This is a genomic window from Lysinibacillus sp. FJAT-14745, assembly GCF_001275675.1.
Classification (GTDB): domain Bacteria; phylum Bacillota; class Bacilli; order Bacillales_A; family Planococcaceae; genus Lysinibacillus.
In genome coordinates this window covers 75,721-121,752 of the sequence record NZ_LITM01000015.1, presented here as the reverse complement: position 1 = coordinate 121,752, position 46,032 = coordinate 75,721, and the positions used below count along the sequence as shown (strand labels likewise).

Genomic DNA, 46,032 nt, shown 5'->3' with positions numbered 1-46,032 from the left:
GATTTTAAAGAACTACATGCCTTGGTCGAAAAAAATCCAAGCCACATGTGCAAAATAGCCATCTATCCGAAAAAAAATTAGGATAGATGGCTATTCGTCGTGCGACTAAGAAAGTGCGCTTATTTTTTATATTTCGGGCTTACGAAGTTCTTATCCCAAAAGACCTGAAGTTCTTGTAAATGTACAGTACAGATATTATGGGTAGATGACGTATCCAAGCCCTCCTCCACGCCAAATAATTTTAGTTTACATAATATAAATTATAGGAAGTTACGTATCAATGAAAAGTATACTAATAACATTGAGACGAAACAGCTGTAAAAAGACAACAAAATCTAAACTTTGCTTCGATGTCTTCTTTTATTACTTAAATAAAATTGTTAATCATGTCACCCTTATAATTAAATAAAAAAGAATCCATTTTTACATGCTTGATTAAAATGGATTCTTCTCAAGTAAATTTACATTTAAATTGTTAAACAACAAAATACTTCATATTCAACTTTATTAGAAAAATCGTCGTTTTTACGATATTTTTAATTGAAAAAGCTGCAAGGTTTCTTAAATAGCCGTTGTTCTTCATAACTGGATTAGTTTGCACAATGTCAATCTTAACGACTTCATTGATCACGGATCAAAAGGAATTTGACCAGATAAAATAATAAATCTCCTACCTAAAATCTTTAAGAACATGGTCCAATTGCCGTTGGCGCTTTTTGTATAATAAAAATTTTCAGAAAATATAAACGATACTATGAAATGTTTTCTACTGTTTTCTCATTTGTAATTCCATCATTTTCAACATTTACTTTCCTTGTAAATGCACTAACTATCAAACTTACTAAAATATTTACAGTCAATGCAAGGAAACCAATGTTGATATCTTGTATATAGGATGGCCAGCTTGGGAACAGTTTACTTAAATGAGCTCCTGTTGCTGCTTGCCAACCTACAATCGAAACTCCCACAATAATCCCAACAGACACACCTTGTACAGTTAATGGATTTTTCTTCATAAAGTTACTTACAACTGCTGGTACAAATTGAGTAACTAGACCATATCCCATTAGAAATAATAATGTAATTGCTCCACCACCGCTAAAAGTAAAGTAAAGTGCTACAAGTGCAATCACTGGAACTGAATAGCGAGCAATGATAGCAATTTGTTGCTCGGTAGTTTGAGGACGAATAGGTTTTACAACATTTTTCGCAAGTAATGTAGCTGCAGACATCAAAATCAATGAACCAGGAACAATTGCAGTTAATAACCCTGCTGCTCCAATAAAGCCAACGATAACTGGATTAAATGTTTGCGTGGAGATTTTAAATAAAGCTAAATCCACAGCGCCTGCTTCTAACTCTGGAACTTGTAAAATTGCTGCTGCTCCAACAAATAAGATAAATAATAAAAATAACGCATAGATAGGAAGCATAATCGCATTTTTTCTTAGGGCATTTCCACTTTTCGCTGAAAAAGTAGCAACAAATGTATGTGGCCACATATAAAACCCTAATGATGTTAACATGATCGTTGAAATATACCATGAGGCACTAAAACCTGAGTCTGGAAGCCTTAAAAACCCTGGTTTAACAGCTTCAATTGCTTCCCACATTGGTTGAATACCGCCATAATAATGAAAAGGTAAATAAATACCAAGGAATAACACAACACCAAGAATAAGAAAATCTTTAATAACAGCTGTCCAAGCCGAGCCATGAATTCCTGAAACCATAACATACGCAATCATTGCAATTGTGCCAATCCAAATTGTTATTTTCGGATCAATCGCTCCATAGGAAGCTTCAGAAACAATAATGCCAAGACCTTTTAATTGAATGACTAAATAAGGAATTAAAGCTGCTAACCCTACAATGGCTACAAGTGTGCCGAGAATTTTACTATTATATGCCTTTTCAAAAAAATCAGATTGTGATAATAGACTATGTTTCTTTCCATAAGCCCATATTTTAGGTGTCAACCAGTAAGCAATGACATAGTTTAGCATCGCGATATTGAAAAATGCTGCTCCACCCTTTCCGTACATCCAACCACTTACCCCTAAAAATGCATTCGTTGTATAAATTTCCCCAGCCATTAATAAGAAGATGAAGATAGATCCAAATCCACGGCCTCCAACACTCCATTGTTCTAGGCTCATATCTTTACCTCTACTTGCCATGATGCCTAAAAGTAAAGCAATACCTAAGAAAATTGCAATGATTCCAACTGAAATGATCATATTATTCTGTCTCCTCTTTTGCACTAGGATTTATACGATGAACGATAATCATTAAACCTGTCCCTAAAAAGATCCATAAAACCATCCAAAATAATAAAAATGGAAGACCTAAGACATATGGTTCGGCACTTTTAATAAAAGGAATTCCTAAAGGCATTCCAAAATAGGCAATGAACGTGAGTAAATAGCAGAGCCTTTTCTTTGTCATTTTTCTATCTCCTTTTTCTGTGTAAATAATTTATTTTCATGCCGTGGTTGGGAGCGAAAAGCTCATGGATGTTTTATTTATTAATTAAATGCTGAAACCCGTTATCAATAAATAGACTATTTATATCTCTTTTATCAGGAGTAAAATTAATCTGGTTTTCATAATCTAGAAAATCAATTGTGTATTGTACAGTAGCCGCCACTCCTAGTTTTAAAGCATCTTCATCTAAGTCAAAGTACACATTATGGTGTTCGGCCCCAATCCCTTCTTCGAGGTTTTGGATCCCAACGAATGCAAACACACCTGGGAAGTATTTTTCATAAAACGCAAATGATTCTGATGCCATCCAAGCAGGAATTGAATATAATGCATCTGTACCAATTGCATATTTCACTGCATCGATCGCAATTTGTGCACACTCTTTTTGATTGTAGACAATTAAGTTCGATTCTTTAGGCTCTGTCATAAATTCATAGGTGCAATTATGCAGGTCACAGATTTTTTCTAGGATTCTCTTAAATTCTTTTGCAGCATGGGCACCTTGGTTAGAATCTAAATATCTGGCTGTTCCTGAGAACTGTAAAATTTCAGGAATTATGTTTGCTGCGGAACCTGAATTAATCGTTCCAATTGAATAGGTAATTGTTTTAAAAGGATCTAGAGTATTTAACCTCATCGCTCTTAAATTGTTATAAAAATCGGTAAAACAATCTAATGGAGCAACTGACAAATCTGGCCTTGAACCATGTCCACTTTTTCCTTTTATTAAGACATCAAAAACAAAAGAAGCTGCCATTCTTGGGCCTGGATCAACAGATATTTTCCCAGTCGGAAGATCAGATTTTAAATGGATACCCCAAATTCCGTCTCCTCCGATTTCGTGTAATCGTTTACAGAGATTATAAATGCCTCCGCCCATTTCTTCGCCTTGTTCAAAAGCAAGAAGCACTCTTCCTTTCATTTTATCTTTGTGTTGAGTCAAAATTTTCGCTGCACCTAAAAGCATCGCTGTATGTCCATCATGTCCACAAGTATGAGCAGCTTGGTCAGTCTCAGAACATACTACTTTTTTCTTTTTTAAATTATTTTCCTCTTCCTTCATCGGCAGTGCATCTAAATCTGCTCTAAGAATTAAAGTTTTTCCCGGTTGTTTCCCTTGAATATAACCAATAATTCCGCCATTAGGGACAATTTCGTAATGAATGCCCAATTTAGTTAACTCGTCTGTAACCACTTTCATTGTCCGTACTTCTTGTAATCCGATTTCAGGATGTCTATGAAGATCTCTTCTTATATCAATTACATAATCTTCTATTTCTTTTGCAGCTTTTAATGCATCCAACTCAAATTCGATTGTTTTCATTTTCTATACACCTCTTCTAATTGGTTTTTAGATTCGATATCTTGAAATTCTAAAGCGATTCTTTTAAGTGCTTCTTTTATAAGTGATCTTGGTGAAGGGATACAGATTCTTTGGAAGTCTTCACCTTCAATTCCAAACAAGTGACCATCTTCTAGTAAGACATTAGCTTTGTTATAGATACGATCATGAACCTCTTGAGCTGAAAGACCATATCCACTAAAGTCCATCCACATCACGTATGTTCCTTCAGGGATTCTAACTTTGACTGTTGGCATTTTTTTAGCTAAGAAATTTTTCACATACTCTATTGTGTCGTCCATATATTCTGTTATTTGCTCTAACCATTCTTCTCCTTCGTTATAGACAGCTATAAGAGCTGCAATTGTAAACGGTGATGGTAACTGCATCCCCATTGTGTCGCTAAAGATTTTTCTCATTTCAGGGTTTGAAATAATAATATTCGAACAGTGTAGACCTGCAACATTAAATGTTTTGTTGATGGCTGTGCACGTGATAATATGATCCGAGCTGTTTGCAACTTTTGCGATTGGTATAAATTTTTGGTTTTTTCTAATGAGATCCGCATGAATTTCATCAGCTATAATAATTACATTATTTTTCTCACATATATCCGAAAGCGTTTTCAATTCTTCGTATGTAAAGACTCTTCCGGTCGGATTGTGTGGATTGCAGAGAATGAACATTGTTGTATTTTCTTCTTTTGCTTTGGCTTCAAAATCCTCAAAATCAATTGTGTAATACCCACCAATGTCACATTTCAACGCATTATTTCGAACCACTCTTCCATTTGCTTCTATCGCGGCTGTGAACGGCGGATAAACAGGACGTTGAATAATGATACCTTCACCAGGATTAGTTAAAGCTTTTACAGCTAAATTCAAGGCATGTACTGTTCCAGGGCTATATACAATATCTTCTCTTTTGATTGTCCAATCATGTCTCTTTTTAAACCAATGCTGAATTGATTCAAAGTACTCATCAGGAAAAATAGAATATCCAAAAATACGATGATCAACTGTTTTATGAAATGCATCTATTAATGGTTGCGGTACAGGTAAATCCATATCTGCTGTAAATAGTGGAATGGTCTCATCGTCATACCTTTCTGTATAACCCATTGTTTTAATTAAATCTTCGCCATCCCACTTTAAGGAATACGTATTTCTGCGATTAACCACTTCATCAAAATTATATTTCAATGCTTCTCCCCCTCTCTTTTTGTTCAAGCTTCTACTTAATCGCAATTTTCGACGCGTTTAGCCTAAATTTTTTCTCAGTTTAACACCTTAACTGTAAAATCGTCAATTATAATTCAGAATTTTTAAAAAATTAAATCGATTCAAAACGCAAGTTAAATATAGATTTCCTATATGTTAAAATAATATCAGGCGTGTTGATTAGGAAAAAATAAGTTTATTATTGAGCGATAAAAGGATTTTCTGTTGCCGATTTGCCAATATATTTCCATTTTAACTGATTGTAGCGTAGGGCTACTCGACTCCCGCAGGAAAGCGAGTAGCCCGTAGCGGAAATCAGCCTCTTTGGATGTATAAAAATGGTTAATCAACACATCTGAAATAATATATAAGTAAATTTGCTACCAATTATGGAGGGGGATGTATTGTGGATAAAGAGAAGATATTTTATGAACTAATGGAAACGATTTACGAAACATCTAGACTAATTAGTTCATACGAAAATATTCCAAGAAAATATGGCACAGAAGATGAATTGTATATGATAGAAGTTCATACACTCAACATAATTGGCGATCAAGTAAAAACGACTACTTCTGAAATTGCAGAAATTAAAAATTGCACAAAAAGTGCTGTTTCTCAAATGATTGATAAACTAATTAAAAAGGGTTTAGTCATTAAATATAGAAATGTAGACAATTATCGAGAATTGAATATTGAATTAACATCAAAAGGCAAAATAGTTTATGAATATCATAAAAATCTAGATCAGGAGGAATATCGGAGTCATTTGAAGAACCTCGAGCAATTTACAGCTGAAGATTTTCAAAAGTATATTACAGTCTTAAATTTAATCAATCAAAGGACACAAAGCGTGCTTAATGACAAAAAATCAAAGGCGAATTGATTTTCATTCCTACTCTATACTATAGGATAATATGGCAAAAAAGGAGTGTCTCAAAGTCTAAATTTGAACTTTGAAACACTCCTTTTTACTTTATAAATTGCTGTCATTTTTTTAGAATCTCTGCCTCTTGCTTCCCTCCTGGTGGCCGCTTCATGTACAGTTAAATCTCCATTTCCTTCAACGAACTAATTATTTGAATAATTTTCTGTTGAGCATCTTGAGCTTCAGGAATTGGCATAACAACAAACACATGATTCATTTTAGGATAAACAAAGGTATTAATTTCAATTTCTTGTTCTGTTAGTTTTTCATCCAGTTTTATTGCATCTGGATATAAACATTCGTGCGTTCCAATAAAATGAGTAATCTTCCCAAGTCCTTTGAAGTCACCATATATTGGACTAATCAACGAGTCTTTCAAATCTTTATCATCTGCCCAAATCTTTGTAATGACTTCCATTCCTTCACTAGCTAACATCGATCTTTTTCTTCATATTCAGCTATAAGAGGATTTTCAAAACTCATATCTACACATGCTGATAATAAAATAATATCTTTCGGTTGAGCCAAATTGTTCATTTTTAAAAAATGAGCCAGGCCAAGTGCTATATTGCCGCCTGCCGAATCTCCCATAATCGTTAATTGATTCGAATTTTCAACAGTTGCCAGCATTTCTTTTTAGAGGTTTAGAATTTTTGGATACGTATCTTTATAGTTAAAATGAGGTACTTTAGGATAAATAGGAGCAATGATTTTCGCGTTCAAAGATTGCGCCATTTTATCCAAAAACCACCAGTGGAAATTTAAAGGTTGATTCGTCCAAGCACCACCATGTATATAAAGAATAACTTTTTGATTCAGGGCCTCTTGGTCATTTAATGTGAAAACTTGTATGCCTTCGAATGCCTCCTCCTTAACATCACTTAAAAATTGAACATCATCCCCAATAACATAAGGTTTTCTATTTTCAGTTCCCATTAGCTCTACAAACTGTTTAGTGTTTTCAATACTAGAAAAACTCTTTTTATTACTTTCGGAAGTAAGCCATTTTTCAAATTGAACACTTTCTTCAGAACGTTTTCCGTTATAAATTTCTACACTCATTTTTTATTTTCTCTCCTTTAAACATTTTTAGTGTTCATCTTGTTGTTTCATAACATGTTATGATTTGAAATAGCCATGTATCGCTTTATCAATAGTTTTTAACAAGTTGGATAGAATGTCTTCATTGAACGGAGGCGTTTAATATCTATACTGCATCGGTTACAGTAAAACGGTTGAACTATGCTTCGAGGTCAAAATAAAATATTTTTAATCCCCTTTTCCATCTCATAAAAAAGTGAGCATGGGCCTCCATTTCAATAATTATAACAAATATACTCCCTGAATTTTTCCATTCAACACCTGATAGCCATGTTTCTTTTAGGCTGTTTTCTATAAAAATATTGATGATATAACATAAAAACAGAGTTAATCTACAATATGTGTAGATTCAACTCTGTTTTTATGTTTGATAGATCCTCATTCTAAATTGGTTTTTAATATGCTTAGTCGTTTAAATTTTCTATCATAACTTTGTCGATGAAGTTGAATAAGTATTTATGAATAACACTTAATTTTCCAAAACACATTCAAAATATAATAGCTCCTTATCGATAAATATACTTGTTTGGTGAGGTCTCCCAGTACTTGCAGAAAATAAATCAGCATCAACTAGGTCAAAACCTACATTATATGCCTCTCCAATTTCTAATTCACCAGTAAGGAAGTGTTCCCCAACCCCGAATGATTTGAAAACAACAACCTTGTCAACCAAGGTACATTTGTTAATAACGATTCACTCACCATCTACTAGAGCATCAATGGATATGGCTGTTTCAGAAAAAAATAATATGTAATATTAATCTTTTTCATTCTCATTGCCTAATTTCCCAACATAATCAATTAAAACATGAAGAAGTATTAGAGGTATAATGGAGTTCAATGCGACTGCAAGCATCCCGAACACAAAGCCAAAAATGGTTGTCCGAATGACACCAGATAAACACTGATATGTATGCGCAAGACCAAAAATTATTGAAGTACACAATAGAACGAACCAAATTGACCATTCTGGAAATAGTGTGTTAAATGCAAATATAAGGAATCCACGATAAATAATTTCTTCTGTGACTCCCGCTGTCCATGCCACTTGATTCCAAATGACTTTGTCTTTCTTTGTAACAGGTAGTAATTCAATAAACGCTATTTGCTTCATTTGTTTTTGCTTCATTACTATCATCTTATTTTTAACATTATCACTTATAAAATATCCAATCGCGTAATATAAAAGCAATATACTATATAGTAGAGCTACCCCTATGAAAATATATGTAACAATTGGTCCTAATGCTTTTGTGTTAATACTCGGCATTATTACACGTAGTTCTTCTAATGTAAGTTCAGAATTTGCCACTACTATTAAAATAATTAGTGTTGGTAACCACAAACCTAGCATAACAATCTTATAATAGTGTATCCTGCTTGCTGGATTAGTCATAACACGTATTTTAAATCTTTGATATAACCAATAACCTATAATTGGTTCATATAAAAGAGTAAACCCAATTAATCCCCATAATATTATGTTCATATTGTTTTATAATCCTTTAGCATATTCTCTATTTTTTCAATTAACCATTTTTCTTCTTGTTTACTAAATGGTGACATAAATAACATGCTATCCAACTGTATATCCAATAGTTTTGTTTCTGTTAGTAACCGATTAAATAGTTCATGTGGTACTTGAGAAAAAAGCTCTTTGAGAATAGTATGTACTTCGGTATCCTTAAATTGGTTCTTATAAGCTATTTTTAGTTGATTAATAATGTTTATTAAGTGTGCATCATAACGGACGTTGTGGTCATTTGATACAGCATAAATCTCATCTACAATTTCATTTGGTAAATAACCCTTTAACCATCTCTGCTGCGATTCCATATGTAAATTATTTTGAATTAATGCAATAAATATCTCTGGTTCGATAACTTGATTTGATTGGGCTAATGAAATTGTGTATTCAAGTAGTTCAATATTCTTTTCAATATCAACCAATTTATTAATCATTTTTCTCTTTTGATACTCTAGCGACCCTGTTATGTCCCATTGTGATTGCCCCATTAGCTGTTGAATATCTTTTAACGGAAATCCTAACGTTTTTAATCCTGTAATTTTTTGCAGTGTAATTATATCTTCATTTTCATAAAATCTACGTCCCGTTTCCGAAATGTAAGATGGCTTTAACAAATTCATTTCATCATAATAGCGAAGAGTACGGATCGATACACCTGTTTTTCTTGAAAATTGACCAATCGGATACATTTATAATCCTCCTTTTCTTTTAATACATTCATTATAGTTTCTAACGTAACGGTAGAATCAATAGTGATTTTTGCTTTTACTTATTATAAAGAACTCAGGAACAGAAGATTCTTCTTCAACAAACCTGCACTTAGTTGAATAGCAACAATCCTTTAGAAAACTGCCTTTTTTTATTTGTAATTGCTCTATCTCTTTATGTTCATGTATAAAACTTACTGACTGACTTCCCACTTTAGCTCGAATTTACCTAAGATAGAACATGTGTTCTCCACTCGTGAAATTAGCATTTTTCTTGAAAAATTAAAAAAAGTACAGTGGATATTCACCCAATCATCCTTAGCCTTCTATGAGATTTGTGTTCCTCAGGCCTGTGCTTTGTCTTCAGCTTCCTTCTGATTCCGCTCACCACCGACCCATTGCTATAGGCTAAACATTACTTCTATCTTCTCGCTTCTGAACCTTCCACCCTATAGTTCCTACGTATGCCGAGTGTACAATGAAAAAAGGGCTGGGACACAACTGGTTAAAACCTTAAAAAGCGCGAGAAATCAATGTTAGAATCGTTGTTGAAACCGTTTTTAATTATAGCATCTCTAGTATTAACCTACTTTACAGCACTTGGAATGAGTGAATTTTTAAGTACTAAACAATTGCATGTAAGTGAGCTTGGATGGAATGTACCGTTCTTTAGTTTCATTATGATTGTAGCGCTAGATGTAGACTATAGTATCTTCTTAATGATGCGTTATAGGGAGTTGGATAGTAATTCTACGCAAGCGTTTGTGGATGCTGCACGTCATATCGGTGGCGTTATTATATCTGCAGCTATCATTCTTGGCGGTACATTTGCGGCATTGATTCCTTCAGGGATCATTACACTTATTGAAGTAGCAATGACTGTTATTCTCGGTCTTTTCTTACTTAGCTTTGTTATGTTACCTATTTTCATACTAGCATTGTTAAGCGCTGTAAATCGTATTCGCCGAATTGGTATAAAACACGTGGATAAAGTAGATAAAATTAAAGAATAGTAAATATCACATAAGCGCAAGAAATCAACGTTTCTAAAATTGATTTCTTGCGCTTTTTAGATTTTGTCCAGCGTGATGTCCATGCCTCTTTGTTTTGTTAATCCTGAACGGTCTTTGTCAATTACCGCTTCAATACCCTGTAATTGACCAGTGTCTTCATGGTATACAGGTATACCGCCACCATTAAATGAGATAACAAGCGTATTATCGGTTCTGTATCCACGCCCGGCATCTTCTAACATCGTTCTTCCGTTTTTCCCTTTAAATCTATTCCACACTTTTTAACGATTCAATCATATTTATTTTCGTAACTTGTCTTCTAAGAAGTAAGTTAGAAACAATCGTCAGTAAAAACTCGAGAATGACAGCAACGAATAGGATTAAAATATTGAATGAATCGGGGATTTGTTGATGGGTACTTGATAGAGCCTTTACTATAATTTTATAGACATAGCCACTAATCGGTAAAGCCACAATGACCGCAAATGTCGTTAGGATGAGGTTTTCCAAAAATATTAGTCTGTTTATTTTATTTTTTTGATAGCCTAATACTTTCAGTGTTGCCAGCTCACGATTCCTTTCATATATGTTGATGGAAGATATCGTATAGATGGCGCAAAAGGACAGTATGATGGCACTAGTGATAAACATGATAAATACAAAACTGTTTTGTTTCACAATATATTGAGCTGATTTTTTTAAATCGTTCTTATCTGCAATCGTGTCTACATGACGATCTTGTTCAAAAAAGTGACGCACGCTCATAAGATCTGTAGAGCTATTTGCTTGAACTAAAAGCGAGGTAGGATTGTAGTCTATGTTAAAGCTCTTTAAGTACTCCGGTGTACTATAAAACGATGGATTCGAATACTGTGTAGATATATTTAAAACCTTCATATCTACAGAAATGTTTTTAAGCTCTGGCGCTGTGAACTTTATGTTGATACTATCCCCTTTTGAAATATGATATTTGTCAGCGTAAGATTTGGGTACAAGTAAGCCGTTATTTTCTAAAGATATCCTATTGTCATTTTCGTCAAAGAAATGAATGAGATTGTTTTCTTTTTCAGTCACAACTAGAGTACCACTTTCTTTTTCATTATCTTTTATGAATTCAATAGGAAAAGTGGATAACAAATAACTATTGTTAATTTCAGGAGGTAGTTTTACCGTATTAGAGTTTGTGCCCATCGTATAATCTACTCTTAGATCATAGGTATAAACATCTTCAATTTGGTCTGCTACTTTTAGCAAGGATGCTTGAGTACCAAAGGCAGTAATCAGTAAAACAGTGCTAGCAACAACACCTATCGAACTCGCTAAAGCCTTTTGTTTATTTAAAAATATATTTCTCAATATGAGTTTGTAACTGTAGGAAATAGAACTCCAGAGACCTGGAACCCTTTCTATCAATAGTTTTTTCATCTTCTTTGGCGGTTTAGGACGCATAGCCTGAGCTGCACGTTCTTTTAATATAGCTCTACCACTTACGTAACATGCTAGAACTCCAAAAGCACTTGAGAAAATAATCGGAGGAATGATTGAAAATAGAGAGAGTGAGAATTTAATGTCAGGCAGAGAGTAGGCCCTAGCACACGACGTTGTTACTAAAGGGATAAAAACAAAAGCGGCCAGAACACAGCCTATGATCGAACCTAGTATACCTGCCAGTACAGGATATCCCATATAGTGAGACATAATGTTGCTGTTTTTTACACCTAACGCCTTCATAATACCAACTTGATTTCTTTGAGAATCGATCGTCCTCGACATGGCCAAAAATAGGATAATCGCTTCAATCAAAAAGAGTACGAAAGGTATAACCTTACTCATTAAATTATTATTATAAATCGTTTGATTGATTTTAGAATAGTTCAAAGTCCGTTCCTTGCTTACTTGATCTAAATAACTAAGCTGTTTGGATTGTAGCTCAATTGATTTGCCTAATTGTTCAATATCGTACCCTTTTTTAGCATCAATGATGACTTCATTATAATAAAGGCCATTTAAAATTTCAGGTAATGTCTCTTCGGCAATATAAGCTACCCCATAAGTTTTATGGTCTTGAATATCGTTCTTTTTTGCATATTCCACATTCTCACCCAAACCACTAATTGTAAAATCAAAACTTCTGTCATTCGCCTTGATTGTGAATTGATCGCCAACACGATAATGATGTTCTTTTGCATAGTGAGAATCTAATAAAATCTCACCCTTGTTTAATGGGATATTCCCTTCAATGATAGTAGGCGTATTTATTTCATTGGTTTCAGGGATTGAATGAATTTTTAATGAGGTTTTGTAATCTTCAAAAGCCTGTGTACCATCAAAGGTATAACGTCCTTCAATTTTATTGATCCCCTCAATTTTACTTAAACGTGTCACATCATTTTTAGAAAGTTGATTGTAATACACATTTAAATCGCTTAAATGATGTTCTTGAAAGTAATCCTTCGTATAAGCACTAAGATTATCACTGTAGGTTACTAGCCCTGCATAGAAAAAAGCACCTACTGCGATCACAATCACTATGGCTATAAATTGCCCCATAGATTGTTTGATGTCCCTCAATAATTTTAAAAACAATTTCATGCTTACCACTCAATCCCTTCAACACTTTGTTTTTCATCATTGATCGTAACGCTTTCTATCATTCCACTTTTAACTTTAATAATTTTGTCAGCCATAGGAGCAATGGCTGAATTATGAGTGACCAAAACAACGCATTTCTTCGTTTCCCTGTTTAAATCTTGCAGAAGCTTTAATACAGACTTGCCAGTTACATAATCCAAAGCGCCGGTTGGTTCATCACAAAGTAAAAGTAAGGGATTTTTCGCAACCGCTCTAGCTATAGCAACTCTTTGTTGTTCTCCTCCAGAGAGCTGAGAAGGGAAATTTTTCATACGATTCGTTAATCCGACTTTATGTAAAATGTCTTTAGCCTCCAGATGGTTTTTACATACTTCAGTAGCAAATTCAACATTTTCGAGAGCGTTTAAATTCGGAATTAAATTATAAAATTGAAAGACAAAGCCAACTTTCTCACCACGATAGTCTGTTAACATTTTTTCGTTCAATCTTGTTATTTCTTGATTCCCAACAAACACTTGACCTGAGGTAGCCGTATCCATACCACCAAGTATATTCAAAATCGTACTTTTACCGGCACCACTTGCCCCTAAAACAACGACAAATTCCCCCTCATTTATGGAAAAATCAACACCATTAAGAGCCTTAATAGGGACTTCTCCTATTTGGTATTCTTTCGTTACGTTTATAAATTCGATCAACTTTTTCATTTATTCCATCCCTTCATATAGTTTTGGTCAACGTCAAGTAACTCTAAAATAAACAACGATTGTCGTATATTTTAGAGTTACTGTTTATTTGCCTTCATTTTTGTCGATACGCTTTATCAAGAAGCCGTTGATCATGGCAATTTAAAAGCGTTTCAAACGACCGTTTTCTGTAGCAGTTTCATCCGTACTGAACATAATGGACCTTCCCTTTCTCACGGCTTCAAGATGTTTCCGACGCGATTGATGTCGTTATGTTTCGCTATCATTTTGTCCAGAATCAATCGAGAGCAGTTACATCTTTCTAATAATATATAAGCCGGCAGAATAAAATATATACACGTTTGGTAAAATATACATTTATACCCTGCGATTTATAATGAATATTAGTAGACATAATAAAATTATTATGTCAATAATGGTAAGTCCCGAGATGATGATGGTTTTTCCCCACCACCTATACCTAAAACCCCAAAAGCATTTTACTTGTACAAACTGTCCTTTCTGTAAATCATATATATAAAAAGCCACTCCAATTGTGATTAGTTACGTCAAGCGAAGCGGTTTGCTTTTCTTCAATCCATTTAACGATCATACACGAATGAGATTATTATAATTTTCATAAAAAACAGTTTATTATATTCGCGATATGGTATACGTTTCCTTATTAATAAAGGAGGTACACGTCCGATGGTAAAAAAATAAAAATGAGAAAATCTCAAATTATTTTATACACATGTAGATTTTCTCTCTTTCATAGAATGAATATTTAAAGTAGAGGAGAAATAACATGTTAAATAAATTAAGTGATACTATTTATTATTTATCCAATCAAGATGATAGAGAACGACCAACATTAGGATTAGTGTGTGATTTCAATATAAAAATATAAGAGCCTTTCTACAATTTGACTTTAGAAAGGCTCTTTAAAGGTGCTTGATTTCTCGACATATAAATGTGTTAACACCAAAAAATGAATAATAAAGTTGTTTAATTCTTGTTAAACTAAAGCACACGTTAGTTGAGTGTGCTTATTATCAATTAAGTGGAAGCAATCCAAAACTACCACTATGGTAAAGGATAAATGTTCCAAGTCCAATTAAAACAATTGGCACTGCTACATTTCCGTATTTCTCCAAAACATTTGCTATAACTGGAACTTTAACAAGTTTGTAACCTAGGAAAATCCACACAGCTAACATAACGAAGAATACAATTAAAGTTATGAAATTCTCACTAAGGGACTGGCCAGCAAAAATCGGTATATAAATAGCAATGTTATCTCCACCATTCGCAAAGGTAATTGCAGTTACTGCGAATACTGAACCAGCTGCAGAAAAATTTTTATTATCATTGTCTGACTCAGCATTTCGAAGTTTCAATAACCCCTTTATACCCAGATAAATTGGAACTAGACCCAATAACCCAATCCAAGGCACTGGGATTAGAAATGAGCTTAGTGCACCAATTATGCTTAGTGCTACAAGCGAACCAAAGCCAAGATACTGGCCGATTATAATATGCCGTTTGTTTATGCTCCCAGAAGCAAGTGCAACTGCTTCTCCTCTTTCCTCAACTTTAGTAGCCCTAATTTGTGAAAATAAAGCCATCATAACAAAGATATCATCTACGTTTGTAGAAGCAAATGCGACAATGGATGAAATGATAGTTGTTAACAATTTGATTCCCTGCCTTTTTCTTGTTTCGTACTCACCTATTCAAATTAATATCCATTACCACACCCTTCTTATCAATTCCATGTATTTAAATTACAAATAAAAAAGGCCGAATGTATGCAAAAGCATACATAGGCCTAAATCCCAGTTTGAATCAGCGTCACCACTGATTATCAGTGTCACCACTGATTGACTACTAACACCAAAATGGTGAAAACTGCCCCCGTCCTATGAGGTTAATTATGCGGTTAAGAATTATATATCATTCTTAAAGGTATCTGTCAAGATTAAGTTAACCTACCCCGATAGCCACCCATGTCGCGTAAAATTAACACTACACCACAGAAAATGGAAGATGATTACGCTCTTTTATGAGAGTTGAACAAAGAAACTTTAAACAACTTTAATATTTTTTAAAGGACTTTATTGCATATTCAACAACTTTATTATCATTTAACACTGTGATTCTGATGAAATGAATATCTATTGGGAAGAGTTAACAACCACAAGTCGAGCTGTAAAATCTACCTCACTAGAAAATGCTATTGAATGTTTTAAGTTAGAAAATAAAAGAGACCCTAATGATAATGAATTATTTTTTATACAGGCATTTGTAAATGATCGTATAGTTCAATCTTAAATTAGTGGCCACCTCATTAGATGATATGAGGTGGCTAAAAAATAACTCAGAAGTTCCATCGAACCCCTGAGTTATTTTTTTTATTTAGTTAAAGCCTTCATATCTGCCACAATCGTCTCAACTGGTACATCTGTAGTACCGTTATAGTCCTTCACAACCACACCATCAGCATTCACTAAGTAATAACTTGCCATATGTGTGACTTGGTCAGAATTCGGATCATTCATTACTAACGAATTAAACGATTTCCTTGCAAACTGTACAATATACTTTTGATCATAGCCAGTTAATAGCTGCCATTTGCTTGCATCGGGCACTGAATACGTTTTTAAATAATTCGTTAAAACTTCTGGCTTATCCACTTCAGGATCAACACTAAAAGCTACAATTTGATAGTCTTCCACGCCTTTATCCTGAAGTGCCTTTTGCACCTCTGTCATGTTATGGGTCATTGGTGGACAAATAGAATTACAGTTAGTAAAGATGAACATCGCTAACCATGGCTTGCCTTTTAAATCATTCAGGCTAACTGGTTTGTTATTTTGGTTTGTAACCGAAAAATCCTGAACTTCTATGTTCATTTCTGGTTCAAATTTATAACTTCCGCAAGCAGTAAGTATGCTACTTAATGTTAGTATCAAAACGAGCATGACACTGTTCTTTTTCATTTATTTGCTCACTTCCCTTCAAATTACCATCATGTTTATTGTATAAATTATAGTTATTTAATACAAGATATGAGCTTATCCTTTCATTTTTTTATGTCAATTCAATGTATATTGTACGATTTTGGTATATTAATATCCTGTATATTCCAGGTAATTCACACTTTTTTTTAAATTTTTTTGAAGCTGTTTTTTACTATTTCGGTTATTTCCCAAGAGATCACACAATTGTTATATAACAAAGTTTTTTTGCTAATTTGGATCCTTCAGCATTTGATGACACAATAATAATTTCCCAAAAATTCTCTTTCGTGTTCAAATTTTCTCCTACATTCAAAATTATTATCATTAAACTATTTCAAGAATATTATTCTTATAGATATTTCCATTCTCTTTCATACTGATTATTTCTATTAAATCCTTATTATTTCTATGTTGTTTCCATATTCTTAAAGTGATTAAAAATTACAAAAACTCAAAATTTAGTATTGCATTATAAGAATCTTCCCCATAAAATAAGTGAATATAACGACAAATGAAAAAGAAATATGTCGTTTAAAACAGAAATATAACACTTTAGGGGGAATAATAATGGCAAACATTTCTGGGAGCAAAAATATAGAATCAGTTGATTATAATGCAATTGAAGCTATGGAATCGTTCAACAAGTTCGTGAAAAAGAAAAATACCTTCCTTTTCTCGATTACTGCAATTTTTTTAACACTTTATATTTTGCTACCAATCCTTGCTTTCCAACCTGTACTACAACAAAAATTCTTCGGAAATATTACGGGTGTTTGGGTTTATTCAGCTGGATTATTCATTATGACAATCGTTCTTTGTACAGTTTATGTGAAAAAAGCTTCTTCATTCGATAAAGCTGCTGCTGCAGTGTTAGCAGAGTATTACGAGAAAGGTGGAAAATAAATGAACTTAGTATCCGTTGGTTTCTTTTTAGCAATCGTTAGTTTAACACTTGTAGTAACATTTATCGCAGCGAAGCGTACGTCTTCTGCAGCTGACTTCTATACGGCTGGCGGTGGTCTTAAAGGTTGGCAAAACGGCTTTGCGATTGCTGGTGACTATTTATCTGCAGCCGCATTTCTTGGAGTGTCCGGTGCAATTGCGTTAACTGGTTTTGATGGTTTCTTCTTCTCTGTAGGCTATGTAGTAGCTAACTTAGTTCTTCTTTATGTAATTGCAGAGCCTATGCGTAACTTAGGTCGTTATACTTTAGCTGATATGCTAACTGCCCGTTTTAATGAAAAACGTATTCGTGGAGTTGCTGCGTCAGGAACAATTATCATCGTAATCCTTTATATGATTGCACAATTAGTAGGTGCAGGGGCCCTTATTAAACTATTATTTGGTATTGAGTACTGGATTGCGGTGTTAATCGTAGGTGTTATGATGACTACTTATGTATTATTCGGTGGAATGACAGCTACTTCTTGGGTGCAAATTATTAAAGCTAGCCTTCTTTTATTCGGGACAGGCGTATTAGCTACATTAGTATTAATGAAATTCGATTTCTCTCTTATGAAAATGTTTGATACGATTGCTACGGATCATGGTGAGAAATTCCTTGTACCAGGGATGAAATATACAAGTACAATTGACTCTGTTTCGATGATGATGGCGCTTGTTTTAGGGACATCTGGGTTACCACATATTTTAATGCGTTTCTTTACAGTGAAAGATGCCAAAACTGCTCGTTCTTCTATTTCATGGACAACTTGGATTACAGCTATTTTCTTCTCATTAACTATTTTCTTAGGTTTTGGCGCATTAAACTTTGTAGGTATCGATAAAATTCTTGCTGAAAGTAAAGCAGGCAACACTGCTGCCCCACTTCTTGCTAATTTCTTGGGTGGTGATGTGTTAATGGCATTTATCGGTGCAGTAGCATTCGCAACCATCTTAGCCGTTGTTTCTGGCTTAGTTTTAACAGGTGCTTCTGCTATTTCACATGATATTTATGGTGAGATTATTAAAGGTGGTAAATTAACAGAAAAGCAACAAGTTGTAGCGGCTCGTACTGGCTCTATTTCTATTGCCATTGTTTCCATTATCCTAGCGTTATTTGCGCAAAACTTGAATGTATCGTTCTTAGTATCCTTCGCATTTTGTATCGGTGCTTCAGCAAACTTACCAGTTATTCTTTACACAATTTACTGGAAGAAATTCAATTCAACAGGTGCTATTACAGCGATGGTAACTGGGTTAGTATCATGTTTAGTTTTAGGTGCAATGGGGCCAAATGTATGGAGTCCCGTTGAAGGTGCAGCAATCTTTGTTGGCAATCCTATCGTACCTTTAGCAGTTCCAGCGATTATTACGATTCCACTTGGCTTTATCGCAGGTTATTTAGGCACTGTTCTATCTTCTAACAAAGTACCACAGGAAGAAGCGGATCGTATTTATAAGGAAATTCGCGTTAAAGCAAACACAGGTATTTCTGTTTCTGATATTTCACATTAATTCACCGGTTCTAGAATCCAAATTATTGAAAATATATCTATCAATTTTACTATTCACATTAATAAAAATATCAAGTCAAAAAACTCGATTTTCTATCGAGTTTTTTTGATTTTTATTACAGAAAATTTACCAATTTACTTATTGAACAATATTATTCCCTAAATAAAAAACCAATTTTCACTGAGTAAATAGTGAATATTTTTTATAAAAAAAACAATAATTTTTTCAAATTCTAACCTTGTTTTTCGCTCGGAAATCTAGAATTGACCTAACACCAATAATATATCTGAATTTTCTAAAACCCTTTAAATTCTAGGATTTGTATTGTATATTCTCTTTAAAGACTATTTTAGCGAAAATTATTTTTTCATAATTTTTCTGAAATGTATTGCAATTTTGTGAACTCTCTCATAAAATGAAGATGTGAATTCACTAAACTAGCAAAATTAAGTCTTTAAGCAGTAAAAATAATACAAAATGGGGAATGTTAATGGGGAACAATCAAGCAAACAAGGGCGTCGTAATTGACTATGATGCAATTGCAAATCAAGAATCATTTAAAGCACTTGTGCGAAGAAAGAATTCATTTCTTTGGTCAATGACTGCAATCTTCTTAGCAGCTTACATGTTGCTACCAATTCTTACTTCGTTCACGAAAGTACTACACCAAAAGGCAATTGGGGAAATTACTTGGGTGTGGGTATATGCAGCAGGGCTATTCATCATGACTTGGAGCTTTTGTCACTTATATGTAGCAAAAGCGAATAGATTTGATAAAGAGGCAAAAGCAATTATCGCTGAATACGAGAACGGAGGTGGCCGCCGATGAGTAACGGGATGAGTTTTACAGCCATATTCTTCTTTGTAGCCATTGTTGGTTTAACATTAGTTATTACATGGTGGGCATCTAAACGAACTTCTTCTGCAAGTGATTTCTATACTGCAGGCGGCGGATTAACAGGTTGGCAAAATGGACTAGCCATCGCTGGTGACTACTTATCAGCAGCATCTTTCTTAGGGATCGCCGGAGCAGTTGCATTATTTGGATTTGATGGATTCTTCTTTTCTATCGGTTATTTAGTAGCTTATTTAGTGGTTCTATACATCGTTGCTGAGCCATTACGTAATCTTGGTAAATTTACATTAGCTGACATGATCACAGCGCGTTTTGATAGCTCTAAAGTTCGTGGTACAGCAGCTTTAAGCACTATTACAATTGTTTTATTCTACATGATTGCACAACTAGTTGGTGCAGGAGCACTTATTCAATTACTTTTAGGGATCGACTATTGGGTTGCCGTTTTAATCGTAGGTGTTATGATGACAACTTACGTATTATTCGGCGGTATGACTGCAACATCTTGGGTTCAAATTATTAAAGCCTGTCTTTTAATGTTAGGTACTGTCATTATTTCATTCTTAGTATTAAAAGAGTTTGGCTTTAGCATTACAACGATGTTTAAAGAAATGGAAACTGCTACTGATAGCGGTGCAGCATATTTGAATCCAGGTCTTAAATATCAAAATGGTATTGATACAATTTCAATGTTAATCGCTTTAGTATTAGGTACAGCTGGTCTTCCACATATCCTAATGCGCTTCTTTACAGTAAAAGATGCGAAAACTGCTCGTTCTTCAGTTATTTGGGCTACTTGGATTGTAGGTATCTTCTACATTCTTACAATCTTCTTAGGCTTCGGTGCAGCTAAATTCGTTGGTAAAGAAGAGATTGTTGCTGCAAACGCTGCTGGTAACATGGCTGCTCCACTTCTTGCGAATGCGCTTGGCGGGGACATTCTATTCTCATTCGTATGTGCGGTAGCTTTCGCAACAATCTTAGCAGTAGTAGCTGGTCTTGTACTTTCTGGCGCATCTGCCCTATCTCATGATATTTACGGTCAAATCATTAAAAAGGGTAAAGTTACAGAGAAAGAGCAAGTACTTGCAGCTCGTATTGGTTCAATCACAATCGCTATTATTTCAATCCTTTTAGCACTTGGTGCACAAACATTAAATGTAGCGTTCTTAGTATCACTTGCATTCTGTATTGCAGGTTCAGCTAACCTACCTGTAATCATCTATACAATCTACTGGAAACGCTTTAATACAGCTGGTGCTATTACAGCAATGTTAACAGGTTTAATCTCTGCTTTAATTCTTGTTGCAGTTTCACCAAACCTGTGGAATCCAGTTGAAGGAAAAGCAATTTTCGTTGGGAATCCATTAATTTCATTAACGAACCCAGCAATAATTTCTGTACCACTTGGCTTCCTTGGAGGTTTCATTGGAACATTACTTTCTAAAGAAACAGATGAAAAGAAATATCGTGAAGTGGATGTTAAAGCAAACACAGGTATTTCTGTACAGGATGTATCTCACTAATAATAGGACAACTGCCTCGTAAGTTAACACTTACGAGGTTTTACTTTTTCTTCCGTATTCGGTACGATATTTACAAATGACTATTGGGGGTAAGATAACATGACTCAATCAAAGGCAAAAAAGAAACGCATGCATGTAAAGCGCACTAAAGGGAAGGACGTTGAAAAAAATCGTCAATCCTCCCCTTTCAGTACACATGAGCGTGTAACGAAAACTAAAAAAGAGAGCATTGAACAAAATTTCACAAAGCATAGAAAACACAACCACGCTGAGGATGATTAGTGGTTGTGTTTTATTTATAATGAGATAGCTTCACGAACATTTTAGTGATTCTAATATTTTTATCAGCGATGTTCGAGGTTTTATCAGCGATTCTCGTACTCTTATCAGCGATGATCGGTGCTTTATCAGCGATTCTCGTACATAACAAAAACACAACCGCTCTTTAAAAGAACAGCTGTGTTTTTTGCTATAAATTATAAAATGTTGTCGTATTTCTCGTGATAATGCGTGCCGCTTCCTGTGTTGTAAGCCCCTTTATCGAAGCGATAACCTCTATAGAATGATCCATCATCCAAGGAGATGTTCGTTTATTGCCAAATTGACCTTCAAACGGCCATGGTCCATCTGTTTCTACCATCATCAGCTCGATTGGATATTTTTTAATAAGCTGTTGAATCTCAGTCTCATACGTACAATCAGGCGTCACAGAAATGAAATACCCATTAGAAATCATCCGTTCAATCACTTCCGTATCACCTTTAAACCAATGAAAATGCGCTTGCGTTATACGATGTTTTTCTAGTAAATCACAAACAATCGTCGCATCCTCATAAACAGCATGTAACACAATCGGTTTATTTAATTCCTTTGCTAATACAATAAACCGTTCTAACAATGCCACATACGGACGATCATCAATCGCCCTCTCCTGTCTCAAATAATAAGGCAACCCTACTTCGCCAACCGCTACCATTTCATGAGCGTGTTGGCGTATCCAATCGAATAAAGCATCTGCCTCCGCATCACTTGGTAACGGTTGTTCGGGATGAAAGCCAAACGCTGCTTTTACTTTTGCATAGGCTTTCGAAAGTTGCAACGTCTTTTCACACGATGGAAGATTCATGCTAACGGCAATTACATGTTCCGCTTCCTCTAGCAAAGTTGATATATCGTTTTCCTTATACTGATCTAAATGAATATGTGCATCAATCAACATTCGCCTCACCCTTTTCTTCTTTTAAATACGTGAATAGCTGTTGCTTCAATGCCGTAAAAGTAGCTGAATGGCGAATTTCTTCTTGTCGTGGCCTTGCAAAAGGTACGATAATTTCTTTTTTAATCGTTGCAGGCCGTTTCGTGAGTACGATGATACGATCAGCTAAATAGAGAGCTTCCTCGATACTATGTGTAACGAACAGTATAGATTTTCGATCTTTTTCCCATAACGATAAAAGCCACGCCTGCATTTCCAGTCTTGTAAACTCATCAAGTGCAGAAAACGGCTCATCTAAGCATAATATGGGCTTATTGCTGACAATTGCGCGAATAAACGATACCCGCTGTTGCATACCACCCGACAGTTCATTGGGATACGCATGTTCAAACGCTGCGAGCCCCACTTTGTTTAACCATTCCTTCGCAACTTTGACATTTGGTTTTCCATGAAGCTCCTCAACAATCGTGACGTTTTCAACTATCGTCCGCCATGGTAATAAGCATGGCTGCTGAGGCATATAGCCAATCATTCCTCTTGTTCGTTGGATATCTGTACCATTTAATAAAATAGCTCCTTTATCAATAGTAGAAACACCACCAATTAATTGAAAGAGTGTACTTTTTCCACTACCTGACGGACCGATAATCGCAACAAATTCCCCGTCCTTCACCTCAAAAGATAAATTGCGAATAACCGGAAGAGCATCAAACGATTTATCAATGTTTTGAATGCTTAGCATGGTGTCCTCTCCCCTTCACAACAAGTTTTTCTACTAAACGAATAGCACTAAATAATAGTAAACTTAAAAATACAATGGCAAAAATCGCTACAAACACACGATCCGTTCGAAATGAAGATTGGGCCAATGTCATATAGACACCAATCCCCTTTTTCGCCCCTAGCCATTCCGCAATGACAGCCCCCATTACACTATAGGTTGCCGCAATCTTAATGCCTGAAAAAATCGCCGGGTACGCATAGGGCCATTCAAGCTTCCAAAAGGTTTGTGCTTTCGTTGCACCTATCATCTCAAAATAATACTTTAGCTCAGGTGAGGTTTGACGGAAGCCATCCATTGCCGAAATAACGATGGGGAAAAAGCACACAAGACAAATAATAATGAGCTTTGGCATTAAACCAAAGCCAAACCAAATGATTAATAACGGTGCTAGGACGAGCACAGGGACATTCTGCGACATGATGAGAATAGGATAAAATAGCTCCCGTACAAACGTAAAACGATGTAATAACACAGCAACCGTTAGTCCACACAATATCCCTATGGCTAGGCCAAGTAGTGCTAATTGAACAGTCGCTAAAGCATGTGGCACAAACGTCTCATACGATTGAAAGCCTTCTTTCAAAATGGCACTTGGTGTAGGCAATAGCCAATGTGGCACGTCTGCAAAACGGACAATTAGTTCCCATATGAATAAGAGGAAGGCGATAAAAATTATCGTCCTTCCTTGCTTGAAAGCCTGCCTCATCACTTATATTTCTCTGTTAGCGTATCCATCGTAATACCGGATGGCTGATATAAAATTTTTACTTGCGTAATGACATTGATAGCGCCAAGCTCAACCATTTTCTCATTCATTTTTTCAATGATTTGTAGCAAAGTCGATAGCTCGCCCTCCATCGTCGTTTCTAATGGATGAACTTCATATTTCACCCCTGATGCGTCGATAACCGCAATCGCTGCATCAACAAATGGGATCACATCTTCATATTTTTCAGTTTTCGGGATAATTTGTACACTTATTAATGAGTTTGCCATACTACTTTGTCTCCTTTTTCGGTAAAAAGTCGTTTGTAAATGCTTGTTTTGCGTTAAATTCACCCTCTAAAACTTTGTTGCTGGCCATCCATTTCGCGTAGTTTTCCCAGACAGCTAGCTTTTGCTCGCCCCATTGCGCAGCGTCGTCTTGATACTTATTTGCTAGCCATTCCTGACTTTTATGCACAAGGTTTTTATCTAAATCAGGTACCGCTTCTAGTAAAATATCGGCTGCCTCTTTTGGATGATTTATCGCATATTCATAGCCCTTTGCTGCAGCAGCGACAAATGCTTTTACTGTCTCAGGATCATCCTTAATCATTTTTTCATTTGTAGCAAGTACAGGTGTGTAATAATCTAACTGATCACTATAATCTGTTAAATATAGCATGTTCAGTTTTTCGCCACGCAGTTCTGCTTCAATACCTGTCCACGCATAATAAATCCACGCAAAATCAATATCTTTTTTCATCATTGTGAAGAAATCTACATCGCCTGCATTGACAATATCTAACTTATCAATATCTGCATTTTTTGTTTGCATTAGCGATTGTAGTACAGCCTTTTCAAGTGGTGCACCCCAGCCACCGTATGTTTTACCTTCAAAATCCTTAGGAGACGTAATGCCTTTTGATGCAATGGATGCGAAGCCAGAAGTATTATGTTGAATAATCGCTGCAATCGATACTAAAGGTACACCCTGTACACGTGCCTGTGTAATCCCTTCCTGATAGCTGACGCCAAACTGAGCCTTCCCAGACGCCACAAGCTGATCGGCACCCGTTTCACCAGGTAATAAAATATCAACATCTAAGCCCTGTTCCTTAAAATAGCCAAGTTTTTTGGCTACATATAATCCTGTATGATTTGTGTTCGGTGTCCAATCAAGAACGACTGATACTTTTGTTAATCCTTTTGCATCCTTTTTAGTCTCTTTTTCGCTACATCCCACTAAAGTTAAAAGCGCAGCCATCAGGATCAATAACCATTTTTTCATGCTGAATCCTCCAAGTAAGTAGTGTGAAAGTGTTCATAATGAATGTGTTGTTTACCAAAAGATAGCGTATTCACGATTTGTCTACACCAAAGTGTGCATGCAAAAAAGTCTGCAAACATAAAAAACGCCTAGGATTCCTCCCAGACGTTTTGTAATCAATATCAAAAGCTTTCACTTTTTGAATAGATGTTCCCTACGCTGGTACGAGCCAAATCAGGTTCAAAGAGTCAGCGTCTATCGGACACAATCTCAGCTGGCAACACCAGCCCCCCTACATTCTTTCCATATGAACTTTTCGTGATTATTATACCCATACCTATCCGTAAATGACAAGGCTCTGTTTACTTTAAGCACTGCAAATATAATTTTGAAGCTTCATTCCTTCCTTGAATTCCTTTTGTTGATAACCGCAATGTCCTTTCCTTTATAAATATCACCTCTAGAAGAGCTAGGTAAAAACACAAAAAAATTCCTTCATCATATTGACAATGGAAACAAATTACAATATGATTTGATTGATTAATCAATCATTTATGAACGGAGAATCTAAATGGAACCTAGACTTACTAATGATGAAAAAAAGAAAAGAAAAAGATCTACAATTCTAAATGCTGCAATTAAATTATACAGTGAGAATGGCTTTGCAGAGACCAAAGTGGCCGACATTGCAAAGGAAGCAGGAGTAAGTTTTGGCACCGTATTTACGTATTTTAATTCAAAAGAAGAGCTTTATGAATCGGCAATATTGGAGCCCTTGGAGGAAATCAAACCATATTTTACTGAAATAGAAGAACACTTTAAAGGTGAGCCTCTTGAAGTAATTAAGGAAATGATAGATTATCATGTGCAACTTTTTGCAAGGAGAAGTGAATTCCTACGTCTAATTCAGCAGGTTCTTGCAAGACCTGAACGATTTCCAAAGCTATATAAAGAGCTTGATGAGTTTGTAAAATCATTTAAAGTCTGTATTTATCCAGTTATTGAAGCAGGGCAAAGGCTCGGTTACTTTTATGAAGAATCACCTTCATTAATTGCTGAGTCATACTTATCCATCTTAAACGGAATGCGTTTAACGTTTATTGATGAATATACAAACTTGATTTGGAAGGATATAACGAAACAAGCTCTAAGATTATTTGGACCTATTTCTCATAAATAAACAATCTCCTTCCTTTACCCTTATCATATAAAATTAGGTAACTCAAATAACAGTGCGGCATCTGTAGACAATATTTTGATAAAGATGAAAAATGATTTCCTTTTTGTCTTCCCCGGCTGAGCAAGGGCAAACAAGTAAAACATTAAAAAGTGTCAAAGTGACCACTTCCTATAGAAAATTCAACAGAGTTCCCCTGCTTTCCGGAACACCTGGAATTCTATCGGAAAAAGTTCTTACTTAATATACGAGGAGTGATTTATATGAAATTGAGGGATATCCATCCTAACATCAAACTTCGCCTAGCCATGCAATTTTTAGGCAGCCTTATTTCCATGGCTGTTATACCTTTTCTGGCAATCTATTTTACACAGAATATCGGAGCTACTAGAACGGGTATTATTCTTATACTAATTGTGATTAGTGGAGTCATTGGAGGTTTTATCGGAGGGCATGTTTCCGATAAAATAGGGAGAAAAAAAATAATGATTTATGCTGAACTTGGACTATTGCTTTCGTATCTGTTTATAGCATTTTGTAATTCACCTTGGTTTAACCTTCCTTATATTTCTGCAGCATTCTTCATCATCAATATGTTTTGTGGAGGAATGTTTCAGCCAGCCGCACAAGCGATGATTATTGATGTTACTAATTCCGAATCGAGAAAGCTCGTATTTACAATTAGCTATTGGTTGGGGAATTTATCAACTGCAATTGGAGGAATCATTGGCGCATTTCTTTTTAAAAACTACTTATTTGAGCTATTTATTGGGATCTCACTGATTTCTTTATTATCTGTATTCGTGACTATATTCTTCATCTCAGAAACCTATTTACCAGAACCTTCACCTAAGTCTTCCCATCATAAGAAAAAGTTTTCATCAATAGAGATGTTTCAAACCTATTCAACTGTTTTAAAAGATAAGCTGTTTATGTTTTATATTTTAGGAGCAATCTTGATTTTCACCTTGGAACAGTCTTTATCCAACTATATTGGGATTCGTCTTGAAAAAGATATACCCCAGCAGTCAGCTTCATTGTTTGGAATTGATTTCATCGTAGATGGTACAAAAATGCTCGGTTTTCTCCGAACAGAGAATACGATTCTTGTAGTTCTCTTATCAAGTGTTGTATTATTCGTATTTAAAAAATGCAGTGAGCGCTGGACTCTTGTTACAGGAATGTTGATCTTTACTATATGTTTTAGTATTTTCGCTTCTTCAAATAGCGTATTGTTTCTTTTTATTGCCATGTTTATTGGAACAATTGGTGAGCTTATGTTTGTTCCTATTAAGCAGGCGATGATAGGAGAACTTGCCCCATCTAACGCTCGTAGTACCTATATGGCTTTTAATAGTTTAACTACTTACGGAGCAATGATTGTAGCTTCGTTATTGATCATCATCGGACAGTGGATTCGACCTATATATATGAGCGGGTTGCTGCTTATTCTAGGATTAACGGGTACATTTTTGTACTACATATTAACAAAATCGCTATACTCAAATGTTAGTGAAAAGAATGCAAGAAAAGTACCTGTTTCTTCTTAAAGGGTTGTTTGGAAAAAATCTAATTACTTAGAATATTAAACGGCTTTATTGTTATTTTTTAAGTTCGGTAAAGCTCTTTTAATAAGGCTGTGTTAAATTTTGATGTTAACATAGAAAACCAGGGGGAACCAGAGCAATATGGATCCCCATCCTTATTTTTTTAGTACAAATCTCAATAGTCTATTATAAATGCAAGTGTTTCTTCAAACACCTTTCTTTTTGCAGTCTCATCATTCTTTTCTCCTGATTCTCTGTGACCACCGGGTATCTCCCAAAATTGCCGATTAAACAAACTAACATAAACCCATTGTCCCCTGATAGTAAGTACTTATCACTGCAAATTCTAAATTTTTGACATTTACTGTAACATAAGATTCGATTTTCATTTTTTACCTCAAATTAAGTACTAAGGAGAATTAGATTAAAGAATAAATTTATAAAGCTACCTTCATATTTTTAAACCGATGTTTTCGTAAACTTTGTTGCTTTTAAAGGATTTATTAAAACCATTTTTTCTCATAGGCGATTAAAGCTCTTTTTCTAACATATTCAATTTCATCAAGTAAAAATTGATTAATGAGCATTTGTATTTCTTCGTTATCCTCATCTATCTCTCCAAGTCCATAAGCTATTTGCCACCTTGCATCGTGGTCTGGAAAGGAAACCGCGTATTTGGCAATGGATAATAGTTGTTTTGGATTGGCTATCAAATTTCCTATGATGATTTCACATTCATTGTCTCTCGCTAAAATATACAAAAATTCATTTAGAAGGTTTGAACTCCATTGTTCAATAGGAGTACCTTCTATTAGCTTATTTACATAATAATATATTCTGTCCCAATGGAGATATTCAGTCTCCCATTCACCAAAAGATAAATCTGTTGTTCTAGTCCAATTTCTAAACATATCTATCTCTATAAGCAATTCACGCACATTGTCGCCCCCTTATTAGGCTATTCTAAGCATTTGAACGGTTGTATTATTTTGATTTTGGCAAGCAGAAATAAGCATTTGTTCTACTTGTATTTCATTTGCTAAATGTTTATCTATTTCTAACCAACAAAACCAATAGAGATAATTATCAAGGTATTTTGTAGCTACACTTTGGAATTTTCTTATCCATATGAATACAGCTTTTAAAAAAAGCCCAGCTCTCAAAAAGAGCATGGGCTAGAAAATCAGTTTTATTTCTCTACTTTTTTGACTGCGAAGACATGTGAAATGGCACCGTCTGTAGCTATATCCACTTTAAAGGAGCCATTAGAATGGCGATCTGCTCGAGTTAAAGCTTGTACATCAAGGATCTCTTGCACACCTTTTTCCGTTTCGATTGTTAGTTGTTCCCCATCAGTGACCTTGACTACAGCCACGATACGATGTGGGTTCGCTTTTAATTCTGTTAACACTTTTAAGCCGCGTTTTGCACGACTCGTCATCTCTACTTCGGCAACATTCATTTTCTTCACCGCACCGCGCTGCGTCACAATCGCAACATAGGCCGTGTCATTTGGCGGTAAAACATTGATGCCGACTAATGCTTCTCCGTCTTTCAGCGTAATTCCTTTGACGCCGCCTGTTTTCACACCTGTTACTGGTAATTCCTCCATTGGGAAACGAATTGCATAGGCAGTATCTGTCGTTAACATTAGTTCTACCTCGTCCGTCACGATATCCGCAAAAATCATTTCATCGCCTGACTTAACATTCATCGTTTTGATCGGCTTCGAGTAGCGTGTTACAGCATAATCTGCTACAGGTGAGCGTTTAATTTGTCCATCTTTCGTAGCCGTTAAAATATACGTATTGGCCTGTTCGAATGTTTCAAAACCGTATACAGCAATAATAGATTCATCTTCCCCGGTCGGCACAATACTTGAAATATGCTGACCAAGATCCTTCCAACGAATATCAGGTAGTTCATGGACAGGCTGATAAATATAATTGCCTCGATTTGTGAACAGTAATAGATGGTGCTGCGTATTTAAGTTTGCTTCATATAACAAATAATCGGAATCCTTCATCGCAAAATCCTGACCATTCGAAGCTGCATGTGAACGTGTAGATGTACGCTTAATATAGCCATCCTTTGTGACAGTCACTACGACCTCTTCACTTGGCACAAGGACATCTAACGTAATTTTGATTTCTTCAATTTCTTGTTCGATTTTTGAACGACGTGGCTCTGCAAAGCGCTTTTTAATGTCGAGTAATTCTTGTTTAATGACACGTACAAGTTTTGCTTCACTATTAAGAATACCTTCAAGCTTGGCGATCAGTTTATTTAATTCATCTTGTTCATTGCGAAGCTCTGTAATATCTGTATTTGTTAAACGGTATAATTGCAAGCTAACGATCGCCTCGGATTGCACTTCTGTAAAGTCAAACTTCACCTGTAAATTCGTTTTCGCATCTCGTTTATCATTAGAAGAACGAATCGTTGCAATGACTTCATCTAAAATGGACAGCGCCTTGATCAAGCCTTCAACAATATGTGAACGATCTTTAGCCTTTTGTAAATCATAAATGGAGCGGTTCGTCACGACTTCCTTTTGATGGGCAATATAAGAATCCAGTAACAATGGCAATGTCATCATTGTCGGACGACGATTATGGATCGCAATCATATTAAAATTATAAGCTACTTGTAAATCAGTTGTTTTGAACAAGTAATTTAAAATTCCTTGTCCAGGAATGTCTTTTTTCAGTTCAATGACAACACGTAGGCCGGTACGATCCGATTCATCACGAATTTCCGCAATTCCTTCAAGTCGTTTATCCACACGTTGCTCATCAATTTTCTTCACAAGATTTGCTTTATTGACATCATACGGTAATTCCGTAATAACGATTTGCTCTTTGCCGCCTTTAATTGGTTCAACGACTGCTTGAGCACGCACAATGATTTTACCGCGTCCTGTTTCGTACGCCTTTTTAATGCCATCGACACCTTGAATAATACCACCTGTTGGGAAATCCGGCCCTTTAATAACGGTCATTAATTCATCAACAGTCGTATTTGGGTTATCTAAGCGCATAAGAACACCGTCTAGCACCTCATCAAGTGCGTGAGGAGGGATGTCTGTCGCATAGCCGGCCGAAATACCCGTTGAGCCGTTAACTAGTAGGTTCGGGAAACGGGCTGGTAAAACAGTTGGCTCCATATCCTGATCATCAAAGTTTGGTACAAATTCAACGGTTTTCTTGCCAATATCGCGTAGCATTTCCGCTGCGATAGCAGAAAGTCTAGCCTCTGTATAACGCATCGCTGCCGGTGGATCACCATCAACAGAACCATTATTCCCATGCATTTCAATGAGCATATGACGCGCCTTCCAATCTTGACTCATGCGCACCATTGCTTCATATACTGAGCTGTCTCCGTGTGGGTGATAGTTACCGATAACATTACCGACAGTTTTTGCTGATTTACGGAATGGTTTATCGTTCGTATTGCCCTCTGTAAACATCGCAAATAAAATACGTCGTTGTACAGGCTTAAGACCGTCACGTGCATCAGGCAACGCGCGGTCTTGAATAATATATTTACTATAGCGACCAAAGCGGTCACCCATTACTTCTTCTAAAGGTAAATCTTGAAACTTTTCCGTACTACTCATGCTTGGTCCTCCTCTTGTTGGATGAATTCATTTTCTAAAATATTTGAATCATCCTCCATACCGAAGTTTACATTAGCTTCGATCCATTTACGGCGTGGCTCTACCTTATCGCCCATTAATGTTGTCACACGTCTTTCAGCACGTGCACCATCCTCAATCGTTACACGAATTAATGTACGCGTTTCAGGGTTCATTGTCGTATCCCACAGCTGGTCGGCATTCATCTCACCAAGACCTTTATAGCGCTGTAATATGTAACCCTTGCCAACTTTTTTAATGGCCTTTTGTAAATCATTTTCGGTCCAAGCATATTCAATAACTTCTTTTTTACCAGTACCCCTTGATACTTTATAAAGCGGTGGTAATGCGATAAATACCTTTCCAGCTTCAATCAATGGTCGCATATAGCGATAGAAGAACGTTAATAGCAGCACTTGAATATGCGCTCCGTCAGTATCAGCATCGGTCATAATAACGACTTTGTCATACGATGAATCCTCGACAGAGAAATCTGTTCCGACGCCAGCACCAATGGCATGGATAATCGTTGAAATTTCTTCGTTTTTCATAATATCTTGAAGCTTTGCTTTTTCTGTATTTATAACTTTACCACGCAATGGTAAAATCGCTTGGAATGTACGATCTCGTCCTTGTTTTGCAGAGCCTCCTGCAGAGTCACCTTCGACTAAATACAGCTCGTTTTTCGCCGCATTTCGAGATTGTGCAGGTGTTAATTTCCCAGAAAGGATCGTACTGCCTTTTTTACTCTTCTTGCCGTTTCGTGCATCTTCACGTGCCTTACGAGCCGCTTCACGTACTTGCTGCGCACGAATAGCTTTACGCACAAGAGATGCAGACAATTCAGCGTTTTCCTCAAGCACATATAAAATTTGCTCTGAGACAACACTATCTACTGCCGAACGTGCCTCACTTGTCCCGAGCTTACCCTTCGTTTGACCCTCGAATTGTAATAAATGCTCTGGTATACGAACAGAAACAATCGCCGCTAAGCCCTCTCGAATGTCTGTCCCTTCAAGATTTTTATCTTTATCTTTTAACAGACCAATTTTTCGTGCATATTCATTGAAAACACGTGTTAACGCTGCCTTGGCACCTGTTTCATGTGTCCCACCATCTCGTGTACGTACATTGTTAACAAATGAAAGGATTGTTTCTGAGTAGCCATCGTTGTATTGGAAGGCGAATTCTACTTCAATTTCGTCTTGAATTCCTTCTACATACTTAACGGGATGAAGTACATCTTTCTCCTCATTCAAATACGCAACGAAAGCTTCAATGCCGTTCTCATAAAAGAAAACATCACCTTTGCCTTCCTCGCGTTCATCGATTAACTCAATTTTTAAGCCTTTTAATAAAAATGCAGACTCACGTAAACGTTCTGCAAGCGTATCATAATTGTATTTTGTTACAGAGAAGATCGTGTCATCAGGTAGAAAATGAACAAGCGTTCCTGTCTGTTTTGTTTGTCCAATTTCTTCTAATGTCGTCACAGGATGGCCACCGTTTTCAAAACGTTGACGATACTTTTTACCGTCGCGGTGAATCGTTACTTCTAAAAAAGTAGATAAAGCATTAACAACAGAAGAACCTACACCGTGTAAGCCACCGCTTGTTTTATAGCCGCCCTGTCCGAATTTACCACCAGCATGTAAAACCGTAAAGATAATCTCTGGAGTTGGTTTCCCCATTTTATGCATACCTGTTGGCATTCCACGGCCGAAGTCTCGAACGCTGATACTTTGATCTTTATGAATCTTGACAATGATATGAGAACCAAAGCCAGCCAGTGCTTCATCCACCGCATTATCGACGATTTCATATACAAGGTGATGAAGTCCACGGCCATCTGTAGAACCGATATACATGCCGGGTCGTTTTCGTACCGCTTCTAATCCTTCTAATACTTGAATGGCGTCATCATTATAGACGCTTGGTGACTGTTTATTCGCCAAAAAATTTCCCCTCCAAAAAACAAACACATGTTCTATTTATGTTCTCTTCCTAATAATAATAGCATTTCCTAACAATATCTAGTGGCAGGCCCAATAAATTTTTAAAATTTCCTCACAGCATCATCGTTTTGATCTATTTTACCGGAAGAAAAGTTTGCAATAGTTGCTTTAATATGTATTAAGAACTCTTCTATTCCCTTGACGCAGGGCAGTAAACTTTAGTTGCATAAATAAAACAACAAATGACTAACTTCTGGTCATACTCTTTTTCAAAACGATACCATTCGCTGAGGGCTTTGAACTTTCATTCAAAAGCATTTGAATATTCTCTGAAAAATATACAGGTACAGTAATAAATGGGTTTCTTCTGTCTAAAGAAGATTCATACTTGCTTACTCTAGAAATTAAAGATAGACTTCTATTCTACCAAAGGAATGGGTGATTGACAAAATTGCCATTCTACCTATATTTTTAGAAAGGGCTTTCTTGCTGACTCCAAGAATCATGTCAAAAAGCCTAACCTACAGTCAAATACAAATTAAATCCCTTGAAAAATAGTTATCTTTTGTAATGAATTCAAGATTCACTTAGAAATATCCTTCATGACATTGTAGATTGTAGAGAAAAAGTGTAGAATATTTGTTACATATTATTAGTACCAAGTGATAATGAAAGGAGTCCAGCTATGCTAAATGGACTTATTATTTTATGTGCTTATCTAATCGGCTCGATACCTTCTGGATTATGGATAGGCAAAATTTTTTATAAAACGGATATTCGTCAACATGGAAGTGGCAATTTAGGTGCGACAAATACTTTTCGTATTTTAGGAAAAAAAGCAGGACTAGTCGTAACGATTATGGATGTCTTAAAAGGTACAGCAGCCGTATTACTCGTAGCTCTTCCAATTTTCTCTGATGTCTCTATCCACTCGCTAATACTTGGACTAGTAGCCGTTATTGGTCATATGTTCCCGATCTTTGCAGGTTTTCGTGGAGGGAAAGCGGTGGCAACATCAGCAGGAGTTCTCTTAGGATATTCATGGCCTCTATTTGTCTTACTATTTATCGCTTTTATTGTAACATTAAAAATAACGAAGATCGTAAGTTTAACTTCCATGATTGCCGCTTTAGTAGCACTTATTTATTCAATCGTTTATTATTTTGTTACAGGTGATTTTGCGTTAGGTATTTTAGTAGCATGTTTATTTACCTTTATCATGTATCGTCACCGAGCAAATATTGCCCGCATTAAAAATGGTACCGAGCCAAAGGTGAAATGGCTGTAACGGAAAGAGGAGATTCGAATGAATATCGTACTAACAGATGAAGCCCAAAAATGGTTTAAGCAAGAGATGGAAGTAGAATCCGGAGATACTATACGGTTTTATGCTAGATATGGTGGTTCCAATCCTTTTCACGAAGGCTTTTCTCTTGGTATGACACGTGAAGAACCAATCAACATTGGTGTAAAGACAGTTATTGACGATGTTACCTATTATATTGATGAAAAAGATTTATGGTTTTTCAATGATCACAATTTATATGTAGATGTGGATGCTACAAATGACGAATTAAAATATGACTATAAAAAATAAAGCAGTGTTTCCTTTCGTTTATACGAAGGGAACACTGCTTTTTTAGTTGAATTTCATTCCAACCTTGGTTTATCTTCTCTCAAAATTGTACATTCTATTGTTATGTAAAAACTTGAGGAGGAATGAAAATGTCTATTTCTAAAATTACTGATACCTCCCAAAACAACGACCAACTGTATAGTTCTCTTTCACAAAATTTGAAAATGATTAAAAACACACTTGGGAATAGTGATGACCTTATCATACGAGAAATTACCATTGGAAAAGCTGAAAAATATGCTTTCGCGATTATCTATGTAGATGGCTTAACCGATAAGATAAGCATTTCTGATTCTGTAATTGATAAACTAATGCTTGATATTGAGGCAAGTGATGAGACAGAAACAGATAAGATTATTCGCTATTTAAGAGATTCTTGTTTAACAGTCGGCGATGTTAATGATATTTTCAATTTTTCAACATTGTACAATTCGATTTTGAATGGTGATACGGTCATATTATTAGATGAATCTTCAACTGGTATCGTCACAAGTACAAAAGGCGCAAAAGATAGAGCCGTTATGGAGCCATCAACAGAGTCGGTTATTAGAGGTCCAAGGGAATCCTTTACGGAAACGTTACGTACGAACACTGCCCTGATCCGCCGAAAAATTAAAAGTCCGAATCTCTGGATCAAGTCCCGTATAATCGGTGAAGTAACAAAAACGGATGTTGCTGTTATGTATTTAAATGATATTGCGAATGACAAAATTGTAGCAGAGGTTCTTGCCCGATTAGATCGTATTAATATCGATGGTATTTTAGAAAGCGGCTATATCGAAGATTTTATTCAAGATTCAAAATACTCAATATTCCCTACGGTTTATAATTCTGAACGACCTGATGTTATAGCTGGTGAAATATTAGACGGAAAAATTGCTATTTTAGTGGACGGTTCACCGTTTGTCCTAATTGTACCTGCCCTTTTTACATCCTTTTTACAATCTGCTGAAGATTATTATCAGCATTGGATGATTAGTACGCTTGTACGCCTTTTGAGATTTTTTGGAATAAGCTTAGCTTTGGTGGCACCATCTCTTTACGTAGCTATCACTACCTTCCATCAAGAAATGCTACCAACCGCTATGCTGATAAGTGTTGCATCTCAACGAGAAGGAGTTCCCTTCCCTGCCATAGTCGAGGCACTCATTATGGAGGTTGCATTCGAGGTGTTAAGAGAAGCAGGTCTTCGAATGCCAAGAACCATTGGACCAGCCGTATCCATTGTTGGAACATTAGTGATCGGTCAAGCTGCCGTAGAGGCTGGAATTGTATCAGCCGTAATGGTTATTATTGTGGCATTAACAGCCATTTGTAGCTTCCTGTTCCCTGCTTACAGCTTATCGAATACAGTTCGTGCTCTTCGTTTCCCATTAATGATTTTAGCTTCAATACTTGGATTGTTTGGTTTAATGTTCGGGCTTATGATTATCGTCCTACACTTATGCAGCATACGAACGTTCGGTGTTCCATATTTAAGTCCATTCGGCCCATTAATTCTAAAAGATCAAAAAGACGCACTAGTGTTGTTCCCGCGTAGAGCTTTATTGACTCGACCACGCTTAATTAGTCAAAAAAATACTGTCAGGGGTCATAAATATTTCGATACGAAAAAAAGGAATCAATCGAATGTGTAAACGAGGAATGAACGATGTCAAAATTTAAGGCAATATGTTTACTAATGATTCTTACGTTGCTTTTAAGTGGTTGCTGGAGTAAGCGTGAACTCAATGAATTAGCGATTGTTGCAGCATTAGGAATAGATAAAGTAGATGATGAATTTAAAATAACTGTTCAAGTTGTGGTTCCTGGTGAAATTTCTTCAAAACAGCCTTCTTCAGGGCGATCACCCGTTATTACCTATCATTCAACAGGTGCGACGGTCTTTGAGGCCATTAGAAAAATGACAACAGTAACAGCAAGAAAACTTTATTTTTCTCATCTTCAAATAGTTGTGCTCGGCGACGAATTGGCAAAAGAAGGAATTAACGAAACATTAGATTTGATTTCAAGAGATCATGAATTCAGAAATGATTTCGAAGTCATCGTTGCCAATGTCGCGACTGCCGATGAAGTGTTAAATGTATTAACACCTATCGAAAAAGTACCAGCTAATAAATTACTAAATTCTCTTAAAACGTCGGAGAAAACGTGGGGTACAACCGAATCCATTAAAATTGATGAATTAATCAATACTATAAATAATAAAACAACAAGCGTAGTCATTTCTGCCATTGAAATACAAGGGAATAAAAATGTTGGCATGGAACAAACGAATGTTAAAAGATCGAAATCTCCTGTGCTATTGAAGTATACGGGCTTAGCTGTTTTTAAAAAAGGTAAACTCATTGGTCTTTTAACGGAAGATGAGAGTAGAAGCCTAAGTTTTTTAAGGGACAAAATACAAAGTACAATTGAAATTCTTGCTTGCCCTAAGGGAGATACGTTAGCAACAGAGATTACGCACTCAAAGACGAAAATAAAAGGTAAATTTGAAAATGGAGCTCCAAAAATCAATGTTTCTATAGATGTTAACCAAAATGTCGGAGAAGTTCTATGTAAAATAGACCTTACCAAAGAAAAATCGATTCACTTCATAAATAAAAAAACAGAAGAACTTATTAAAAAACGAATCGAAGAAACAATCCGTTCAGTTCAGCAAAATTACAGGGTCGATATTTTTGGTTTTGGTGAGGAACTTCATCGTACAAATCCTAAAGAGTGGAAAAAAATTAAAAAAGACTGGCTAACGATATTTCAAGAGCTACCAGTGAAAGTTGAAGTACATGTCAATACACAAGGAGTAGGAACGATGGAAAACTCATTAGTGAGTAAGTCGAAGGGAGAATAAGCCATGATTATGACGATATTCATACTAATAATTTCTGCTGTTATTGCCTTTGCCTTCATTCCAAAATTAAAAAAAAATAAAGAAACGAAAACGATTGTTATTTTTTCGATATTTTTATTAATCGGCGCTGCATTAAATATTGCGGTCTCATTAAGGATCAAAATTCCAAGCCCACTTGATTTGATTACCTTTATTTTTTCACCTATTAAAGATTTAATCGTCTCCCTGACAAAATAATAAAGGAACTTTATGTTAAGAGAAAGGGGTAGCGTTCATATTGGAAAAAGAAATAATTAGTTCAAGACAATTTATGATCATTACCCTTCTCTTTTCAATTGGGACAGCCATTTTAATTCTCCCTGCTAGTGTAACGATCGAAGCAAAGCAAGATGCATGGATTGCATCTATCATCGGTGTCGTTTTAAGTTTTCCCGTAATAAAGCTTTTCATTGCTTTCGGAAATAGAACACCTACCCTTACATTTGTAGAGGCTAATGAAAAGATACTAGGTCGTTTTTTCGGAAAATTTACTTCGATTGGCTTTATTATTATAGCCCTTCTTTCTGCCGGTGAATTATTATATTTCATTGGTATTTTCATGAAAACGGAAATTATGCCAGAAACACCTACTTTGGCCTTTGCATTTCTGTTCAGTATTATCATTATTTATGCTGCATTTCTCGGAATTGAAGTTTTTGCCCGTTCTGCAGAAGTACTATTTCCTATATTTATTTTAATTTTTATTTTCTTTATAGTTTGTATTTCACCGTCCGTCCATATGGAAAATTTACAGCCAATAATGGAAACGCCAAAAAAATCAATATTCTTTAGTATGATTCGATTTATAAGTCTTTTTTCATTCCCACTTGCTATGTTATTAACGATTTTCCCTTCCGCAGTTAACGTCCAAAAATCTGCACAAAAAGGTTTTTACATTGGCACAATTCTTGGAGGGTTTGTCTTAGTTACTATCATTACACTGTGTATCCTTGTCCTAGGTCCGGCAAATACAGCTTCTAGGACATTTCCAAGCTATTCATTAGCTCAAAGAATTTCAATCGGGAATTTTTTGCAGCGTATTGAAGTTATTATGGCAACCATGTGGATTATAACAATTTATATTAGAACTTTTATGTACTTTTATGCTGCGGTGATCGGTATCGGACAACTATTTAAAATCAAAAATCATCGACCGCTCATTTTTCCACTCGGAATGATTATCCTTGGACTTTCACAAATTGTTCATCCTAATATTATTCATTCAGATATTTACAATAGAGACACATGGCCTATATTTTCCTTCGTTTTCATGATTTTATTACCATTAATTTTATTAATCGTCGCGAAGATTCGCAAAATTAACGGTAATCAAGGAACTAATACGAAAAGTAATTGTAGCGCACAGAATGAAAGTGGTAGTAATAACGGTAATTCTACCCAAGGTGTAGGTAGCAATAATAACGATAATTCTTCACAGAGTAATAGTAGTAGCGCTGGCGGTAATTCTACACAAAATGAAAGTAACAGTAATAACGATAATTCTACTCAAAGTAATAGTACCAGCGCTGGTGGTAATACTACACAAAATGAAAGTAATAGTAATGACGTTAATTGTACTCAAAATGAGAGTAGCAACGCTGGCGGTAATACTACACAAAATGAAAGTAATAGTAATGACGTTAATTCTACTCAAAGGGATAGTAGCAGCCATAGCGAAAATCCTTCACCGAGCAAAAGTGATAACTCTTCAAGCAATACTACACAGAATGATAGCGATACTGGCAATACTCCAAACAGTGATAAAAATAAAGATTCTCCAGAAAGTTAACAGCAAAGCGAAAAAAAGGAATCAAACGAATGATTCCAAAATTTTTAAAAATAAAGAAACGAAAACGATTGTTATTTTTTCGATTTTTTTATTGATCGGCGCTGCATTATTACGATAAAATTCCAAGCCCACTAGACTTGCTTACTTTTATTTTTTCACCAATTAAAGATTTCATTGTCTCCCTGACAAAATAATAAGGAACTTTTAAGAAAAAGGGGTAGTGTTCATATGGAAAAAGAAATAATTAGCTCAAGACAATTTATGATCATTACCCTTCTCTCTTCAATCGGGACTGCCATTTTAATTAGCCCTGCTAGTGTAACAAGTGAAGCAAAACAAGATGCCTGGATTGCAGCGATCATTAGTGTCGTTTTAAGTTTACTCATAATAAAGCTTTTCGTTACTCTAGGAAAACGGACACCTACCCTTACATTTGTAGAGGCTAATGAAAAGATATTAGGTCGCTTTTTCGGAAAAATAACTTCGATTGGCTTTATTATTCTATCCTTTCTCTCTGCCGGTGAATTATTATATTTCATTGGCATTTTTATGAAAACATCAGTTATGCCTGAAACACCTACGATGGCCTTTGCTTTTCTGTTCAGTATTATTATTATTTATGCAGCATTTCTCGGAATTGAAGTTTTTGCCCGTTCTGCAGAAGTACTATTCCCAATGTTTATTTTAATTTTTATTTTTTTTGTAGTTTGTATTTCACCGTCCGTCCATATGGAAAATCTACAGCCAATATTGGAGACACCAGCAAAATCATTATTCTTTAGTATTATTCGATTAATAAGTATTTTTTCATTCCCACTTGTCATATTATTAATGATTTTTCCTTCTACTGTTAACGTCCATGAATCAGCACAAAAAGGTTTTTACATTGGAACAATTCTTGGAGGGGTTGTCTTAATTGCTATCATCACACTTGCTATCCTTGTCCTAAGTCCAACAAATACTGCTGCTAGAACATTTCCTAGCTATTCATTAGCCCAAAGAATTTCAATCGGGAATTTTTTGCAGCGTATTGAAGTTATTATGGCAGCCATGTGGATAATATCAATTTATATTAAAACTTTTATGTTTTTTTACGCTGGGGTCATCGGCATCGCACAAATATGTAACATTAACAATCATCGACCGCTCATTTTTCCATTCGGCATGATTATCCTTGGACTTTCACAAATTGTTCATCCTAGTATCATTCATTCAGATATTTACAATAAAGAAACATGGCCTATATTTTCCTTCATTTTCGCGATTTTATTACCATTAGTTTTACTACTCGTCGCTAAGATTCGCAAAATCAATGGGAATCAAGAAAATGCTTCACAGTGTCTAAGTAGTAGTAATAACGAAAATGCTTCACAGAATGCAAGTAACAGTAATAGCGAAAATGCTTCGCAAAGTGCAAGTAGCAACAATAACGAAAATACCACACAGTGTGTAACTAGTAGTAATAACGAAAATGCTTCACAGAATGAAAATAGTAATGGTGGAAATGCTTCACAAAGTGAAAGTAGCAGCAATAACGAAAATGCTTCGCAAAGTGCAAGTAGCAACAATAACGAAAATACCACACAGTGTGTAACTAGTAGTAATAACGAAAATACTTCGCAAAGTGCAAGTAGCACCAATAAACAAAATGCTTCACAGAATGCAAGCAACAGTAATAACGAAATTACTTCACAAAGTGCAAGCAACAGTAATAGCGAAAATGCTTCGCAAAGTGCAAGTAGCAGCAATAACGAAAATACTTCACAGAATGCAAGCAGTAGTAATAACGAAAATACTTCGCAAAGTGCAAGTAGCAGCAATAATGAAAATGCTTCGCAAAGTGCAAATAGCATCAATAACGAAAATCCAACACAGTGTGTAACTGGTAGTAATAACGAAAATGCTTCACAAAATGCAAGCAACAGTAATAGCGAAAATGCTTCACAGAATGCAAGTAACAGTGATAGCGAAAATGCTTCGCAAAGTGCAAGTAGCAGCAATAACGAAAATACTTCACAGAATGCAAGCAGTAGTAATAACGAAAATACCATAAAGAGTGAAAATGCTACACAGAATGATAGCGATACCGGCAATATTCCAAACAGTGATAAAAATAAAAATTCCCCAGAAAATTAACCGCATAATGTGGTTAAAAAATGATGACCCTGAAATGATCAAGGTCATCATTTTTTCTTTCCAATCTGTTGAACGACTTTAAATATTAAATATGGTATTCAATCTCATCAACGAAATCCCATTCGTATGGTGTTTCTTGGTAAACATAGTAGTTCAACCAATTCGAGAATAATAAATGTGTATGGGCTCGCCACGAATTAATAGGTTCATTTGCTGGATTATCATTTGGGAAGTAATTAACTGGTACATCAATATCTAATCCTTTTGCAACATCACGACTATATTCATCTGCTAAAGTAGTCGCATCATATTCAAGGTGACCGGTAATCATAATGTTTTTATTATCTTTAGATTGCACAATGAAAACACCAGCATCTTCTGAATAAGATAGTAATCGTATATCAGGATGGTTAAGTACTTCATCAATTGATACAGATGTATAACGTGAATGTGGTGCCGTAAATGAATCACTAAAGCCTCGTACTAAATCCACGGTTAAATCCGTAATGACATGAGAATATACCCCTGAGCATTTAGCAGGAAGCTCAATTTTGCCGATACCGTAATGATGATATAATGCTGCCTGTGCACCCCAACATATATGTAAGACCGATGTTACGTTTGTTTTGGACCAATCCATAATTTCTGAAATTTCTTGCCAGTAGTTCACTTCTTCAAATGCCATTTTTTCTACTGGTGCACCCGTAATAATCATGCCATCATAGCGGCGATGACGAATTTGATTGAAGGTCGTGTAAAATAACTGTAAATGTGATTTACTAACATTTTTCGATTCATGCGTAGCTGTATTTAAAAATGTAATATTCACTTGTAACGGTGTATTACCTAATAAACGTAGTAATTGTAGCTCTGTTTTTTCTTTTTCCGGCATTAAATTAAAAATTAATATATTTAACGGACGGATTTGTTGAGTTTTTGCCCTATCCTCTTCCATTACGAAGATTTTTTCCTCACGTAAATGTTCTCCAGCTGGTAAGTTTTTCGGAATATTAATTGGCATCTTGCATTCCCCTCTCTTTAATTTCTCTCTGTTAAAATCATTTAGTGCTTGAATAACAATGAACGGGCCCTGCGCAAAGTTGATTATGTCAAACGATGAAATTAAAAAATCCCCCTCATTCCATTTGAGATAGAATGAGAAGGATTTTTCCACGTTCACTCTTATCTCTCAAAGGACAAATCCTTTGCTGGAATTAGCACCTTTCTAACTTTTGTTAGAGGTTGCTGAAGCGTCATCGGGCCAAATCCCTCAACTTCTCATGATAAGATTATTTAATTAAAAAGAATTGTAACATGAACAATTAAGAATATCAATAATACATAGAATATTTCGTTATTAATCATGCATGTCATTATGCAATTTGTTAAACACTAATTCTGAAGCGAACTATGTTTATTCTATGGTAAACATGCTGTAATTATGTTAACATATACCTTTAGTAACAGAGAGGAACGTGAATAGTTTGATTAAAATTGAATTTCCAAAACCAGATTTAGTAATTCGCCAACGCGAACAAGATTTAAAGCCAGGTGATGTACCAATCACACCATACCATGGTTTTATTGATTTCCATAAAATTACACGTGAAAACGGTGGTATTTTCTTATTCTACAATGAAGAGAACGAACTATTATTTGTCGGTAAAGCACGTAAAATTCGTCAACGTATTAAAAAGCATTTCGAGGACAATGTGTCACCAATGAAAAATCATCGTGATGAAATTTTCAAAATTGAAGTGTATGAAGTGGAAGATCCAATGGAACGTGAAATTTATGAAACATACGCGATCAATTCATTCCGCGCTAAATACAATGTTGATAAAGTATTTTATTAATATGTAACGAAAAAAAGAATCTGCTCGCCTTCTGTAATGATGGCTTGCAGATTCTTTTTCAATACTTTCATTCTAAGAAAAAGGCTTTACGTTCTTTAGTAATCCATTCTCCAAGCTCCTTATCATCGCGCTTTAATAGTCGATTGACAAGCACGTCATGCCATATATAATCCTCCAATAAATAAATATGAACAGGATCATTTGTAATAAAAGCCGTTTCCTGATTTGACGGTGAGTGACCATAAATCATCTGCTGGCCATCTATCGATAAAATAAACCAATGAGGTGTAGACGCATTTCTCGTATAGCGAGTGATACGGTGCTGGTCAATGGAAGCTAAATGGTCCTCCACATACAAGGTAATTCCATGAACAGGGATATGCTTCGCGACCTCATGTATATCTTCTCGCAATACTTCATACATATCTTCCCACATTGATAATAGTACTTTTTTCTCCGCCTTTTTTAATAATGACTGACAGTAATTAACGATTGCCTCTTTTCCTTTTAGCGTGACAACCTTATGCTCCGCTTCCTGCTCTTTTACCTCTAATTTTTCTAATTGATCACTGATTGACGTGAAATTCGATTGCCAACGATGATGAATTTGTTGTAAAAACACAGCGACAGGAATGGAAGAGTAAGTCGTTTGATCGGCAGTTTCTTCTTTCAGTACTAACCCTTTTTCTACGAGTACATCGAGTATGTCATATATTCTTGCACGTGGGATACCGGAGTTTTTACTTACTTGATAGGCACTAACATGACTATTTTGTACGAGTGCAGTATAAGCCTTTGCTTCATATTCTGTGAATCCCAGTTCTTTTAATTGGGCGATTAATTCAACCATTCGATCCCTCCATTTCCTTTATTATAGTTTAAGGTGATGAACATAAGCCAATGAAAAAATTAGTCTTTACAGCTCCACGAAATATAGTTACTATTTGAGTAGTAACTATATAAAGAGGTGTAAACATGCTATTTGAAGTAGATTTAAATGTAGTCATATTATTAATATCTTTTGGATTTTTAGCGGCCTTTGTGGATGCAGTTGTCGGTGGTGGCGGCTTAATTGCCTTACCTGCTTTAATGTTTGCTGGTTTAAATCCAGCAGCAGCCGTAGCGACCAATAAACTTGCCGGTACCATGGGTTCTTTGACATCTACCATTTCTTTTTATCGTTCCGGTCAGCTAAAAATTCGTTCAGTTATCAAATACTTTCCCCTAGCCTTTATAGGATCACTTTTTGGAGCTTGGACTGTACATTTAATCAATCCTGAATTACTAAAACCACTTATGCTCATAATGCTTGCTGCTGTTGCAATCTATACAATCTTTAAAAAAGACTGGGGTTCAGTAGCTGCGGTCAAAAATTTAAAGTTTACACACTTAGTTTTATTCATGCTGTTGTTATTTAGCATTGGTTTTTATGATGGATTTCTTGGTCCAGGAACTGGCTCGTTTTTAATATTTAGCTTTTTATTAGTCGGCTTCGATTTCTTAAAGGCAGCAGGCAATGCCAAATTTTTAAACTTAGCAAGTAATTTTGCCGGTCTTTTAATGTTCGCCTACTTAGGTCAGATTCATTATGTCTATGGTTTACTGATGGGTATAGCTCAAATTGCCGGTGCAATGGTAGGCTCGCGTGTTGCGATAAAAAAAGGTAGTGGCTTTGTCCGCGTATTATTTATTATCGCTACGATTACATTGTTAACTAAAAATGCTTATGATTACATAAAAAACGCTGTAGATATCTAGTTCTACGGCGTTTTAATTTTCTTTGGGCGTTCTATCCTTCATTTCGGAGAGGCGCTTTCTGCCACTTTGGAGGCGCTATCCATCATTTCGGAGGTTTGATCCGTCGTTTCAGTGGTTCTTTCCGTCACTTCGGAGGTTTCATCCGTCGCTTCGGAGGTTCTTTCCGTCACTTCAAGTTCTTTCCGTCGCTCCGGAGGGTCTATCCGTCGC

39 protein-coding genes, 3 pseudogenes and 2 riboswitches are annotated in these 46,032 nt (G+C 35.6%); of the genes and pseudogenes, 18 read left to right on the top strand and 24 right to left on the bottom strand.

What is annotated here, in order from left to right; all coding sequences use genetic code 11:
* Positions 1–752: 752 nt before the first annotated feature.
* The 4 genes from AMS59_RS20525 to AMS59_RS20510 all read right to left on the bottom strand — a co-directional run bounded on the left by AMS59_RS20525 (position 753) and on the right by AMS59_RS20510 (position 5,031).
* Positions 753–2,240, bottom strand: a complete 1,488-nt coding sequence (locus tag AMS59_RS20525; protein WP_053485577.1) for a sodium:solute symporter — start codon at positions 2,238–2,240, stop codon at positions 753–755.
* Between the two features lies 1 nt (position 2,241).
* Positions 2,242–2,448 (bottom strand): DUF3311 domain-containing protein, encoded by a 207-nt coding sequence (locus tag AMS59_RS20520; protein WP_053485576.1) that lies wholly within the window; start codon positions 2,446–2,448, stop codon positions 2,242–2,244.
* 73 nt (positions 2,449–2,521) lie between these two features.
* Positions 2,522–3,811: an amidohydrolase gene (locus tag AMS59_RS20515; RefSeq protein WP_053485575.1), complete on the bottom strand. Its 1,290-nt coding sequence runs from the start codon at positions 3,809–3,811 to the stop codon at positions 2,522–2,524.
* Positions 3,808–5,031, bottom strand: a complete 1,224-nt coding sequence (locus AMS59_RS20510) for a MalY/PatB family protein (protein WP_053485574.1) — start codon at positions 5,029–5,031, stop codon at positions 3,808–3,810. The genes AMS59_RS20515 and AMS59_RS20510 overlap by 4 nt, the downstream gene beginning before the upstream one ends.
* A gap of 424 nt (positions 5,032–5,455) precedes the next feature.
* Between AMS59_RS20510 and AMS59_RS20505 the strand changes: the two genes are divergently transcribed.
* The gene (locus AMS59_RS20505; RefSeq protein WP_053485573.1) at positions 5,456–5,935 is read left to right on the top strand and encodes a MarR family winged helix-turn-helix transcriptional regulator; all 480 of its coding nucleotides are present in this window, start codon (positions 5,456–5,458) and stop codon (positions 5,933–5,935) included.
* Between the two features lie 160 nt (positions 5,936–6,095).
* Here AMS59_RS20505 and AMS59_RS27070 read toward each other — a convergent pair.
* The 3 genes and pseudogenes from AMS59_RS27070 to AMS59_RS20485 form a co-directional block, all read right to left on the bottom strand.
* Positions 6,096–7,039 (bottom strand): annotated as a pseudogene (locus AMS59_RS27070) (alpha/beta hydrolase fold domain-containing protein).
* Positions 7,040–7,835: 796 nt separating this feature from the next.
* Positions 7,836–8,567: a CPBP family intramembrane glutamic endopeptidase gene (locus AMS59_RS20490; protein ID WP_053485571.1), complete on the bottom strand. Its 732-nt coding sequence runs from the start codon at positions 8,565–8,567 to the stop codon at positions 7,836–7,838.
* Complete coding sequence (locus tag AMS59_RS20485) at positions 8,564–9,295, bottom strand: MerR family transcriptional regulator (protein WP_053485570.1); 732 nt, start codon at positions 9,293–9,295, stop codon at positions 8,564–8,566. Before AMS59_RS20485 ends, AMS59_RS20490 begins: the two co-directional genes overlap by 4 nt.
* 551 nt (positions 9,296–9,846) lie before the next feature.
* Between AMS59_RS20485 and AMS59_RS20480 the strand changes: the two genes are divergently transcribed.
* Positions 9,847–10,326 carry an MMPL family transporter gene (locus AMS59_RS20480; protein WP_053485569.1) on the top strand — a complete coding sequence of 160 codons (480 nt, stop codon included), beginning with the start codon at positions 9,847–9,849 and terminating at the stop codon, positions 10,324–10,326.
* Between the two features lie 98 nt (positions 10,327–10,424).
* On the opposite strand, the pseudogene AMS59_RS26460 reads toward AMS59_RS20480, so the two are convergent.
* The 5 genes and pseudogenes from AMS59_RS26460 to AMS59_RS20455 form a co-directional block, all read right to left on the bottom strand.
* Positions 10,425–10,583: pseudogene (locus tag AMS59_RS26460) on the bottom strand (carbamate kinase); the annotation flags it as partial.
* 10 nt (positions 10,584–10,593) lie between these two features.
* Positions 10,594–12,918 (bottom strand): ABC transporter permease, encoded by a 2,325-nt coding sequence (locus tag AMS59_RS20470; RefSeq protein ID WP_053485567.1) that lies wholly within the window; start codon positions 12,916–12,918, stop codon positions 10,594–10,596.
* Positions 12,919–12,920: 2 nt separating this feature from the next.
* A complete protein-coding gene (locus AMS59_RS20465; protein ID WP_053485566.1) occupies positions 12,921–13,625 on the bottom strand; it encodes an ABC transporter ATP-binding protein in 705 nt (234 codons plus the stop codon).
* A gap of 1,034 nt (positions 13,626–14,659) precedes the next feature.
* Positions 14,660–15,301, bottom strand: a complete 642-nt coding sequence (locus AMS59_RS20460; protein WP_053485565.1) for a cadmium resistance transporter — start codon at positions 15,299–15,301, stop codon at positions 14,660–14,662.
* Positions 15,302–16,018: 717 nt separating this feature from the next.
* The gene (locus tag AMS59_RS20455; protein WP_053485564.1) at positions 16,019–16,606 is read right to left on the bottom strand and encodes an SCO family protein; all 588 of its coding nucleotides are present in this window, start codon (positions 16,604–16,606) and stop codon (positions 16,019–16,021) included.
* A 588-nt stretch (positions 16,607–17,194) separates the two neighbouring features.
* Between AMS59_RS20455 and AMS59_RS20450 the strand changes: the two genes are divergently transcribed.
* The 5 genes from AMS59_RS20450 (at position 17,195) to AMS59_RS20430 (ending at position 21,748) form a co-directional block, all read left to right on the top strand.
* On the top strand, positions 17,195–17,530 hold the full coding sequence (locus AMS59_RS20450; RefSeq protein ID WP_053485563.1) for a DUF485 domain-containing protein: 336 nt from the start codon (positions 17,195–17,197) through the stop codon (positions 17,528–17,530).
* On the top strand, positions 17,531–19,084 hold the full coding sequence (locus tag AMS59_RS20445) for a cation acetate symporter (protein WP_053485562.1): 1,554 nt from the start codon (positions 17,531–17,533) through the stop codon (positions 19,082–19,084).
* A gap of 490 nt (positions 19,085–19,574) precedes the next feature.
* Positions 19,575–19,913, top strand: coding sequence for a DUF485 domain-containing protein (locus AMS59_RS20440; RefSeq protein WP_053485561.1), 339 nt, complete (start codon positions 19,575–19,577; stop codon positions 19,911–19,913).
* A gap of 8 nt (positions 19,914–19,921) precedes the next feature.
* A complete protein-coding gene (locus tag AMS59_RS20435; protein WP_053485708.1) occupies positions 19,922–21,466 on the top strand; it encodes a cation acetate symporter in 1,545 nt (514 codons plus the stop codon).
* 99 nt (positions 21,467–21,565) lie between these two features.
* Entirely contained in the window at positions 21,566–21,748 is a 183-nt protein-coding gene (locus AMS59_RS20430; protein WP_053485560.1) for a hypothetical protein, read from the top strand.
* A gap of 187 nt (positions 21,749–21,935) precedes the next feature.
* Here AMS59_RS20430 and AMS59_RS20425 read toward each other — a convergent pair whose 3' ends face one another.
* Genes AMS59_RS20425 through AMS59_RS20405 form a run of 5 tightly spaced genes read right to left on the bottom strand, consistent with a single transcriptional unit; the run spans position 21,936 to position 25,459 of the window.
* A complete protein-coding gene (locus AMS59_RS20425) occupies positions 21,936–22,685 on the bottom strand; it encodes a TatD family hydrolase (RefSeq protein WP_053485559.1) in 750 nt (249 codons plus the stop codon).
* Complete coding sequence (locus AMS59_RS20420) at positions 22,675–23,424, bottom strand: ABC transporter ATP-binding protein (RefSeq protein ID WP_053485558.1); 750 nt, start codon at positions 23,422–23,424, stop codon at positions 22,675–22,677. Before AMS59_RS20420 ends, AMS59_RS20425 begins: the two co-directional genes overlap by 11 nt.
* Positions 23,402–24,172, bottom strand: coding sequence for an ABC transporter permease (locus tag AMS59_RS20415; RefSeq protein WP_053485557.1), 771 nt, complete (start codon positions 24,170–24,172; stop codon positions 23,402–23,404). Before AMS59_RS20415 ends, AMS59_RS20420 begins: the two co-directional genes overlap by 23 nt.
* Positions 24,172–24,462: a thiamine-binding protein gene (locus tag AMS59_RS20410; RefSeq protein ID WP_053485556.1), complete on the bottom strand. Its 291-nt coding sequence runs from the start codon at positions 24,460–24,462 to the stop codon at positions 24,172–24,174. The genes AMS59_RS20415 and AMS59_RS20410 overlap by 1 nt, the downstream gene beginning before the upstream one ends.
* A 1-nt stretch (position 24,463) precedes the next feature.
* Complete coding sequence (locus tag AMS59_RS20405) at positions 24,464–25,459, bottom strand: ABC transporter substrate-binding protein (RefSeq protein WP_053485555.1); 996 nt, start codon at positions 25,457–25,459, stop codon at positions 24,464–24,466.
* A 173-nt stretch (positions 25,460–25,632) separates the two neighbouring features.
* Positions 25,633–25,742: riboswitch (TPP riboswitch) on the bottom strand.
* Positions 25,743–26,009: 267 nt separating this feature from the next.
* Here AMS59_RS20405 and AMS59_RS20400 point away from each other — a divergent pair.
* The gene (locus tag AMS59_RS20400; protein WP_053485554.1) at positions 26,010–26,618 is read left to right on the top strand and encodes a TetR/AcrR family transcriptional regulator; all 609 of its coding nucleotides are present in this window, start codon (positions 26,010–26,012) and stop codon (positions 26,616–26,618) included.
* Between the two features lie 260 nt (positions 26,619–26,878).
* Positions 26,879–28,165, top strand: a complete 1,287-nt coding sequence (locus AMS59_RS20395) for an MFS transporter (RefSeq protein ID WP_053485553.1) — start codon at positions 26,879–26,881, stop codon at positions 28,163–28,165.
* A gap of 172 nt (positions 28,166–28,337) precedes the next feature.
* On the opposite strand, the gene AMS59_RS27065 is transcribed toward AMS59_RS20395, so the two are convergent.
* The 5 genes and pseudogenes from AMS59_RS27065 to parE form a co-directional block, all read right to left on the bottom strand.
* Positions 28,338–28,457, bottom strand: a complete 120-nt coding sequence (locus tag AMS59_RS27065; protein WP_199777806.1) for an NUDIX domain-containing protein — start codon at positions 28,455–28,457, stop codon at positions 28,338–28,340.
* Between the two features lie 208 nt (positions 28,458–28,665).
* Entirely contained in the window at positions 28,666–29,100 is a 435-nt protein-coding gene (locus AMS59_RS20390; RefSeq protein WP_053485552.1) for a HEAT repeat domain-containing protein, read from the bottom strand.
* A 15-nt stretch (positions 29,101–29,115) separates the two neighbouring features.
* Positions 29,116–29,289: pseudogene (locus tag AMS59_RS26455) on the bottom strand (IS1595 family transposase); the annotation flags it as partial.
* Positions 29,290–29,351: 62 nt separating this feature from the next.
* A complete protein-coding gene (parC, locus tag AMS59_RS20380) occupies positions 29,352–31,784 on the bottom strand; it encodes a DNA topoisomerase IV subunit A (RefSeq protein WP_053485550.1) in 2,433 nt (810 codons plus the stop codon).
* Positions 31,781–33,757, bottom strand: coding sequence for a DNA topoisomerase IV subunit B (gene parE / locus AMS59_RS20375; RefSeq protein ID WP_053485549.1), 1,977 nt, complete (start codon positions 33,755–33,757; stop codon positions 31,781–31,783). The genes parC and parE overlap by 4 nt, the downstream gene beginning before the upstream one ends.
* Positions 33,758–34,442: 685 nt before the next feature.
* On the opposite strand from parE, the gene plsY reads away from it, so the two are divergent.
* The 7 genes from plsY to AMS59_RS24510 all read left to right on the top strand — a co-directional run bounded on the left by plsY (position 34,443) and on the right by AMS59_RS24510 (position 42,208).
* On the top strand, positions 34,443–35,045 hold the full coding sequence (gene plsY / locus AMS59_RS20370; RefSeq protein ID WP_053485548.1) for a glycerol-3-phosphate 1-O-acyltransferase PlsY: 603 nt from the start codon (positions 34,443–34,445) through the stop codon (positions 35,043–35,045).
* Between the two features lie 18 nt (positions 35,046–35,063).
* On the top strand, positions 35,064–35,354 hold the full coding sequence (locus AMS59_RS20365) for a HesB/YadR/YfhF family protein (protein ID WP_053485547.1): 291 nt from the start codon (positions 35,064–35,066) through the stop codon (positions 35,352–35,354).
* Between the two features lie 128 nt (positions 35,355–35,482).
* Positions 35,483–37,030 (top strand): spore germination protein, encoded by a 1,548-nt coding sequence (locus tag AMS59_RS20360; protein ID WP_053485546.1) that lies wholly within the window; start codon positions 35,483–35,485, stop codon positions 37,028–37,030.
* Positions 37,031–37,044: 14 nt separating this feature from the next.
* Positions 37,045–38,244: a Ger(x)C family spore germination protein gene (locus AMS59_RS20355; RefSeq protein WP_053485545.1), complete on the top strand. Its 1,200-nt coding sequence runs from the start codon at positions 37,045–37,047 to the stop codon at positions 38,242–38,244.
* A gap of 3 nt (positions 38,245–38,247) precedes the next feature.
* Positions 38,248–38,481: a hypothetical protein gene (locus AMS59_RS20350; protein WP_053485544.1), complete on the top strand. Its 234-nt coding sequence runs from the start codon at positions 38,248–38,250 to the stop codon at positions 38,479–38,481.
* Positions 38,482–38,521: 40 nt separating this feature from the next.
* On the top strand, positions 38,522–40,072 hold the full coding sequence (locus AMS59_RS20345) for an endospore germination permease (RefSeq protein ID WP_082337592.1): 1,551 nt from the start codon (positions 38,522–38,524) through the stop codon (positions 40,070–40,072).
* A gap of 228 nt (positions 40,073–40,300) precedes the next feature.
* Complete coding sequence (locus AMS59_RS24510) at positions 40,301–42,208, top strand: endospore germination permease (RefSeq protein ID WP_082337591.1); 1,908 nt, start codon at positions 40,301–40,303, stop codon at positions 42,206–42,208.
* Positions 42,209–42,293: 85 nt separating this feature from the next.
* On the opposite strand, the gene metA is transcribed toward AMS59_RS24510, so the two are convergent.
* Complete coding sequence (gene metA / locus AMS59_RS20335) at positions 42,294–43,229, bottom strand: homoserine O-succinyltransferase (protein ID WP_053485543.1); 936 nt, start codon at positions 43,227–43,229, stop codon at positions 42,294–42,296.
* A 158-nt stretch (positions 43,230–43,387) separates the two neighbouring features.
* A riboswitch (SAM riboswitch) is annotated at positions 43,388–43,498 on the bottom strand.
* 194 nt (positions 43,499–43,692) lie between these two features.
* On the opposite strand from metA, the gene AMS59_RS20330 reads away from it, so the two are divergent.
* Positions 43,693–44,064, top strand: a complete 372-nt coding sequence (locus AMS59_RS20330; protein ID WP_053485542.1) for a nucleotide excision repair endonuclease — start codon at positions 43,693–43,695, stop codon at positions 44,062–44,064.
* A gap of 67 nt (positions 44,065–44,131) precedes the next feature.
* On the opposite strand, the gene AMS59_RS20325 is transcribed toward AMS59_RS20330, so the two are convergent.
* Positions 44,132–44,914: a TrmB family transcriptional regulator gene (locus AMS59_RS20325; protein WP_053485541.1), complete on the bottom strand. Its 783-nt coding sequence runs from the start codon at positions 44,912–44,914 to the stop codon at positions 44,132–44,134.
* Between the two features lie 125 nt (positions 44,915–45,039).
* On the opposite strand from AMS59_RS20325, the gene AMS59_RS20320 reads away from it, so the two are divergent.
* The gene (locus AMS59_RS20320; protein ID WP_053485540.1) at positions 45,040–45,822 is read left to right on the top strand and encodes a TSUP family transporter; all 783 of its coding nucleotides are present in this window, start codon (positions 45,040–45,042) and stop codon (positions 45,820–45,822) included.
* Positions 45,823–46,032 lie beyond the last annotated feature (210 nt).

Coding starts and splice junctions, on each gene's coding strand:
- AMS59_RS20525 (WP_053485577.1), bottom strand. CDS start 2,240: ATGATCATTTCAGTTGGAATCATTGCAATTTTCTTAGGTATTGCTTTA.
- AMS59_RS20520 (WP_053485576.1), bottom strand. CDS start 2,448: ATGACAAAGAAAAGGCTCTGCTATTTACTCACGTTCATTGCCTATTTT.
- AMS59_RS20515 (WP_053485575.1), bottom strand. CDS start 3,811: ATGAAAACAATCGAATTTGAGTTGGATGCATTAAAAGCTGCAAAAGAA.
- AMS59_RS20490 (WP_053485571.1), bottom strand. CDS start 8,567: ATGAACATAATATTATGGGGATTAATTGGGTTTACTCTTTTATATGAA.
- AMS59_RS20485 (WP_053485570.1), bottom strand. CDS start 9,295: ATGTATCCGATTGGTCAATTTTCAAGAAAAACAGGTGTATCGATCCGT.
- AMS59_RS20480 (WP_053485569.1), top strand. CDS start 9,847: ATGTTAGAATCGTTGTTGAAACCGTTTTTAATTATAGCATCTCTAGTA.
- AMS59_RS20470 (WP_053485567.1), bottom strand. CDS start 12,918: ATGAAATTGTTTTTAAAATTATTGAGGGACATCAAACAATCTATGGGG.
- AMS59_RS20465 (WP_053485566.1), bottom strand. CDS start 13,625: ATGAAAAAGTTGATCGAATTTATAAACGTAACGAAAGAATACCAAATA.
- AMS59_RS20455 (WP_053485564.1), bottom strand. CDS start 16,606: ATGAAAAAGAACAGTGTCATGCTCGTTTTGATACTAACATTAAGTAGC.
- AMS59_RS20450 (WP_053485563.1), top strand. CDS start 17,195: ATGGCAAACATTTCTGGGAGCAAAAATATAGAATCAGTTGATTATAAT.
- AMS59_RS20445 (WP_053485562.1), top strand. CDS start 17,531: ATGAACTTAGTATCCGTTGGTTTCTTTTTAGCAATCGTTAGTTTAACA.
- AMS59_RS20440 (WP_053485561.1), top strand. CDS start 19,575: ATGGGGAACAATCAAGCAAACAAGGGCGTCGTAATTGACTATGATGCA.
- AMS59_RS20435 (WP_053485708.1), top strand. CDS start 19,922: ATGAGTTTTACAGCCATATTCTTCTTTGTAGCCATTGTTGGTTTAACA.
- AMS59_RS20430 (WP_053485560.1), top strand. CDS start 21,566: ATGACTCAATCAAAGGCAAAAAAGAAACGCATGCATGTAAAGCGCACT.
- AMS59_RS20425 (WP_053485559.1), bottom strand. CDS start 22,685: ATGTTGATTGATGCACATATTCATTTAGATCAGTATAAGGAAAACGAT.
- AMS59_RS20420 (WP_053485558.1), bottom strand. CDS start 23,424: ATGCTAAGCATTCAAAACATTGATAAATCGTTTGATGCTCTTCCGGTT.
- AMS59_RS20415 (WP_053485557.1), bottom strand. CDS start 24,172: ATGAGGCAGGCTTTCAAGCAAGGAAGGACGATAATTTTTATCGCCTTC.
- AMS59_RS20410 (WP_053485556.1), bottom strand. CDS start 24,462: ATGGCAAACTCATTAATAAGTGTACAAATTATCCCGAAAACTGAAAAA.
- AMS59_RS20405 (WP_053485555.1), bottom strand. CDS start 25,459: ATGAAAAAATGGTTATTGATCCTGATGGCTGCGCTTTTAACTTTAGTG.
- AMS59_RS20400 (WP_053485554.1), top strand. CDS start 26,010: ATGGAACCTAGACTTACTAATGATGAAAAAAAGAAAAGAAAAAGATCT.
- AMS59_RS20395 (WP_053485553.1), top strand. CDS start 26,879: ATGAAATTGAGGGATATCCATCCTAACATCAAACTTCGCCTAGCCATG.
- parC (WP_053485550.1), bottom strand. CDS start 31,784: ATGAGTAGTACGGAAAAGTTTCAAGATTTACCTTTAGAAGAAGTAATG.
- plsY (WP_053485548.1), top strand. CDS start 34,443: ATGCTAAATGGACTTATTATTTTATGTGCTTATCTAATCGGCTCGATA.
- AMS59_RS20365 (WP_053485547.1), top strand. CDS start 35,064: ATGAATATCGTACTAACAGATGAAGCCCAAAAATGGTTTAAGCAAGAG.
- AMS59_RS20360 (WP_053485546.1), top strand. CDS start 35,483: ATGTCTATTTCTAAAATTACTGATACCTCCCAAAACAACGACCAACTG.
- AMS59_RS20355 (WP_053485545.1), top strand. CDS start 37,045: ATGTCAAAATTTAAGGCAATATGTTTACTAATGATTCTTACGTTGCTT.
- AMS59_RS20350 (WP_053485544.1), top strand. CDS start 38,248: ATGATTATGACGATATTCATACTAATAATTTCTGCTGTTATTGCCTTT.
- AMS59_RS24510 (WP_082337591.1), top strand. CDS start 40,301: ATGGAAAAAGAAATAATTAGCTCAAGACAATTTATGATCATTACCCTT.
- metA (WP_053485543.1), bottom strand. CDS start 43,229: ATGCCAATTAATATTCCGAAAAACTTACCAGCTGGAGAACATTTACGT.
- AMS59_RS20325 (WP_053485541.1), bottom strand. CDS start 44,914: ATGGTTGAATTAATCGCCCAATTAAAAGAACTGGGATTCACAGAATAT.
- AMS59_RS20320 (WP_053485540.1), top strand. CDS start 45,040: ATGCTATTTGAAGTAGATTTAAATGTAGTCATATTATTAATATCTTTT.